At 58.1% G+C, this 57671-nt stretch carries 53 protein-coding genes (2 of these 53 cut by a window edge); 28 read left to right on the forward strand and 25 right to left on the reverse strand.

The genetic code is table 11. The annotated features are described in order from the left end of the window. Positions 1-625, reverse strand: partial view of an NAD-dependent DNA ligase LigA gene (gene ligA / locus IGS16_RS11525; RefSeq protein WP_297085563.1) — the 5' end (the start) only. Its footprint begins 1472 nt before the window's first position; 625 of the gene's 2097 nt are visible here — the first part of the coding sequence; it begins with the start codon at positions 623-625; the stop codon falls past the left edge of the window. Between the two features lie 218 nt (positions 626-843). After that, positions 844-1203: a helix-turn-helix domain-containing protein gene (locus IGS16_RS11530; protein ID WP_367185779.1), complete on the reverse strand. Its 360-nt coding sequence runs from the start codon at positions 1201-1203 to the stop codon at positions 844-846. 19 nt (positions 1204-1222) lie between these two features. On the opposite strand from IGS16_RS11530, the gene IGS16_RS11535 reads away from it, so the two are divergent. The 5 genes from IGS16_RS11535 to IGS16_RS11555 all read left to right on the forward strand — a co-directional run bounded on the left by IGS16_RS11535 (position 1223) and on the right by IGS16_RS11555 (position 5738). Beyond that, on the forward strand, positions 1223-1474 hold the full coding sequence (locus IGS16_RS11535; RefSeq protein ID WP_297085569.1) for a hypothetical protein: 252 nt from the start codon (positions 1223-1225) through the stop codon (positions 1472-1474). Between the two features lie 143 nt (positions 1475-1617). Further along, on the forward strand, positions 1618-2859 hold the full coding sequence (gene argJ, locus IGS16_RS11540) for a bifunctional ornithine acetyltransferase/N-acetylglutamate synthase (protein ID WP_297085571.1): 1242 nt from the start codon (positions 1618-1620) through the stop codon (positions 2857-2859). Between the two features lie 13 nt (positions 2860-2872). Further along, the gene (locus IGS16_RS11545; protein ID WP_297085573.1) at positions 2873-3865 is read left to right on the forward strand and encodes a glycosyl hydrolase 108 family protein; all 993 of its coding nucleotides are present in this window, start codon (positions 2873-2875) and stop codon (positions 3863-3865) included. 59 nt (positions 3866-3924) lie between these two features. Beyond that, positions 3925-4593, forward strand: a complete 669-nt coding sequence (locus tag IGS16_RS11550; protein WP_297085575.1) for a trans-aconitate 2-methyltransferase — start codon at positions 3925-3927, stop codon at positions 4591-4593. Beyond that, on the forward strand, positions 4590-5738 hold the full coding sequence (locus IGS16_RS11555; RefSeq protein WP_297085577.1) for a glycosyltransferase: 1149 nt from the start codon (positions 4590-4592) through the stop codon (positions 5736-5738). Before IGS16_RS11550 ends, IGS16_RS11555 begins: the two co-directional genes overlap by 4 nt. A 30-nt stretch (positions 5739-5768) precedes the next feature. On the opposite strand, the gene IGS16_RS11560 is transcribed toward IGS16_RS11555, so the two are convergent. Next, on the reverse strand, positions 5769-7460 hold the full coding sequence (locus IGS16_RS11560; protein WP_297085579.1) for a GspE/PulE family protein: 1692 nt from the start codon (positions 7458-7460) through the stop codon (positions 5769-5771). Positions 7461-7911: 451 nt separating this feature from the next. Between IGS16_RS11560 and IGS16_RS11565 the strand changes: the two genes are divergently transcribed. Both IGS16_RS11565 and IGS16_RS11570 read left to right on the forward strand, forming a co-directional pair. Then, positions 7912-8670: a hypothetical protein gene (locus IGS16_RS11565; RefSeq protein WP_297085581.1), complete on the forward strand. Its 759-nt coding sequence runs from the start codon at positions 7912-7914 to the stop codon at positions 8668-8670. A 215-nt stretch (positions 8671-8885) separates the two neighbouring features. After that, positions 8886-10226 (forward strand): lysophospholipid acyltransferase family protein, encoded by a 1341-nt coding sequence (locus IGS16_RS11570; protein ID WP_367185785.1) that lies wholly within the window; start codon positions 8886-8888, stop codon positions 10224-10226. Between the two features lie 163 nt (positions 10227-10389). Here the strand turns inward: IGS16_RS11570 and IGS16_RS11575 are convergent, their stop codons facing one another. From IGS16_RS11575 to IGS16_RS11600, 6 genes are all read right to left on the reverse strand, one after another. After that, positions 10390-11256, reverse strand: coding sequence for a branched-chain amino acid ABC transporter permease (locus IGS16_RS11575; protein WP_297085585.1), 867 nt, complete (start codon positions 11254-11256; stop codon positions 10390-10392). 73 nt (positions 11257-11329) lie between these two features. Next, positions 11330-11686 (reverse strand): DUF6464 family protein, encoded by a 357-nt coding sequence (locus IGS16_RS11580; RefSeq protein WP_297085587.1) that lies wholly within the window; start codon positions 11684-11686, stop codon positions 11330-11332. Between the two features lie 167 nt (positions 11687-11853). After that, positions 11854-13161 carry an AI-2E family transporter gene (locus IGS16_RS11585; protein ID WP_297085589.1) on the reverse strand — a complete coding sequence of 436 codons (1308 nt, stop codon included), beginning with the start codon at positions 13159-13161 and terminating at the stop codon, positions 11854-11856. A 145-nt stretch (positions 13162-13306) separates the two neighbouring features. Beyond that, positions 13307-13684: a type II toxin-antitoxin system VapC family toxin gene (locus IGS16_RS11590; RefSeq protein WP_297085591.1), complete on the reverse strand. Its 378-nt coding sequence runs from the start codon at positions 13682-13684 to the stop codon at positions 13307-13309. Beyond that, complete coding sequence (locus IGS16_RS11595) at positions 13684-13899, reverse strand: DUF2281 domain-containing protein (protein WP_297085593.1); 216 nt, start codon at positions 13897-13899, stop codon at positions 13684-13686. Before IGS16_RS11595 ends, IGS16_RS11590 begins: the two co-directional genes overlap by 1 nt. 342 nt (positions 13900-14241) lie before the next feature. After that, a complete protein-coding gene (locus IGS16_RS11600) occupies positions 14242-16512 on the reverse strand; it encodes a hypothetical protein (protein WP_297085595.1) in 2271 nt (756 codons plus the stop codon). On the opposite strand from IGS16_RS11600, the gene IGS16_RS11605 reads away from it, so the two are divergent. Beyond that, positions 16511-16645 carry a hypothetical protein gene (locus IGS16_RS11605; protein WP_297085597.1) on the forward strand — a complete coding sequence of 45 codons (135 nt, stop codon included), beginning with the start codon at positions 16511-16513 and terminating at the stop codon, positions 16643-16645. The two genes, IGS16_RS11600 and IGS16_RS11605, sit on opposite strands and share 2 nt — an antisense overlap. Before the next feature lie 630 nt (positions 16646-17275). Then, positions 17276-18382, forward strand: coding sequence for a glutamate 5-kinase (gene proB, locus IGS16_RS11610; RefSeq protein WP_297085722.1), 1107 nt, complete (start codon positions 17276-17278; stop codon positions 18380-18382). Between the two features lie 69 nt (positions 18383-18451). On the opposite strand, the gene IGS16_RS11615 is transcribed toward proB, so the two are convergent. Continuing rightward, a complete protein-coding gene (locus tag IGS16_RS11615) occupies positions 18452-19147 on the reverse strand; it encodes a riboflavin synthase (RefSeq protein WP_297085599.1) in 696 nt (231 codons plus the stop codon). A 757-nt stretch (positions 19148-19904) separates the two neighbouring features. Here IGS16_RS11615 and IGS16_RS11620 point away from each other — a divergent pair. Continuing rightward, positions 19905-20408 (forward strand): bifunctional nuclease family protein, encoded by a 504-nt coding sequence (locus tag IGS16_RS11620; protein WP_068511177.1) that lies wholly within the window; start codon positions 19905-19907, stop codon positions 20406-20408. 138 nt (positions 20409-20546) lie between these two features. Here the strand turns inward: IGS16_RS11620 and IGS16_RS11625 are convergent, their stop codons facing one another. Next, positions 20547-20852 carry a DUF2499 domain-containing protein gene (locus IGS16_RS11625; RefSeq protein WP_297074996.1) on the reverse strand — a complete coding sequence of 102 codons (306 nt, stop codon included), beginning with the start codon at positions 20850-20852 and terminating at the stop codon, positions 20547-20549. Between the two features lie 126 nt (positions 20853-20978). On the opposite strand from IGS16_RS11625, the gene csaB reads away from it, so the two are divergent. Then, the gene (gene csaB, locus IGS16_RS11630; RefSeq protein WP_297085602.1) at positions 20979-22013 is read left to right on the forward strand and encodes a polysaccharide pyruvyl transferase CsaB; all 1035 of its coding nucleotides are present in this window, start codon (positions 20979-20981) and stop codon (positions 22011-22013) included. A 154-nt stretch (positions 22014-22167) separates the two neighbouring features. Here csaB and IGS16_RS11635 read toward each other — a convergent pair whose 3' ends face one another. Next, entirely contained in the window at positions 22168-23829 is a 1662-nt protein-coding gene (locus tag IGS16_RS11635; RefSeq protein ID WP_297085604.1) for an L-lactate permease, read from the reverse strand. A 141-nt stretch (positions 23830-23970) separates the two neighbouring features. Next, positions 23971-24711, reverse strand: a complete 741-nt coding sequence (locus IGS16_RS11640; protein ID WP_297085606.1) for a Uma2 family endonuclease — start codon at positions 24709-24711, stop codon at positions 23971-23973. Between the two features lie 201 nt (positions 24712-24912). Between IGS16_RS11640 and larB the strand changes: the two genes are divergently transcribed. Both larB and IGS16_RS11650 read left to right on the forward strand, forming a co-directional pair. Then, a complete protein-coding gene (gene larB, locus IGS16_RS11645; protein ID WP_297085608.1) occupies positions 24913-25716 on the forward strand; it encodes a nickel pincer cofactor biosynthesis protein LarB in 804 nt (267 codons plus the stop codon). 19 nt (positions 25717-25735) lie between these two features. Then, complete coding sequence (locus IGS16_RS11650; RefSeq protein ID WP_297085610.1) at positions 25736-26125, forward strand: histidine kinase; 390 nt, start codon at positions 25736-25738, stop codon at positions 26123-26125. A gap of 28 nt (positions 26126-26153) precedes the next feature. On the opposite strand, the gene IGS16_RS11655 is transcribed toward IGS16_RS11650, so the two are convergent. Then, positions 26154-27599 (reverse strand): hypothetical protein, encoded by a 1446-nt coding sequence (locus tag IGS16_RS11655; protein ID WP_297085611.1) that lies wholly within the window; start codon positions 27597-27599, stop codon positions 26154-26156. An 896-nt stretch (positions 27600-28495) separates the two neighbouring features. On the opposite strand from IGS16_RS11655, the gene IGS16_RS11660 reads away from it, so the two are divergent. Then, entirely contained in the window at positions 28496-31816 is a 3321-nt protein-coding gene (locus IGS16_RS11660) for an alpha-mannosidase (protein ID WP_297085612.1), read from the forward strand. Here IGS16_RS11660 and psbN read toward each other — a convergent pair. Beyond that, on the reverse strand, positions 31813-31944 hold the full coding sequence (psbN, locus tag IGS16_RS11665; protein WP_068511165.1) for a photosystem II reaction center protein PsbN: 132 nt from the start codon (positions 31942-31944) through the stop codon (positions 31813-31815). The two genes, IGS16_RS11660 and psbN, sit on opposite strands and share 4 nt — an antisense overlap. Before the next feature lie 78 nt (positions 31945-32022). Here psbN and psbH point away from each other — a divergent pair, with 78 nt between their 5' ends. After that, positions 32023-32226 carry a photosystem II reaction center protein PsbH gene (psbH, locus tag IGS16_RS11670; RefSeq protein WP_068511163.1) on the forward strand — a complete coding sequence of 68 codons (204 nt, stop codon included), beginning with the start codon at positions 32023-32025 and terminating at the stop codon, positions 32224-32226. A 128-nt stretch (positions 32227-32354) separates the two neighbouring features. On the opposite strand, the gene map is transcribed toward psbH, so the two are convergent. The 3 genes from map to IGS16_RS11685 form a co-directional block, all read right to left on the reverse strand. Then, positions 32355-33182, reverse strand: a complete 828-nt coding sequence (gene map / locus IGS16_RS11675) for a type I methionyl aminopeptidase (RefSeq protein WP_297085616.1) — start codon at positions 33180-33182, stop codon at positions 32355-32357. A 173-nt stretch (positions 33183-33355) separates the two neighbouring features. Then, positions 33356-33673 carry a thioredoxin family protein gene (locus IGS16_RS11680; RefSeq protein ID WP_297085617.1) on the reverse strand — a complete coding sequence of 106 codons (318 nt, stop codon included), beginning with the start codon at positions 33671-33673 and terminating at the stop codon, positions 33356-33358. 167 nt (positions 33674-33840) lie between these two features. Further along, positions 33841-34950, reverse strand: coding sequence for a WG repeat-containing protein (locus tag IGS16_RS11685; RefSeq protein ID WP_297085619.1), 1110 nt, complete (start codon positions 34948-34950; stop codon positions 33841-33843). A 685-nt stretch (positions 34951-35635) separates the two neighbouring features. On the opposite strand from IGS16_RS11685, the gene IGS16_RS11690 reads away from it, so the two are divergent. From IGS16_RS11690 to IGS16_RS11725, 8 genes are all read left to right on the forward strand, one after another. Then, the gene (locus IGS16_RS11690; RefSeq protein ID WP_297085620.1) at positions 35636-36310 is read left to right on the forward strand and encodes a hypothetical protein; all 675 of its coding nucleotides are present in this window, start codon (positions 35636-35638) and stop codon (positions 36308-36310) included. A gap of 127 nt (positions 36311-36437) precedes the next feature. Then, positions 36438-37205, forward strand: coding sequence for a peroxiredoxin-like family protein (locus IGS16_RS11695; RefSeq protein ID WP_297085622.1), 768 nt, complete (start codon positions 36438-36440; stop codon positions 37203-37205). 83 nt (positions 37206-37288) lie between these two features. Continuing rightward, positions 37289-37699, forward strand: coding sequence for an OsmC family protein (locus IGS16_RS11700; RefSeq protein ID WP_297085624.1), 411 nt, complete (start codon positions 37289-37291; stop codon positions 37697-37699). A gap of 214 nt (positions 37700-37913) precedes the next feature. Then, complete coding sequence (locus IGS16_RS11705; protein WP_297085626.1) at positions 37914-38852, forward strand: NAD-dependent epimerase/dehydratase family protein; 939 nt, start codon at positions 37914-37916, stop codon at positions 38850-38852. A gap of 109 nt (positions 38853-38961) precedes the next feature. After that, complete coding sequence (dprA, locus tag IGS16_RS11710; protein ID WP_297085628.1) at positions 38962-40101, forward strand: DNA-processing protein DprA; 1140 nt, start codon at positions 38962-38964, stop codon at positions 40099-40101. Between the two features lie 135 nt (positions 40102-40236). Further along, positions 40237-41631, forward strand: a complete 1395-nt coding sequence (locus IGS16_RS11715) for an alkaline phosphatase family protein (RefSeq protein WP_297085630.1) — start codon at positions 40237-40239, stop codon at positions 41629-41631. Between the two features lie 29 nt (positions 41632-41660). Continuing rightward, entirely contained in the window at positions 41661-43217 is a 1557-nt protein-coding gene (locus IGS16_RS11720) for a PT domain-containing protein (RefSeq protein WP_297085631.1), read from the forward strand. A 273-nt stretch (positions 43218-43490) separates the two neighbouring features. Further along, positions 43491-44660 carry a transaldolase gene (locus IGS16_RS11725; protein ID WP_297085633.1) on the forward strand — a complete coding sequence of 390 codons (1170 nt, stop codon included), beginning with the start codon at positions 43491-43493 and terminating at the stop codon, positions 44658-44660. A 156-nt stretch (positions 44661-44816) separates the two neighbouring features. Here IGS16_RS11725 and pgk read toward each other — a convergent pair whose 3' ends face one another. Beyond that, complete coding sequence (pgk, locus tag IGS16_RS11730) at positions 44817-46037, reverse strand: phosphoglycerate kinase (protein WP_297085634.1); 1221 nt, start codon at positions 46035-46037, stop codon at positions 44817-44819. A 252-nt stretch (positions 46038-46289) separates the two neighbouring features. On the opposite strand from pgk, the gene IGS16_RS11735 reads away from it, so the two are divergent. After that, positions 46290-46706, forward strand: coding sequence for a universal stress protein (locus IGS16_RS11735; RefSeq protein WP_068511141.1), 417 nt, complete (start codon positions 46290-46292; stop codon positions 46704-46706). Positions 46707-46731: 25 nt separating this feature from the next. On the opposite strand, the gene IGS16_RS11740 is transcribed toward IGS16_RS11735, so the two are convergent. Then, the gene (locus IGS16_RS11740) at positions 46732-46983 is read right to left on the reverse strand and encodes a hypothetical protein (RefSeq protein ID WP_068511139.1); all 252 of its coding nucleotides are present in this window, start codon (positions 46981-46983) and stop codon (positions 46732-46734) included. A gap of 180 nt (positions 46984-47163) precedes the next feature. Between IGS16_RS11740 and IGS16_RS11745 the strand changes: the two genes are divergently transcribed. After that, entirely contained in the window at positions 47164-47394 is a 231-nt protein-coding gene (locus tag IGS16_RS11745) for a helix-turn-helix transcriptional regulator (RefSeq protein ID WP_068511136.1), read from the forward strand. A gap of 3 nt (positions 47395-47397) precedes the next feature. Here the strand turns inward: IGS16_RS11745 and IGS16_RS11750 are convergent, their stop codons facing one another. From IGS16_RS11750 to IGS16_RS11765, 4 genes are all read right to left on the reverse strand, one after another. Next, complete coding sequence (locus tag IGS16_RS11750; RefSeq protein ID WP_297085636.1) at positions 47398-49881, reverse strand: protein kinase; 2484 nt, start codon at positions 49879-49881, stop codon at positions 47398-47400. A 567-nt stretch (positions 49882-50448) separates the two neighbouring features. Beyond that, positions 50449-51996, reverse strand: coding sequence for a glutamine-hydrolyzing GMP synthase (gene guaA / locus IGS16_RS11755; RefSeq protein ID WP_297085724.1), 1548 nt, complete (start codon positions 51994-51996; stop codon positions 50449-50451). Positions 51997-52646: 650 nt separating this feature from the next. Then, positions 52647-53816, reverse strand: a complete 1170-nt coding sequence (gene cbiD / locus IGS16_RS11760) for a cobalt-precorrin-5B (C(1))-methyltransferase CbiD (protein ID WP_297085638.1) — start codon at positions 53814-53816, stop codon at positions 52647-52649. Positions 53817-53825: 9 nt separating this feature from the next. Beyond that, complete coding sequence (locus IGS16_RS11765) at positions 53826-54407, reverse strand: flavodoxin family protein (RefSeq protein ID WP_297085640.1); 582 nt, start codon at positions 54405-54407, stop codon at positions 53826-53828. Positions 54408-54649: 242 nt separating this feature from the next. Here IGS16_RS11765 and IGS16_RS11770 point away from each other — a divergent pair, with 242 nt between their 5' ends. Then, positions 54650-55042 carry a helix-turn-helix domain-containing protein gene (locus IGS16_RS11770; protein ID WP_297085641.1) on the forward strand — a complete coding sequence of 131 codons (393 nt, stop codon included), beginning with the start codon at positions 54650-54652 and terminating at the stop codon, positions 55040-55042. 26 nt (positions 55043-55068) lie between these two features. On the opposite strand, the gene IGS16_RS11775 is transcribed toward IGS16_RS11770, so the two are convergent. Then, positions 55069-55686: a hypothetical protein gene (locus IGS16_RS11775; RefSeq protein WP_297085642.1), complete on the reverse strand. Its 618-nt coding sequence runs from the start codon at positions 55684-55686 to the stop codon at positions 55069-55071. Positions 55687-55890: 204 nt separating this feature from the next. Here IGS16_RS11775 and IGS16_RS11780 point away from each other — a divergent pair, with 204 nt between their 5' ends. Next, entirely contained in the window at positions 55891-57018 is a 1128-nt protein-coding gene (locus tag IGS16_RS11780; RefSeq protein ID WP_297085644.1) for a calcium/sodium antiporter, read from the forward strand. Positions 57019-57153: 135 nt separating this feature from the next. Beyond that, positions 57154-57671 carry the 5' end (the start) of a magnesium chelatase ATPase subunit I gene (gene bchI / locus IGS16_RS11785; protein WP_297085646.1) on the forward strand. Its footprint extends 577 nt past the window's final position, so the window shows 518 of its 1095 coding nt (coding positions 1-518); its start codon is at positions 57154-57156; the stop codon falls past the right edge of the window.

Here is a 57671-nt window from a genome sequence, read left to right on the forward strand (position 1 = left end):
GCTCCTGGTTAATCTGCTGAAACACGTCCAGCGGCAAAAACGCCTCGCCCCGCACCTCCACCACAGGCGGCAGGTTCTCGCCCTTCAGCCGCAGCGGAATCGAGCGAATCGTCCGCACGTTGGGCGTAATGTCTTCCCCCGTCACGCCGTCGCCCCGCGTCGCCCCGCGCACCAGCAGCCCGTTTTCGTAGGTCAGCGCCAGGGCAGAGCCGTCGATTTTTAGCTCGCAAACATAGGCCGAGTCGGGCAGTGTGGGCGGCTCATCGGCAACGGTGGCGTAATAGCGTCGCCAGCGGGTGTCCCAGGTAGCAACTTCTTCTAGGTTAAAAGCATTCTCCAGGCTGTAGAGCGGAATGTTGTGGCGGACGGAGGTGAACTGGGACGAGGGGCGATCGCCCACGCGCTGGGTGGGACTGTCGGGCGAAATGAGATCTGGGTGGGCCGCTTCGAGTTCCTGAAGCTCTCGATAAAGCTGGTCATACACGGCATCCGGCAACTGCGGCGCATCCAGCACGTAATATTCGTAGCTGGCCTGGTTCAGCAGGTTCCGCAGTTCGGCGGCCCGCTGCGCTGGCGTAGGGGCTTGGGGAGAAGCAGTTGCAGAATTGGGAGGTTTGGCTGCCACGGTCGGTCTGGGGTAAAAGCGCAGGTTGATGATTCGCTTCTCGATTTTAGAATCAGCCTTGCGCCTTTGGGACAGCCGGGATACCCGTTGCACAGACATACATGTTCAGAGCGCTTTTAAGCTGGGAGCCATAGACAAGTTGACTTGTAGGGTGCTGTTAGGTGTAGCCGTAACGCACCGCCCCGCAAGGCTTTGATGCATGGAGATAAAGCGATCAATTAACTTGGCGCGAAGTTGTCAGGGATTTCATCCACAGACTGGACATTTAAGACTTGCATAAGCGTCTTCCACTGTTGCGGAGTGAGCTTTGCCTCTGTCTCTCCAGATATCCAACGCTGATAGGTTCGTAGCGGAATACCGCAGTGAACAGCAAATTCAGCCTGCGACAAATTCGTGCGCTGAATCCTGAGTTTTTCAATTGGGGAGTCACTGTCTTGCGGTCGCTTATCTTTACTCATCCATTCAAATTTCACACGCCATATTGACGTACGCCTAATTGACACGTCATAATGGCGTTTATGTTTAACGGCAGAGAACAGCCCAAAGTTGCAGCGGGCTGTCCTGCCCCAGTGTCTCATTTCTCCTAACAAAAATACTATGAGCTATTACGACCAGCTTCATCCGTGGGTGGTCTATCGTCTGCTGCCCAATTGTCAAACGATTGCCGTGGCTCGGTTTCGGCGGCGCAACGATGCAGAGATGTATCTGATTGCGGTGCGGCAGTTGGTGCGGAATGCGCGGTGGGCGATTGCCTTTGATCCACCCCCCATGCCAATGTCAGAGGCAGAGCGGCGATCGCCCAATTTTTTGGACGCTTCTGCCAAAGGGAAAGAGCGCCAGCGCAGTTGAATCCTCCATCTCCATATACGTTTATGAACGATCGCGCCTACACAGTCTGTTTCTGATTTATCCTTTAGCCTTTGATCCGTAGATTGCAATCCTCCGTGGATTTTGATCTGTTGAGTTGTTTCCGCATCAAGCAGGGGTTAAACATGGCTGAGTGGCACGAAATTCCGGGTGGAGTGACCGCACCGAAGGGCTATCGGGCGGCGGGCATTGCCGCAGGGCTGAAGCCGTCGGGTGCGCCGGATCTGGCGCTGATTTATTCGGAAGTGGAGGCGATCGCCGCTGGGGTGTTTACCACCAGCCAGGTGAAGGCAGCCTGCGTGGACTATTGCCGTCAGCGGCTAGAGGCGAAAGCGACGGCGCGGGCTATTCTGTGCAATGCGGGGCAGGCAAATGCGGCGACGGGTTCCCAGGGCTGGGAAGATGCGGTGGAAAGCGCCCAACTTTTGGCAGCGGCGCTGAACATTCCGGCAGAGCAAGTGCTGGTGGCTTCGACGGGCGTGATTGGGCAGCGCATCCGCATGGAGCAGCTACGGTCGGGCATTCCCAATCTGGTGGCCGCCGCCACGCCCGACGGCTCCGATGCCGCCGCCAAAGCCATCATTACCACCGACCTCGTGACCAAGAGCGTGGCGCTGGAAACGACGCTGGACGGTCGCCCAGTGCGAATTGGCGGCATCTGCAAAGGCTCCGGCATGATCCACCCCAACATGGCGACAATGCTGGCGTTTGTCACCTGCGACGCGACCGTTTCGCCCCACCTCTGGCAGCAAATGCTGAGCCGCGCCGCCGACAAGAGCTTTAACCAAATCACCGTAGACGGCGACACCAGCACCAACGACACGCTGCTGGCGCTGGCCAACGGCGAATCTCGCACGCCCGCGATTACCGAGCCGGGCCCCGATGCCGAGCGACTGGAGGGAATGCTGACGGAGGTGTGTATGCGAATGGCCAAGGCGATCGCCCGCGATGGCGAAGGCGCAACCTGCCTGCTGGAAATTCGAGTCAGCGGCGCACCCGACGACGCAGCCGCCCGCCAGGTGGCCCGCACAATCGCCGGGTCGTCCCTGTTTAAATCGGCGGTGTTTGGGCGCGACCCAAACTGGGGCCGGATCGCCGCTGCCGCTGGACGGGCCGGGGTGCCGTTTGACCAGGGCGAACTTCAGGTGAAGCTGGGCGACTTTTTGCTGATGGATCGCGGGCAGCCGCTGCCGTTTGACCGCCCCGCCGCCAGTAACTATATGAAGCAAGCCGCCGCTGGGGAATACCTGAAAACCGATACAGTGCTGGTGTCTGTCAGCATTGGCAGCGGCCCTGGGGTGGGGATGGCCTGGGGCTGCGACCTCAGCTATGACTATGTGAAGATCAACGCTGAGTACACGACCTAGAAGGGCGGTTACGATGGACGGACTGACGCTGCGGGCGATCGCCGCCAACACGATGAGCTACACCATTGGCTCGATTCGCAGCAATCGGGCGCTGGTGCAGTCGGTGCAGGCTTCGCTAAACCGGATTGGGCACACAGTCGGCGCGGCCACAGGCGACTGGAATCACCCCACCGACGTTGCGTACCGCGCCTTTACCGAAAAGCACAGGCTGGTCCCCGACGAGCTATCGCCCCAGTCAGCCAGCCTGCTGCTTGGTCTGCCCACGGTTCACACCCCGCCAACGCCTGCGCCCAGTCCCGCGACCAGTTCCACGGCGATCGCCCAACCTGCACCCAATCCAACGCCTACGCTAAACCCTACGCCCAGTCCCACGGCGATCGCCCAACCTGCGCCCATTTCGCAACCGCCGCCCCAGCCTGTCCCTCATTCAACCCCGTCGCTTGCGCCCAGTCCAGCGCTAACAGAAGCGCAAATTTTCCAGGAGGCGCTGCGCTTTACGCTGCGGTGGGAGGGCGGCTATGTCAACCATCCAGCCGATCGCGGCGGCGAGACGAATTGCGGCATTACCACCGCCACCTATCGCGCCTATCGCCAGGGCAAAAGGCTACCGATGCAAAGCGTGCAGTTGATTTCTGAAGCCGAGGTGCGCGAAATTTATGAACGCCTCTACTGGCAGCCAGCGCGATGCGGCATGATGCAGCGGCCGCTGGCGATCGCCCATTTCGACACAGCCGTCAGCTTTGGCGTGGGCGGCGCGACGATGTTTTTACAAGAAATCCTGGGCTTGCGGGTGGATCGCGTGTTTGGCCCCGTCACCCAGCGGGCGATTCGCGAAGCGAACTCTGCGGGAACCGCCCAGGCAGCCCATCTCGATCTCGCCCAGCGGCTCTGCCAGGCCCGCATCGACTATCGCTATCGCCGCGTCACTCGCGATCCGTCCCAGCGCGTGTTTCTGCAACGCTGGCTCAATCGGGACAACGACCTGCTCAGACTCATTCAGGGCTAGCGCTGCAACGCGAACAGCAATGCTATAACCAGGATGTTCACGCCGCTTGCTGAAAATCTATGGCTAACTTGCCCGATGCCGCGCCTCTGCCCGTGGGTCATGCCGACAGTCCCCATACCTGGAGCGACTATTACGACCTGATGGCAGGTCGTCCGCCACGAGAAACCCTGCTGCGATCGCTCAGTTTGTTTGATGCCGAAGCTGAGACGGCTGGTCTTGAACGCTTTACAGGGTTTGCGGTGGACATCGGCTGTGGCGAAGGGCGCGACACGGCAGAACTGGTGCGGCGGGGCTGGCGCGTGTTGGCGATGGATGGCGAGCCGGAGGCGATCGCCCGCTTGCAGTCGCGCCCAGACCTCCAGGAGGCGATTGCTCAAAATCTCCTGGAAACCCGCGTACAGCGCTTTGAGGAACTTATCTTACCTGCAAACCTGGACTTGATCAACGCCAGCTTTTGTCTGCCCTTTTGCCCACCCGACGAGTTTCCTGCCCTCTGGCAAACGCTGACCTACGCGCTGCGTCCTGGCGGGCGGATGTGTGGGCAGATCTTTGGCGATCGCGACTCCTGGGCAGCCTATGACCACATGACCCACCACACGCGGGCGCAGGTCGAGGCGCTGCTGCAACCCTTCACCATCGAGATGCTGGAAGAAGAAGCGCATCCAGGTAAAACCGCAATGGGCGAAGATAAGTTTTGGCATATTTTTCACTGGGTGATCCGCAAGTGAAGCCTGAAGCAGAAAGAGAATTGCGGCTCCACTGCTGGGTTCCCAACTTATTCGAGTTTCAGGGCGGCATCCAGCGCTATTTGCAAGATCTGCTGCGGGCGATCGCCAGCCAGCCCTGTCGTCAGACGATCGTCCTCAACAAGCGCGATAGAGCAGGAAATGGCGATCTAGATAAGATGCCGAATCTTACTTTTCGCTATTTTGGGGAATTGCCCGATGCATTGAAAACGCCAGGGTTTGCCGCAAGCCTGATAACTGCGGCACTGGGCGATCGCCCAGATTTGATCCTCTGTGGACACCTGCACTTCGCGCCCGTAGCCCTGATGCTGCGGCGACTGGCGGGCATTCCCTACTGGATTTTTGTCTACGGCATTGATGCGTGGAACGTGCAAAATCCGCTGCAAAAAGCCGCCCTGCACGCCGCCAACCGAGTCGTGTCCATCAGCGGCTACACCCGCGATCGCCTGATTGCCGAACAGCGGCTCGATCCCGCCAAAGTTGCCCTCTTGCCCTGCACAATCGACGCACAGCGATTTCGCCCCGCGCCCAAGCCCGATTATCTGCTCCAGCGCTACGGGTTGCAGGCGGATCAGCCCATCGTGCTGACGGTGGCACGGCTGGTGGGCGGCACGCGCCACAAGGGTTACGACGCAGTGCTAGAGGCGCTGCCCCGCATTCGTCGGGCGCTGCCGCGAGTGCATTACGTCCTGGTGGGCAAAGGCGGCGATCGCCCCCGCATTGAGGCAAAAATCGCCGCGCTGGGGCTGCAAGATTGCGTCACGCTGGCGGGCTTTGTGCCCGATGCCGAACTTTGCGACCACTACAACCTGTGTGATGTGTTTGCCATGCCCAGCCAGGGCGAAGGCTTTGGCATTGTGTATCTGGAAGCGATCGCCTGCGGCAAGCCCGCCCTGGGCGGCAACCAGGACGGCGCAATCGACGCACTGGCTCACGGGGAACTGGGCGCACTGGTCAACCCGACGGATACGGAGGCGATCGCCCACACCCTAATCCAGCTTTTGCAGGGCACACATCCCAACCCGCTGCTGTATCAGCCCGCCGAGCTAAGACGCGGGGCGATCGCCCGCTTCGGCCGCGACACCTTCACCCAAACGCTCAACCAACTCCTGACACCGGACTTGTGATACCGGACTTCTGACCTTTTCCACACCGCTTTACCCCGTTTTCAGCAGCGACGCACCGGCTGGACGCGGCGGCAGGGGTTGGGTAACCCGCCGGAAAAAGGCGCTGTGGGGCAGCACGCGCCGCACCTCTTCGACGGTGGTGATGCCCTGCGTGATTTTCTGGATGGCGGCAACGCGGAACGACTCGAACTGGCTTTCTGCCAGATAGCGGCGCAGTTGCGTCAGGTTGCCTTCGTAGATGATCTGCCGCACCGTGTCGTCTACGTTCAGCAGCTCGATCACTGCTTCGCGCCCCAGATAGCCCGACTGGAAACACTGTACACAGCCGCGCCCTTTTTTCCAGCCCTGGAGATTTGCCTCGTCGGGGCGCAACCCCAGCAGCTTCAGGTCGGCGGGCGTAGGCGTGTAGGGTTCGGCGCAGTGGGGACAGACCTTGCGGACGAGGCGCTGAGCCACGATGCCCAACAGCGCGTCGCTGATCAACCCTGGGTCGGGGCCGATGTCTTGCAGGCGGGGAATCGCGCCGATGGCATCGTTGGTGTGCAGCGTGGTGAGAACCAAATGCCCGGTGAGCGCAGAGCGGACGGCGGTTTCGGCGGTTTCGTTGTCGCGGATTTCGCCCACCATGATGATGTCGGGGTCTTGCCGCAAAATCGCCCGCAGCCCAGCCGCGAAGGTCATACCCGCTGCCTCATGCACCTGGGTTTGCGTGATGCCGGGGAGGACGTATTCCACTGGGTCTTCGACGGTGACGATGTTGACGGATTCGGTGGCGATCGCCAGCAGGCTCGTATACAGTGTGCTGGTTTTGCCCGATCCGGTGGGGCCCGTGAAGATAACCAACCCCTGTGGCTCCCGCAGCCAGCTTTCGTAAATCTCCCGCGCGGTGTCCGAAAAGCCCAAATCGGCGATGGTCTGGAAGGTGTTTTGCTGGCGCAAGAGTCGCAGCACTGCCTTCTCGCTGGGTTCTGTTTTTACCCCGCTGATGCAGGGCAGCGTGCTAACGCGCAGATCCAGCCCTTCTTCCTGCTGACCAGTCATGTACTTCTCGCTGATGCGCCCGTCTTGGGGACGGCGGCTCTCGGCGATGTCCATTTCGCACATTACCTTGAGCGCCACGATCACCTTGCGGCTGAGGTCGGGTGGCAGCGTGGTAACGTGTCGCAAAATGCCGTCGATGCGAAAGCGCACCGCCAGCCCATCGACCGACGGCTCCAGGTGAATGTCGCTGGCGCGGTTGCGGAGGGCGCTGGCAATCAGCGTGCGGATGCGCTCGATCTGGTTATCGACCTGCGACAGGTGCAGTTCAGCGACTTCGCTTAGGTCTTCGGTATCCGATTGTCCGGCCACCAAGTGCTTTGCACCTGACTGGCTTATGCGCTTGGCGTTGAGGGCTTGCAGGCGATACCACTGGCGATAGCTCTTTTCGGCGATGGGGACAATTTCGATGCTGGCATTGAGGCGATCGCTCATCTGCTGCACTACTTCGGGCATCGGCGCGATGGGGCTGCCCAGGTAGTAGCAGTTGCGCCAGAGTAGCAGCGGTACTACAGGCGGGGCCTGCGTGCAATCGCCAAACCCTCGCCAAAACCGGGTACTCACTTCCGGGTCGAGTAGCCGCAAATTCACGATTCCCTGTCGATTGACCAGCAGACCAAGTGCCTGCTCACAGGTGATCTGCTGCTGCTTAAGCTGTTGCCAAACCGATTGGCTGTTTTGCATGGGCGCTTTCACCTTGTTGAGAGTGCAAACTGTACCTGTCTCCGCGCTTTACGGCTGATTCGCTGTAGGCGCTATCCCTACGCCAAGTACGCAGCAGCGGACGGCACAGATTTCTTTTTGGTTCGGACGTGAAAAAATGTAACGGGAACTGCAAGCTTCATACAGCTTTCACAATTGAAAACAGAATTTTTTGTAAAGAAATACTTTAGCGGCTTAGAGAACAAGCGCCCAATCCCTTTTCCCTCCAACGCTCCCGCCAAAAGCCTTCAAAATCCAAAACCCAAAATCCCCAGCCCCCTCCCATCGGCTTTCCCCATCCCATCAGTAGGGCTATCCCTAACGCAAAATCAGCCCGCTCAGCCGCCGGACGCGGCAGGATGGATCTGTTGGGTAGAGAACTGTGGGAGTTGCGTCTGCCCGATGATGACGTTGCGTTTGGTTGGGAAAAGCCATGACAAATTCAGTAAAAGAGCGCATTCAGGAAGATTTGCAAAAGGCAAAGTCGGAAGGCAGTCTGCGGGCAGAGCGAATTCGGGATATTGTGAAGGCTGCGGTTTCAGAAGCGGTGACAGAAGTCTCTCAAGGAACGGGTGAACTGAAGGCGATCGCCAAAGATGCTTTGACGGCGGTGTTTGCCGTGGTGCGCGATCGCACGACGACCCGCACCGAAGAGCTGGCGGCCTCGGTAGAAGGCGTGGTGGAAGGCATTGGCGAGTCTCATCGGGAGGCGATCGCCCAGGCCCAAACCCAGATCGACGACCTCCAGCAAACGCTGGATCACACCGATCGCCAGTTTGAGGAGGAAGTCACCGTGGCCCTGGCAACCGTTGATCTGCCGGAAGCCGAAGCCACCACCAAAACTCCCTTCAAGGTGCTAATTGACTTGGTTGTAAACGCAGTGAAGGAGCGGGAAATGTTTGATATGTTTCAGCAGCGCTATAACCATCTAAAGCAGCAGCTTGCTGAGTTGGACACCCGCCTGCAAGAGCGCTATGGCGATCGCTACGAAGAAGTGAAGCGTCAGATTGAAACGGCGCAAACCTGGTATGCCAATGCCAAAACCAAAGGCGAAACCCTGGGCAACGAGGCAAAACACTTCAAGCAAGTGGAGCTAGAAGAAAAAGCCGCTGACTTGGGTACAACCATCGCGCAGAAAGAAGCCGAAATTAAAGCCCAACTGCGGCAAATCGTGAACAGCGCCCTGCGCTAATCTCTGAGCCGACTGATTCTCTGACACTCTCGAGGCCCCCGTTTCTGACAGAAGCGTGGGGCCTTGTATTGACAACGGTTTTGATCCAGTATTGTTAACCTAGCTCACGTCGCGCTTCACATAAGCCAAAGGTCAGAAAGAACGTGTCTTGTTCAAAACATCGTGCATTTCCGGCGCTTTTGTTTATTCCCCAGCGCTTTAATCCAGCGGTGTTAATGGCGATGCGAGCGGCATTACCGCTCTTGTTTCGGCTCCGTGTTCGTCCGTGGCTGCCGACAGGAATTTCCCATGTCGAGGTTGTGAACGCCAAAGAACTGGCGTTGCTCTATAGGCGGTTTCAGGCGGGTGAAGTTCGATTCATCTTGGCATTCCGCCATCCAGAAGTAGACGATCCGTTTTCCATGCTGTATCTGCTGTCCAGTGGTGTTCCCAAAGCGGCGCGAGAGCATGACATTCCGCTGCGATCGCCCGTGCATTCTCACTTTGTCTACGACCGGGGCATGACCATCTGGGCCGGTGACTGGCTGGGCTGGCTGTTTTCGCGGCTGGGCGGCATCCCCATTCACCGGGGCAAGCGGCTGGATCGCACGGGTCTGCGGGCGGCGCGGGAGCTATTGATCAACGGACAGTTTCCCTTGGCGATCGCCCCCGAAGGCGCAACCAACGGACATAGCGAAGTCGTCAGCCCGCTGGAACCCGGCGTGGCGCAGTTGGGCTTTTGGTGCGCGGAGGATCTGCGAAAAAAGGGGCGGGCCGAACAGGTCTACATTGTGCCGATTGGCATTCGCTACACCTACCCCAAGCCCATCTGGTCAAAGCTCGATCGGCTGCTGAGTCGGCTAGAGCGAGACACGGGCTTGCCGCCACTGACGCAGGACGCAACGCCGACCGAAGACATTCGCTATCAGCGGGTACTGCGGCTAGCGAATCACCTGCTGTCGGAAATGGAGGGATTTTACCGTCGTTTCTACCCGCAATATCTAACCCCTGAAGCAGATCTCAAGCCAGAGCCAGACGAGAGCGTCAATGAACGCTTGATGCGGCGGCTGAATGCGCTGCTGGATGCCGCCCTTCGCGCTGCCGAAGCGCATTTTCGCCTGGAAGCGCAGGGCACCATTATCGACCGCTGCCGTCGGCTAGAAGAAGCAGGCTGGAACGCGATTTATCGAGAAGACCTGCCTTCAGATTTCGCGGCTCTGTCCCCATTCCAGCGCGGACTGGCCGATTGGGGCGCAGAGGAGGCAGAAATTCGCCTGCGACACATGCGTCTGGTGGAAAGCTTTGTGGCGGTGACAGCGGATTATCTCCAGAACCAGCCAACGGCGGAGCGCTTTGCCGAAATGGCGCTGCTGATGTTTGACCTGGTGGCGCGGATCAAGGGCGACGACATGCCTGCCCGTCCGCGTTTGGGCTGGCGACGGAGCCGTGTGACGGTGGGAACGCCGATTTGTGTGAGCGATCGCCAGTTGGACTACCAGCGGGATCACACCTCGGCGAAGCAGGCAGTTGCAGACCTAACGCAGGATCTGCAAGCAGCACTGGAGCAGTTAATCTAGTGCTGTGTCACAGCTAGAACCTGGGTTGGTAGTAAGCGCTTTAGCGCTGAATCGCTTACTACGAGACAAGGCATCACTCTAAAACTAAACCATGACACTGCTCTAGGCTGTAATCTAGGCTGGATTTTGATTGTTTGGATTTAGCAATGCCTTTGCAGTGCTGCTAAATCATGCCGCGAAATAGCCCCTGCGGCCGTACCAGCAGCACCAGAATCATCACCATCAGCGCCACGCCCAGCTTATATTCCGAGGGCAAAACGTAGGTGCTCAGTTCCTGCGCGATGCCGATGATGTAAGCCCCGGCGATCGCCCCGTAGGGATTGCCAATGCCACCCAAAATCACCGACGCAAACATCGGCATGATCAAAAACCAGCCCATATTGGGGCGCACGGCCGTAATCAGCCCAAACATGCCGCCGGCGATCGCCGTCAGCCCCGCCGCCAGCACCCATGTCCAGATCACCACCCAATCGACGTTGATGCCCGATACCCGCGCCAGGTCGGTGTTGTCCGCGACGGCCCGCATGGCTTTGCCAATTTTGGTATGTTGCAGCAGATAGTGCAGAGCGGCGATCGCCAAAATGGCCAGCCCCACCACAATCAGCCGCGTCGGCGCAATTCGCACGCCAAACACATCCAGCGCCGTCGCCACGGGCAGGTCATAGCGCCGATTTTCGGGGCCCCAGAGCAGCGTGATGCCGTTTCGCAAAAACAGCGCCAGCCCAATAGAAATGATAATCAGCGTGGTAGACGAGGCGCGGCGATCGCGCATGGGCGACCACAGCAGCTTTTCGCACAGCAGCGCCACCCCAATCGTCAGCACTGCCCCAATCAAGATCGATAGCCAGATATTCACGCCGTTCAGGTTTGCCGTCAGCGTCAGATAGGCACCCAGCGTCATCAGGTCGCCGTGGGCAAAGTTTGCCAGCCGCAAAATGCCGTAGGTCAGCGTCAGCCCCACCGCCGCCAGCGCAATCACGCTGCCGATCGCCACGCCATTTACCAAAAGCTGCGCCAATTGCTGATCCATGAGTCGGGTTGGGGAGTTTTATCCGGAAGTTTTGTCGAGCTTTGTTGAGCTTTGTTGAGCTTTGTCAAGTCTACTAGGTCGCGGGTTCAAAAAAGCGACAGTCCTGACACGGCCCATCGGGATTTACTGCACAGCGCACCAGTTCAGAATGGGCGCTATAGGCACAGTTGGCATTGCCCAACACCCAGCGCCCCTGAAACCAGCTTCGTTCTTCGGGTCGGGGAGCCGCCTGCACGTATAGCGCGATCTTGTGCAGCCGATATTTGCCCCGCTTGTATTGATAGCAGTGGTGGCGCTCCAGAACGGCGTAGGTTTCTCCCGCAACATCGAGATAGGTTCCCGGCTGTGGGTTCCAGTCCAGCTTTAGACTGCCGATGGTCTGGCGCGGGTGGCTGAGAATAACCTCAGTGGGTAGAGACTCTTGCTCCATTGACCGTATTGTACTTTACACAGTTTGCAAGTTATGTGAGATGGTATCGCATTTATACCCATCTCCCCCGGCAACTTATTTCATCTTTAACGTTTTATGGCGTTTTGGGGCAAATTTGGGCACTCAGTCTGGGAGAAATGGTTTGGGGAAGGCCGGGGAAAAGATGGCTAATTGCTTTGCTCGGAGCTTCCGTCTGGGGAGCCAGACTCCGCCGAAGGGTCTGAACGGCCTGGATTGTCAGCGATATAGCTGGTTTCAGCGATCGCATCGTCCGGGTTCTTCGGCGGATTCTTCGGCGGGTTCTTGGGCGGGTGGGTTGCGTCTGGAGACTCGGCGGCGGTGGCGCTATGGGGAGGCGTATGGGTAGAACAGCCGGATGAGCAGGCCGTAGGAGCGATCGCCCCCTCTTGGTTGTCTAACAAGTGGCTTTCTTGTTCCCGATGCTCAAATTCAGGATTCGTCCACTGATCCAGCACATCGTGAATCACCACTTCGCGCAGCAAGATGCGGACAATGATCACCAGTGGAATCGCCAGAAACAGCCCCAAAAATCCAAAAAAGGACGCAAAGGCAAACTGAGCCAACAGCGTCACCGCGGGCAGCAGCGACACCTGATGCCCCATCACCAGGGGTACTAAGAGAAACTGCTCAAGCTGCTGAATCAAAATGTAGGCAATCAGCACGCCCAGCGCCTTGACGGGGGAATCGATCAGGGCGATCGCCACAGGTGCAATGGTACTCAGCACGGGCCCCAGGTTGGGAATCGCCTCCATCAGCCCTGCCACCAGCGCATTGGCCAGCACCAGCTTCACGCCCAAAATGTGCAGCACGATGCCGCTGACGATGGCAATCACCACCATGTTGATCAGCGTGCCAATGATCCAGCCCACCAAATCTTCTTCGCACAGCGTCAGAATCTCGTCGGCGCGGCGGCGATAAAACGACGGCACGAGCCGCAAAAATCCCTGGCGATAGGGGTGGGGGTTGATCAGCAGCATAATGGTCAGCATCAGCACAAACAGGAAGCTAATGCCGACGTTAAAGAATCCAGAAAATGCCCGGAAAAAATTGTTTGCCAGCCCCGACACAAACGGCTGAAGCTGATTAAACAGCTCGTTGAAGTTGGGCACTAGTTCGGATGCGCCACCCGGTAGCCGCTCAGTGAGCCAGTCCAGCCCCAGCCGAAGCTGGCTCAACCCCTGGGGCACAAGCTCCGTCAGCAGTTGAAACTGATCCAGAAACGGCGGCACGATGATCGCCACAAACAGCGTCATGATTAGCAGCAGACCCACAATGGAGAAAATCGACGCGGCCCCGCGTGGAACGCCATGCTTGCCCATCCAGCGCACCAGCCGATTCAGCGCTGTGGCAAAGACAACGCCAACAAACATCAGCAGCAGCAATTGCTGAATCGACCAGAGAATATAGATGGCCGCAATCAAGGCCAGCAGCCCGATCCATTGTCCAAGTTTCATGGGCTTTAGTTCATTCGCCAGATGAGGGGGATGAGGGGCGATCGCAAGTCTCCGCGATTATCTTAAGGGAAACCGCTGAATGGAATCCGCCAACCACTAGCTTAATTTTTAGCCACAGATCCTCTACAAAAAGGCTCAGATTGGCTTATGCCCATACCCGCCGAATCGGATATGCATCAAACGCCGGATCAGCGCTGACAATACTCATAGCGTGGTTAATGGATTGGGCAATCAGAATCCGATCAAATGGATCTCGATGGTAAAGCGGCAAATCAACATATCGCTTGATGTCTTCAAAAGAAATCGTCAGAATTTTAATATCAAGATCGGTTAGAAAATCTGTCAGTTTTTGAAACTCAAATCGTAATTCCAGTTTGCGAATAGAAAGTTTTATCGCGACTTCCCATAGGGCAATAATGCTCACAAAAACATCATTACTGACCTCAATCATCTGCTTAATTTGTGGAGGCAGCTTGGGATCATCTTCCAGGAACCAAAGAAGGACATGAGTATCCAATAGCATTACATATAATCCTTTAAGTCCTCAAGAGGAGCATCGAAATCATCTGCCATCCAAATCTTCCCTTTCAATAAACCTGCTTTGCGTTTCTTAGGTTCAACCTGCACAGACATGTCCGGGACGTATTTATCTAGCAAGAACTCGATATAGTGCAGGACTTCTGTTTGCAAAGGTTCAGGTAACTTTTCTAGTTTCTCTACAATCACTGACTGGAGCATAGTTCTCCCTTCCCTAAAGGTTTGACCAGAATCACAGTTGCGATTTCTATCTTGAATTATGAATCAAGAACCTATGCATCATCCAGTATTTATCCAATACACTTTTGGAATGCCCCTGGATGGCGCTCTGAAGGAATGACTGCTTGGGAATAGATTTATGTATCGATTAGAAGACAATGCATCCTTGGCTGGCTTGAAATTAATCGCCCTCAAACGCTTTTAGCCGGCCGTAGGGTTCGCTGTCAGGAAATGGGTATCAGGAAATGGGCATCAGGAAATGGGTAAATAGGTGGCTGCAAGATCGTCTAATTTCAACACTTTTGCAAACTGAGGCTTGGCTGGCTAGTAGGGCGGTGGTGCTTCGTAGACGTAGGCAGGTTCAGAAGGATAGGGTTCGGGAGCGATCGCCCCTTCGGCTGGTGCATACTCGGTTCTGGCGGCTTCGTCCCTAGTCGCTTCGCTGCTGGCGGCTTCGGCTTCCTGGGCGCGACGGCTGGCCAGGATTTCGTCGCGCTGGGCACGCCACTGGGCGATCGCCTGCTGGGCTTCGGCATAGAGGGGGCGATCGCGGGCGATCTGGGCGGCGGTGTCGATGGCTTGCGACAGGCGCACGCGGGCCGCCAGGGCGCGGGCTTCGTCCAGATACTTACGGTCTTCGGCAATGCGGACTTCTTCCAGCTTGGCGTTCCAGGCTTGGATGGCGGCCTGCGCTTCGGCATGGAGGGCGCGATCGCGCCCAATTTTCTCCGCCATGCGGATAGCGCGAGAAAGATTGCCGCTCTGGGCGATGCGGGTGGCTTCTTCCAAAATGGGGCGATCTTCCAGGGTTTGGATTTGGCGGCTCCAGGTGGCGATCGCCTGCTCTGCCTCGGCCCATAGAGCGCGGTTGCGAGGAATTTGGCGGGCGGCAGCGATGGCCGCTTGCAGGTCGGCGACTTGCCCTGGTTCGGCTAGGGCTTGTGCCTGCAAAAACTGCGGCATGTCCTGAATCCGCTGGGTCTCCTGCTGCCAGTGGGCGGCTAGAGTTTGCGCCTGGAGGCGACGCGGGCGATCGGGCGCGATCTGCTGAGCGAGGCGGCTGGCCCAGTCCAACGTCGTGCGTTGCCCCAGGCTGGCCACCAGTCCCGCGGTCTGCAACTGGCGCAAATCTTCAAGTACCGCGTGCTGGGTGTTTAGCTCGGTCTGGGCGATCGCATAAAAGGTGCTGCTGGCGGGGATCTCGCTGAGGGCGGCGATCGCCTCGCGCACGCTCCAAACCTGGCGCAACGACGGCAGCCATTGGGTCGCTGGTTCCGCAATCAGCCGCTGGGCGTGGGCCAGCCGCAGCAGGTTTTGCCCCTCTCCCGTGAGGTGATTGACCAGATCGGGCGGCACTTGCTGCGCCAGCGCCAGGGCCCCGCTACGATCGCCCGCTTGCCATTGCCGCAGCGCCAGATCCAGCAGCGCCCCACTCCAAGCTTGCAAATCAGCCTGAGCCGTTTCCCACGCCAGGGTTTGCGGATCGATCTGCTGCACCAGGGCGATCGCCGCCTGGAGGCTGGTAAGAGTTTGGTCGCCCACCGCCTGCCGCGCCTGGATCAGCAGCTTGTGCGCCGTCTGCTCTTGCAAAATCTGCCGGGTCAGCGCCTCCATGCGGTGCGTCCGCCAGTATTCGCTTTCGACCTGCCCCAACACGGTGACTTGCTCCGCCGCCAGATTCCAGTCCTGGTTCCGCAGCGCCTCCTGTGCTTTGTTCCAAATTGCCTCGCCCTGCTGCCATTGCGCCTGCCACTGGGCGATCGCCGCCTGCGCTTCGGCATAGAGCGGACTATTGGGGGGAATGTGTCGCACGACCGACAGCGCCTCCTGCACACCGCTGCTCTCTAGTCGCGCCTCGGCCGCGTCCAAGATCTGCGCCGACCACTCCGCCAATAGCGACTGCCCTTCCCGATAGAGCGGATGATCGGCCGGCCAGGCAGCCACCAGATTCACGGCTGCCGTCAGGTCGGCGAGATGCCCCGACTTTGCCGCCTCCCGCACACAAAAGAGCCGCTCGGCATCGGCCGCCGCAAAGGTGATTTTGGCGCAGTTGGGCGGCTCTGGCAGGCGCGTCAGCCACTCCAGCGACTTAATCCCCAGCCCCACTAGCCCGCAAAACGTTAGCACCCACAGCAGCGACCACGCGAGCGATCGCCCCAATTGCCGATAGCGTTGCCACGCCACAGGACGATTCAGCCATTGCCAAACGCGGTGAAGAGAGGAAGGCGATCGCCCCCGTCGGGGACGACGCTGGCGGGGCAGACCGGGCGACACCAGAACCCTAGGGCGAGTTTTGGTCGTAGGCGACATTGCAGAACGAGAAGTGGGGCGAGAAGCAGGGCGAGAAGCAGCCGTTGCCAACGCAGCTTTGCGGGCGCGGCGGGCACGCTGTCGGGGCGTAAACCGACCCGCTGGAATGTTGGGCGCACCGGGCAGCAGGCGATCGCCCCCTATCCGCTCCTCCACGCGCCCAGTGGGCAGCATCCGCGACTCAGCCCTGTCCTGAAGCGGCTGGCGAACAGTCGAGCGAAAGCCATTGATGTAAAAAGCGTCTCGATGGGCAGAATCACGCGGTGGTAAGGAGTCTCGCGTCATGAGCAATATCTACAGCGGTATTCAAGAGACGGGACAGCCAGCGACTCAAAATCGGGCGATCGCCCAGGCGGTCGGACGCAGTTGCCAGGGAGCATTCCGTAGAGAGCATTGCGTAGATAGTAGCGAACTCTAGCGGCTCCACTGCAAAAAGTTTGCCAGATCAATGTAACGAAGCTGTTACATCTTGAAACCTGGCTCCATCATCTGAAATATAAAGAAAACATTAGAAATCGTGGAAACTCTGAGAAAGCCTGTGAATCTAATAAGTAAGCAGACGGGGACAGCGTAATAAAGTCCCTGGACGATAAATCTAGTTGTTAAAGCCAGAGCGTCAGTTTCCGGGTTATTCGGGAGTTGGCGCTCTCTTTTATTGACTTTATTGACCTTTATCTATTGACCTTTATTGAATGCGGTGTGCGGCTTTCAATCTGCCCTCATTCCCCAGCCCCTTCTTTTAGGTCGGGAGAAGGGGAGCCAGATCTGCGAATCACGGATAGGACTTACGCGGTTGGACGATTTCTCGTGGTCGCAGCCCACGAGAAATCGTCCAACACCCAGAAAATTTAATCGCAAGTGCGTAGGTCATAACGGAATTGAGATTACGGAATAATGTTGTGGGAGAGTTCAGGCATGGAATTTCCGCGATCGCGCTTCCAGCCTTTCTCCATAGAGCTTTTCTTATTCCCGCAGTTCTCAAACCATGACCCAAACGGTTTCCCAGCCCGGTTCCCAGCCCGGTTCCCAGCCAGCTTCCCAGCCTGCAATGCAGACAATCGTGGTGAAAATTGGCACCTCCAGTCTGACGCAGCCCGAAACCGGATACCTGGCGATCGCCACCATTGCCAAGCTGGTTGAGGCGCTGTGTCAACTGCGGCGACAGGGGCATCAGGTGATCCTCGTCTCCTCTGGAGCGGTGGGCGTGGGCTGTGCGCGACTGGGAATGACAGAACGCCCTCGCACCATTGCCATGAAGCAGGCCGTGGCAGCCGTGGGGCAGGGGCGGCTAATGCGGGTGTATGATGACTTTTTTTCTTCCCTCGATCAGCCTATTGCCCAGGTGTTGCTGACCCGCAGCGACTTGGTGCAGCGCAGCCGCTATGTCAATGCCTATCGCACCTTTCGGCAATTGCTGAAGCTAGGCGTAATCCCGATTGTGAACGAAAACGACACGCTGGCTGTCGAGGAACTCAAGTTCGGCGACAACGATACGCTGTCGGCGCTGGTGGCTAGCCTGGTCGAGGCAGACTGGCTGTTTTTGCTGACGGATGTGGATCGGCTCTATTCCGCTGATCCACGCTATCACCCAGAGGCGCAGCCCATCAGCCTGGTGGACGATATCGCCGCGCTGACAGAACAGGTAGAGGTGGGCGATCGCGGCACCAGTTGGGGCACAGGCGGCATGGTGACGAAGATCTCGGCGGCGAAGATTGCGACGGCGGCGGGCGTGCGGACGGTGATTACCGAAGGGCGATCGCCCGACAATATTGCCCAAATCCTCGCTGGAGCCGCCCTCGGCACTCAGTTTGAGCCAGAAAACCAGCCCTTTAATGCCCGCAAGCGCTGGATTGCCCACGGGCTGGTTCCTGCGGGCAAGCTCTATCTAGACAAAGGCGCAGTCAACGCCATTCGGCAGGCAGGCAAATCGCTGTTGGCGGCGGGCATTGCCGAAGTGGAGGGCGAATTTCAGCCCCAGGACGCAGTGCAGCTCTGCGACCAGAGCGGTCAGGAAATCGCCCGTGGCATCGTCAACTACAGCAGCGCGGAACTCCAGCAAATTCGCGGTCGCCACTCCGACGACATTCCCAAAATCCTGGGTTATGCAGGCGCAGAAACCGTGGTGCATCGCGACAACCTGGTGCTGAGTAATTAGCTCAATCCCCTCCATCTCAAACTGGGAACAAGCTGGCGATCCACAAACACCCTATCCACAAACACCCAGCTATAAGTAGCCGTGTTCTGCCAAAAAAGCAGGCGTGAGCGAATCAGGTAACGCATCTTCTGTTCCCTGAGCCTCGAATCCTTGAGCCTCGAATGGGGTGGCATCTCCCAACCGGAGAAACTTTTCGACGTACTTGCCCAGGATGTCGCCTTCTAGGTTGACGCGATCGCCCGGCTTAAGGTGCTGCAAGTTCGTTTCAGCATAGGTCAGCGGGATCACTGCCACGGTGAACCAACTGCCCGCCGCGTCGCAATCGGCCACCGTCAGGCTGATGCCGTTGACCGCAATGCTGCCCTTGGGCACAATGTAGCGAGCCACGCGGCGATCGCGCACCGAAAACCGCATCTCCCAGGAGGTTTCCGTAGGGACAGCGGATTCTAAGTAGCCCGCCCCGTCTACGTGCCCCGTCACAAAATGCCCGCCCAGCTTGCTGCCCACCCGCAGAGAGGCTTCCAGGTTGACCGGAATTTCGACATTCCGCCGTCCCAGCGCTGTGCGATCCAGCGTTTCGGGCGACACGGCCGCCACAAAGCCATCCGCCAAACAGCGCATCACCGTCAAGCAAACGCCATCCACCGCCACGCTGTCCCCCAGTTCCAAATCGCGGAGCAGGCGAGCATCCTTGCAGGTCACTTGCACCTCCGTTTCGCTGAGAGTAGACAGGGTTCCGAGCGTTTGAATCAGTCCAGTGAACACAGCAACATCTCCTTAGAAAAGGGACTGGAGGATCGGGACAGGTCTAACCAACGGGTCACCCTTGTCAAGCGTTGTGCCGTCTGATCTGCCTTCCTTTATCTACACGGTCTTAACCTTACATTTTTTGGAAAACCTTCAGCATTGGGGCTGTCGATTCGTCGGTGCTTCAGGGCATACTGGAGTTCAATCGAACCGTTGAGGAGATGATTTTTTCAGGAAAAACTGATACATTTGAACTAAAACAACCCTGCAATCCACCGTTCAGCGACCTGTGACTCCCTCAAACTTGCGCTGAGCGCTGAAAACTTTGGTTCTAACGTTATAAACCCCGCTGTAAGCCCAACTTCAACCCGACTTAAACCCAACTCTAAGACCGACCGGATAGCCCCAAAAGCGAATTGAACTATTGAATTCACGAATTGAACTCATTAGCTGATCTTGTCATACTGGACTGAGGCTAGGATCTAGGGAGTTGCTTCGATGCTGGCGATCGCAAACTGAGCGCTTAAGTCTCAAGAGCTTAATTCTCAAGATGCGTCACACCATTCTCCTGCAACGCCCGAAGGCATCTCAGTAGGCATTTCAAATATTAGAGGTTTTGATCTGGTTTTGACTGGGTTTTGGCTTCTAGTTTCGTGTCTCAACGACCCGCCTGATCCACTGGGCTTGGTGCTAGGCTATATCAAGCTCAAGGGTTTCACAGATCCAGTCCCCGCCTTTCCATCCCTTTGCTGAACGGATTCTAGAGGCTAGATGAATGATTGAGATGAAAGTCGCTGGAATTGCCCTAGAGGCAGCCTCCCGCAGCCCCTTGGTGCTGCTGCGAGACGCATCCGAACGACGGCAGCTTCCGATCTATATCGCCCACGATCAGGCTCGCGCCATCATGAGCGCGATCGAGAACCAGACTCCGCCCCGTCCCCTCACCCACGATTTACTGGTCAATATTCTGGATGAATGCGACTTGACGGTTGAGCGGGTTGTCATTCATTCGCTTCAAGACAATACGTTTTACGCGATTTTGACCATTCGCCAGGGCGAAGTCCGCAAAGAAATCGACGCTCGTCCCAGTGATGCGATCGTGATTGCCATCCGCACGCGCAGCCCCATCTGGGTGATGGAGGAGGTCGTTGCCGATGCGTCTTACCCAGTGGACACGGATGCCGACGAAGCAGAGCGCCAGGCCTTCCGCGACTTTCTCTCGAACCTGCGCCCAGAGGATTTCACGCAGCGGGGGCAGTCCAAGAGTAGCGAGGGGTAGTTGTGAGGGATAGCCCAGGCTCTCAGGATTTTGGATCTTGGATTTTGGGAGTTTGGTGAAAGAACTGGAGGGTTAAGTTGGGCGATCGCCCCTTGCCCTTATTTTTTGCCCCAATCTCTTTGCCCTAATTTTTCTGCCCTATTCCCTGGCAGGTCGAGTAGATCGCCAAATCCACCAGCCGGCAATGCAAAGCGTAACATTGCCCAGAACGGTCGTCGCCGCCTGCACCGTCACCAGCCACTCCAACTGGGGCGCATTGTCGAAAAAGTGCCAGGTGCAGGCACACATGGCGCTAATCAGCACGGGCAGCATTCCCCAGGAGAGCGATCGCCAGGCGGGCTGCTGCGACACGTCAGCATAGACCCACACCAGCCAGATAGCGGCGATCCATTCCACCACGCTTGAAATATGAATGATCCAGGTGGGAATTGAGAGGGCGTGCATAGGCAGAACCGGGGACAACTCGTGGCATGATTTTTGGGGGAACGGAAGGGAAGAGGGAAAAAGGAAAAAAGAAGAACGAAGAAGGAAGAGGGAAGAGGGAAGTTCAAGGTTTAGTATAAACAATCCATGCGAGCGGTTTTGTGTGGCTACTATGGCAAGGGGAATGGCGGCGACGAGGCGCTGTTGGCGGCGCTGCTGCAAATGCTGCCGCCCCAGGTAACGCCGCTGGTGCTGTCGGGCGATCCGGCGGAGACGGCAACTCGGTTTGGGGTGGAGGCGTGCGATCGCATGAATGTTGCACAAGTTCTGCAAGCACTCCGTCGGTCGGATGCCTTTATCTGGGGTGGCGGCAGCCTCATGCAAGACGCGACCAGCGCCGTGAATCCCTGGTATTATGGCGGGCTGATGCTGACGGCCCAGCGCCTGGGGCTGAAGACGATCGCCTGGGCCCAGGGCGTGGGGCCGCTGCATCGTGCGCCCAGTCGGTGGCTGGCCCGGCGAGCGTTTACTGGATGTCAGGGCGTGAGTGTGCGCGATCGCCCCTCTGCGGAACTGCTCACCGCCTGGGGTATACCTGTAACATTGGCTCCCGACCCGGTGTGGGTGTTGCAGGGTCGGCCGGTGCCGGGGCTGTGGGATTTGCCCGCGCCGCGTGTGGCCGTTGCCCTGCGTCCCCACGCCGCATTGACCGAGGCCCGATTGCACAGGCTGGGACGGGCCCTGGCCATGTTTCAGCAGGCAACCCAGACCCATGTGCTGCTGGTTCCCTTCCAGCCCGCACAAGATGGGGCGATCGCCCAAACGCTGCATAGTTATCTGCCCGACCACAGCACCGTTCTAACGCTCACCGACCCGCTCCAGCTTGCCGGGCTGTTTCAAGGCGTGGAAATGGCGATCGCTATGCGCCTGCACGGTCTGATCATGGCCGCCGCCCATCAGTGCCGCTGCTTTGCCATCAGCTATGACCCTAAGGTGAGCCGCCTGATGGACGAATATCAGCTTCCCGGCTGGGAACTGGATCAAATTCCCGACGATGCTGCGGCCATCAGCCGCACCTGGATCGATCTCTACGCCAACGGAGACGGACTCTCTGCCGACCAACTCGCTGCCCTTGGCGATCGCGCCGCCATCCACCGCGACCTGCTCGCCCAGCTCCTCTGATATCCAAGTCTCGACTTTAGATTTGCGATTTTGGATTTTGGATTTGCGATTTTGGATTTTGCACCAACCTCCCAATCCAAATTTTCCCTCTTCCCTCTTCCCTCTTCCTTCTTCCTTCTTCCCTCTTCGTTCTTCCTTCTTCCTTCTTCCCTCTTCACCCGCCCCCCCAAACCTGCCACGCCAGCCCCAGCAGCCCGCCCAGCCCGATGTAATAGAGCGAAGGCAGCAGCAGCTTTCGGATAATCGAGCCTTCGCGCCCCAGCAGCCCAACGGTGGCAGCAGCGGCGACAATATTGGACACGCAAATCATGTTGCCGGCCGACGCGCCGACACACTGAAGCGCTAGAACCAGCGTGGTGGAAAGGCTGAGCTGATCCGCTACGCCAAACTGAAACAGCGAAAACATCATATTGCTGACGGTGACGCTGCCTGCGACAAACGCGCCGATCAGCCCCACCAGCGGAGCAAACAGGGGCCAGCTTTGTCCGGCGATCGCCGACATGGTATCTGCCAGCGTGAGCGGCATACTAGCCAGTCCGCTGTCGTTGGTGCCGGAGTTGATAAAGACTCGCGCCATCAGCACGGCTGCGCCCAGCGCCAGCGTCACCTTGCGAATGACGGGCAGCGCCTCGGCGATCGCCCCCCGCAAGTCCACGGGCTTCATCTGGTGCAGGAAGTAAGTGATACCCACCACCAACAACAAAATCGTCGGCGGCAGATAGAGCGGCAAAATCGTCGCCGTCAGCGGAGTACCCAAAATCTCTGGCCAGCGAATCTGCGCGGCGCGGAGGGCCGATTGCACAGGCGGCACTACCCGCGAAATTACCAGCAGCAGCCCCACCAGCACGTAGGGCAGCCAGGCCTTGACGCGATTCATCAGGGGGCGATCGCCCGTTAGCTGCGGCGTGGTGCTGCCCTGCCACGAATCGTCCCATTGCTCCCTCGGCGGAAAGTCCCAGGACTCTGGCGGCAATAGCCAGCCCGCCCGCGCCACGGGAACGACAATCGCCAGCCCCAGCAGCCCACCGATGATTGTGGGAAACTCTGGCCCCAGCACCCGCGCCGTCAGCGCGTAGGGCACGGTGAAGGCCAGCCCCGCAAACAGCGCAAATTTCCACGCCGCCAACCCCTGACGAATCGAGGGGCGATCGCCAAAAAAGACCGTCAGCATGATGCAAAGAATCAGCGGAATCAATGTGCCGACGATGCCATGCAGTGTGCCCGCAACGGTTCCGATCGCCTTGAGATATTGCGGATAGCTCAGCCCCAGCGCGGCGGCCTGCGCCTGCACTGCTTCCACGCCCGCCAGCCCCGCGTCGATGCCGATCATCACAGGCGTACCCACCGCGCCAAAGGTAGACGGCGTACTCTGGATAATCAGCGCTGCCAGCACCGCCGCCATCGCCGGAAAGCCAATGGCCACCAGCAGCGGTACGCAGATCACCGCTGGCGTGCCAAAGCCCGATGCCCCTTCGATAAAGCTGCCAAAGAGCCATGCAATGATAATCACCTGCACCCGGCGATCGCCCGAAATCGACAGCAGGCTCCGCCGAATCGCCTGAATCGCGCCCGATGCCTGCAATGTGTTCAGCAGCAGCACTGCCCCAAACACGATGTAGAGAATTTCCAGCGCAATAAACAAGCCCTGGATACTAGAAGCCGCCACCCAAACCGGTGGAACGCGCCAGATCCAGAGGGCGATCGCCACCGTGACTAGATAGGCAATCGGCATGGCCCGTCCCGCAGGCAGCCGTGCCCCCAGCAGCAGCACAAATACCGTCAGAATCGGCAGCGCGGCGAATAAAAAATGCAGCACAAGATTTAGGAAAGCAAACAGTTTGGATGCTTTTTTCTAGAGCATATTCCGCTGCCTGTCTAGGAACTGCGATACACTCTCGCGCTGTCGCCCGTGCTGATTGGGCTGAACGGCTGCGCCCGACTTCGGGAATTTGGAAATTTATTCAGGAGGCAAATCGCCAAAGCGATCGCGGTACTGCGCCAGCAGCGCCTCAGCCGCCTCTCGCCGCTGCTGCTCTGCCAGGGCTGATTCCTCTGGCGTAGGCACGAGTTCGCCGTCTGGTGTAAAAAAGCGGAGTTGCCCCGCCACCACGCCTAGCCAAAGCTGCAACTGCTGGCTCCACAGGTGTCCCTGTGCATTGGGCGGCAAGTCTTGATACGCCCCATCCACCAAATGGAAGCCCTGAAATTCCTGCGTGTTTGGGTCAAACCAGAAATAGTCCGGCGTGCGGAAGGTGTCTTGATAAATTTGCTTCTTTAAGCTGCGGTCGGTGCTGGCGGTGGACGGCGATAAGAGTTCAATAATTACGTTGGGATACTTGCCGTCCTCTTCCCACACCACCCAACTTTTGCGGGGACGTTTTTCTGCACCCAACACCACAAAGAAATCTGGGCCGCGAAAATCCTTCGATTTGGTCTGATTTGGGCTGTAATAGATCGTGAGATTGCCAGAAGCGTAAAAATCCTGGCGATCGCGCCAAAACCACTCCAGGCACTTGATCAGCAGCAGCATTTGCTGCAAGTGAAAATCGGTTTCCAAGGGAGGCTCGTCGCTGTAGCGGTCGCCCGGTGGAAAGGTCACACCATCCGCCTGCGCCTGCTCATAGAAAGAAGCCTCAGCATCCAAAGCCGAAGCCGCTTCGGGTGCAGATTGGGTGGCAGGAGTCGCTGGGACAGACATGGGAATTCATCTTTCCAATGCGCTTTGTCTTAGTTTAGCGAAGAAGGTTCGCAGAGCAGATCGAGGGCAGGGCGATCGCCCCAAATCCGCCATCAAGCCGCTAGTCTAGGTTAGAGGGGGTGTTGGGATTGACTCCGTTGCGCCAGCCCTCGGTCATTCTGTCATTTCTCTGCTCCAGCACTTTGTTACTCGGTCTTCTCTGTGTCTACTCCCGAAGCGCTCCGCCAGTTGCTCAATGCCGTTGCCCAGGGCCAGGTCAGCCCCGATACGGCGCTCGAAAAGCTGAAATATTTCGACTTTGAACCCGTCGAAGACTTTGCCAAAATCGACCACCATCGGGCGCTGCGGACGGGTTTTCCCGAAGCCATCTGGGGCCCTGGCAAAACGCCGGAGCAAATCGCCCAGATTATGCAGACCATGCGCCAGCGCAGCCGCGTGGTAATGGCGACGCGCATCGAGCCAGCCGTGTATGACCAGGTGCGATCGCTCGTGCCGGACGCAGTGTATTACCCAATGGCGCGGATTTGTGCGATCGCCCCCCTCACGCTCACACCTGTCCATCCCGGCACGATCACGCTCCTGTCGGCGGGTACAGCAGATCTCCCCGTGGCCGAGGAAGCAGCCATTACGGCAGAGCTTTCTGGGTTTCGGGTACAGCGGCTTTGGGACGTGGGCGTAGCGGGCATCCACCGCCTGCTCAACAATCGCCATTTTGTGCAAACGGCGGACGTGCTGATTGTGGTGGCGGGCATGGAAGGGGCGCTGCCCAGCGTCGTAGCGGGGCTGGCGGATTGTCCTGTGATCGCCGTGCCTACTAGCGTTGGCTATGGAGCTAGCTTCGACGGACTGGCGGCCCTGCTGACCATGCTCAACTCCTGTGCGGCGGGCATCGGCGTGGTGAACATCGACAATGGCTTTGGGGCCGCAGTGTTGGCGGGGCAAATCCTCCGGACTGCATCACGGATTACCGTTGAATCTAACCCCTCAAAGGAGTACCCTAACTAAGTCATCTCCAAGTGCTGCTATGTCTGCTACACCCTGTCATATCCTGATCGAGGGCAGCCCGATTGTCATCTACGCCAGCCGGAATGGCACGCCTGAGCGACTCCTGCCAATTTTGAATCCGTTTCTAGACACCTTTTGGCAGGAGCGGGGGCTGGTGGGCGAACAGAGTGACACGCCTGCTTGCCTGGTCGCACAGGTGATTGTGCGGCTGGGGTTTGAGTTTTGTGAGGACGATTTCTCGAATCTGAAGGCGAGTACCGAGTTTGATCCGACAGTCGAGTATTTGTACGAAATTCGGGGCGATCGCACCCTTCACATTTGGGTGGCCGATGAAGCCTATCGACAGCAGCCCCAACTCGGATTAGCGGGATGTCGGGAACTTGTCGAGCAGGCCGCGCCACAAGCTTGAAACGGGTTGCGAAGCCGAAGGTTCGCGCCTATAGCTCGTCCAACTCAGCCAGCGCTGCTTCCGACAGTTCCGTAATTTCCTCTGGGGTCAGCGAATCATCGTCTGCCATTAGGTCTGAAAGCACCTGTTCCATCTGCTCCAGGTCTTCTGTTGCATCCATGCTGTGCTTGATCTGAGAAAACACGCGATAAGCGTCAAGGGTTGCAGGGTTAATCTCTTTCTGTCGCCCGCCGCCCTGACTGCTCATGTCTACCAGGTTAAATTCGATATTTTCAGCGTAGATCGCCATCGTAATATCGAAAATCTCGAAAAAGTTAATGACCCAGCGGCACTCATCTTCTGGATACGCCTTGTAAAACTGCACTAGGTCTGCGATGCGGGCTTCTAGATGGGTGCGGGCATAGGGGCAAATCAGCACCAGCTTCAGCAGCACAATCACCAGCGTCAGCGGGTTGCCGTCCATCAGCAGTTGAACGAACAGCGGGGATGGGTCTTGCTGATTTTCGGTGGTCAGGTAGCTGACAATGCGGTTGACGGTTCGCAGCAGCAGCGCGTCGTCGAGTGGCTTGTCATGGTGGATGACGTAGAGGGCATCCAGCTTTTCGGCAACCTGTGCGTTGAGCGATCGCGCCTGTTCCTGGGAGGCTGACGAAAACACCAGATATTTTTTCAGGCTCTCTTTGAACTCCTGATAGCGGAGTCCCCGCGTCTGGTTTAGGAAAATATGCGCCAGGTTGGCGTAGCTAAAGTTGCCCCGCTTCGCCACGATCATTTTCACCAAGCGCAGCACGTCGTCGCCCATCATGGTGGGGTTTTTGGGCTTCAGCGCGGGAACGGTGTTGCTCTGCGATCGCGCTGTATACATGGCCAGCTCAAACTTAAACCGTTCCTTAAGCTGTTTGGACAGGGTGCGGGCGGCGTTGCGCTGTTCGATGGGGTTATTCAGGTCGATGTACTGCGGCACCAGCAGATAGGAGGTGTAGCGGTCTGACCAGTGCTTTCGCTGGTCGTCGTAGCGCGAGGCGAATAGCTTTAGCTCCTGAAAATCCTCGCTTTCTACAAAATTCTTCAGCCAGCCGCGCAGCCGCCGCAGCGTAGGCGACATGGTGGGCTTGTCGAGAATGGGGTCATAGAAAAGCTGCACCAGCCCCCGAATCGAGTCGTGGCTGCGGCTGAGATCCCAGTTGTTGATGAGAATGTAGCAGGAACGCTTGAGCGTGTTGCGAAACTCGGTTTCCTGGTTGGCAAAGACAATCTCGTAGAGCGAGGGCAGCGTATGGGAGCTAATCGTGTTGACGTGGTGAATGAAGAGATGCCGAAACTCTGCTAGCACCTCCTCCGGCGACCACTCCTTCACAATTTCCAGCAGGTAGTTGTAGATAACCTCCTGCGCTTTTGGAATGTTCCGCTGAAAACGATTGGCTCGTCCTCGTGGCTGCGGTTGATAGCCCTCGTTCAGTTTTTCCACAACCATCTAAAATGCTCAGTTGAAACTAGAAACTGCGGTCGGCGGGTCTGAATTTTCAAAATTGAGCAGCGATCGCCCTGATGGGCTAGGCGCGGCTTGGCGAACGGGCGGGCAAGTTGTCTACTTCATGGGGGGAATACAAGAGAAAGTGTGCAGTTTACGAACAGTGGCACAAGAGTCACCCGCCGTGGTCAGCCATTCAGGTGAGTAGAGCAATCGCTAATGAGCCTATGCTGCGCTGTCTGAACTGAGGGATAGCTCCTCTCAAGCGGGCGATCGCTGGCAGTCTTGGTTGCGGTCATCGCCTGCGAATTGCCAGCCATCGGTTGCCAGAATTATCAGAATTGCCAGAATCTATCGGCAGCTAGCACCCCCCTTATGCAGCGCCCCTCTCTTTCCCCCTTGGCGCTCCGCAGTTAAAACACTTGACCCCAGCGACCTGCCAGATGGCTCATGGATGCAGCACCAATAAGTTGGGGGTAAGTTGGGGGATTGTGTAGAGAGCCTTGGCGATGGCTAGGGGTTACGCGAGGCTCCAATTATAGCGAGCGATCCCAGCGGCCCGAAACTGAGCGACTCAGGGAATCAAGCAGAAATGATAGAGTTTTACACACTCTTTACAGAGTTTAACCTGGATCACCCACTGAGGGGTTCCGCCCAGTGTTCCATTTGTGTGCGATATTTTACTATTCCTCACTTTCTGGTGTGCGGATGTTACATCTGCTCCAGTTTGGTGCCCGCCAGATCTGACGGATTTTATACCGCCTATGTCTCTGTTTATCAGTGAATCGCTCATCGGGAAATCACCCACAAGTTAGGTTTATAAACCTCTTAGGCTATTTTCCTGATTTTTCCCAGTTTTTTGGGGCTTTTCCTTGATTTTTCATGGTGTTCAAACAAGCATGAACGTTCCTGATGACACCCTGTCTCTCGTGGGCGATTCCTGTAGGGATCGCCTCGCGAATCGCCTGCGTCGGCAAACCCAGCGCGACTGCCTGGTGGATTGGTATGCCACAGCAGGCGACCCAAGCCATGCCCTCGACCCTGCAACCTGGAAGACCTGGGGCAAGATTCCGCTGAATGCCAAGGGACATATTCCCTGGACGAAAGGACGGCAGGTGTTGTGGCTGGCGCAGGAAATCGTCGTGCCCGATGCGCTAGAGGCATATCCGCTGGCAGGGCTGACACTGCGACTGGCGCTGACCTGGTGGGCAGAGGACGCGCAGATTTTTGTAGATGGGCAGTGGGTGCAGGCGGGCGATCTGTTTGACTGCTCGGCGCGGGTCGTGCTGCGGGAGCAGGTGCAGCCAGGAGAGCGGATTCCGGTGGCGCTGCGGCTGGTCAGTCCGGGGCATGACGACGGGGCCCTGGTGCGATCGCACTGTATTTACGAGCGCCCCCAGTATGGACTGGAGCCTTGCCCAGAGCCGGGATTTGTGGCAGACGAGCTGGACGTGGTGCAGCACTACGTTGAAACCTTTGCACCAGCGCAGCTAGGAGACCTGGCGACCGCCGTGGCCCCACTCGACTGGAGCCAGCTTGCCAACCGAGCCGCCTTTGACCAGGCGCTCTGTGACCTGCGGCAGCGCCTGTTGCCCTTTGGCGAGTGGATTGGGCAGCGGCAGATTTCCCTGTTGGGACACGCGCATCTAGATCTGGCCTGGCTGTGGCCCGTGGCGGAAACCTGGGACGCGGCCGAGCGCACGTTCAAGTCGGTGTTGAGTCTCCAGGCGGAGTTTCCAGACCTAATCTTTACTCACTCTTCGCCCGCGCTCTATGCCTGGATGGAAACGAACCGTCCGGCACTGTTTGAGGCAATTCGGGCGCAGGTGGCGGCAGGGCGCTGGGAGGTGGCCGCTGGGCTGTGGGTGGAGCCGGAATTGAACCTGATCAGTGCCGAGTCGATCGCCCGCCAGATTCTCTACGGCCAGCGCTATGTGCAGGAAACATTTGGGCGCATCAGCGCGATCGCCTGGCTGCCCGACACCTTTGGCTTTTGCTGGCAATTGCCCCAGTTCTTGCGCCAGGGCGGTGTGGAATTTTTCGTTACGCAAAAGCTGCGCTGGAACGACACCAACGAATTTCCCCACGAAGCCTTTTGGTGGGAAGGGCCCGGCGGCAGCCGCATTTTTAGCTTGCACTCTGCGCCCATTGGCGAAGGCCTCGACCCCCTCAAGATGGTTCGCTACGCCGCCCAGTTTGAGCAAAAAACGGGCTATCCCCACGCCCTCTGGCTGATCGGCGTGGGCGATCACGGCGGCGGCCCCACCCGCGACATGCTGCACCTGGCCCAGCGCTGGGGGCGATCGCCCTTCTTCCCGCGCCTCCAGTTCTCCACAGCGAAGTCCTACCTGGAAGGGCTGCGGGAATTGGGTCATCCCAGTGTCAACGTCAACCCCCCAACACCTCAACATCCCCTCTGGCAGACCGATCTCTACCTCGAATTCCATCGGGGCTGCTACACCACTCATGCCGACCAGAAATGGTGGAACCGCCGCTGTGAGGCGCTGCTCTCCGAAGCGGAACTGTGGTCAGCCATGACGACGCTGGCCCTGGGACTGCCCTACCCTGCACCAGCCCTGGAAACTGCGTGGAAAAAGGTGCTGTTTAACCAGTTTCACGATATTTTGCCCGGATCGGCGATTCCTGATGTGTACGCAGAGGCCAATCGGGAATGGGCAGCGGCGGCGAGGTGCGCCCAAGAAGTGATTGAGGCAGCGCTGGGGGCGATCGCCTGTCACATTGCCCTACCGCCCGCGCCCCATCCCCAGGCCAGGGCGGTGCTGGTGTTTAACCCGCTAAACTGGTCGCGCTCGGCGGTGGTGCGAGTGGGGGGGGGAGAACGAAGAACGAAAAACGAAAAACGAAAAATGGAGGGGCGGGAACATCCAAAATCCAAATTCCAAAATCCAAATTCCAACTGGCAGGTTCATGGGTTAGATGGCCGGGCGATCGCTGCTCAGTGGGTGCTGGAGGCGGATGACGGCGAGCATTGGGACATTGCGTTTCGGGCCGAAGCCGTTCCTGCGCTGGGCTATGCCTGCTTCTGGTTGTGTCCAGTTGAGGGGGACTTTTCGGCTGCGGAGCCGCTCTATCCGACGGATTCCTTTGTTCTGGAAAATGAGTTTCTGCGGGTGGCAGTTGACCCGGCTACGGGCAATCTGGCTAGCGTGTTCGATAAGGCGCAGCAGCGGGAGGTGCTGGCGGGGCCGGGCAATCAGCTTCAGGCGTTTCAAGATGGTGGGCAATATTGGGATGCCTGGAATATTGACCCGGCTTACGAAAGCTATCCCTTGCCGCCGCCGCAGCTTGAGGCGATTCGCTGGGTGAACGATGGGGCGATCGCCCAGACGGTGGAGATCGTGCGATCGCTCGGTCGGTCTATATTTCGCCAGCGCTACGAGTTGCAAGCCGGGTCGCCGCTGCTGCAAATCCATACCTGGGTCGATTGGCAAGAGCGCCACGTCCTGGTGAAAGCGGCGTTTCCGCTCAATCTGACAGCCGATTTCCTGACCTGCGAAATTCCGGGCGGTGTGATTCAGCGGCCCACCCAGCCGCAGGATTCTGTTGAGGCGGCTCAGTGGGAAGTGCCTGCCCTGCGCTGGGCGGATCTGACCAGTTCCGATGCGGCAGAGGACATTCCCTACGGCGTGAGCCTGCTCAACGACAGCAAACATGGCTACGACAGCAGCCCTAGCCAAATTCGCCTGACGCTGCTGCGCGGCGCAGAGTGGCCGAATCCCGATGCGGATTTGGGGCATCATGAATTCACCTACGCGCTGTATCCCCACGCCGGCCGTTGGCAGGTGGCTGAAACGGTGCAACGCGGCTATGAGCAAAATCAGCCCTTGCGGGTTTGCGTCGTTGATCCGGCAAACGCCACGCCCTCCCAGGCTGCATTGCCGCCTATGGGTTCGCTGTTCCACCTCGACGCTGACTCAGCCGTGGTGAGCGCCCTCAAGCCCACCGAAGACGGCTCCGGAGACTGGATTTTGCGGTGCTACGAGTCGCAGGGAGCGTCAGGAGAAATTCGCTTTTTAGGAGGTGGTTCTACAGGAGGTGGCTCTACAGAACAATGGGCGATCGCCCAGGTGGTTCGCGCCGTCCCCACAAATCTGCTAGAAGATGCCAATGCCGTAGAGAATGAAGGAGGGGCGATCGCCCTCCAGCCGTGGCAGATTCTTACCCTCCGTCTGACGCTCCAGCCTGCGCCCAAGCCCTAATCTTCATGGTCTTCAAAGGGGTCGTCTAACTGCTTAGACGGCGGGCCAAAGGAGGTATAGATCGCGGCTCCAGTGATGCCGATCAGGATCGCGGTAACGGAAATACTAAGAACTGTTGCAGAGTCCATGAGTCGATCTAATTTATGAGTCACATTCCCCTAGAATATTACATAAAGTTAAATTTAACGATTGCTTGCAGGTAACCCATGGCACAACGCACTCGCTTGGGAGATATCCTTCGCCCCTTGAATTCTGAATACGGTAAGGTGGCTCCCGGTTGGGGCACAACCCCGCTGATGGGAGTTTTCATGGTGCTGTTTCTCGTATTTCTGCTGATTATTTTGCAGATTTACAACTCCTCGCTGATTTTAGAAGATGTGAACGTAGACTGGCGCAGCCTCGGCGGCTAGTTTTAAGATCACGCTCGATTATGAGAAAGCCCCGGTCATGCCAGGGCTTTTTTTCATGCTTAGCTGATTGTGTGTCTTGATTGTTTGTCTTAGGCGCGGCAAGCGCTGCCGTCCAGTCAACTGCGGCGCTATACCAAATTGCGGTCGGTCAGGATTTCGTAGCCTGTTTCCGTCACCAGCACCGTATGCTCGAACTGGGCTGATAGAGCGCGATCGCACGTTACCACCGTCCAGCGATCGCCCAGCACTCGTGTCAGCTTCGACCCCGCGTTCACAATCGGCTCGATCGCCAGCGTCATGCCGGCCCGCAGCTTCACATTCGGCATCTGGTGCGTGCGGAAATTGAACACTGACGGCTCTTCGTGCAGGTTTCGCCCCACGCCGTGCCCCGTGTAATCTTCCACCACGCTAAAGCCATTGGCCTTGACATGATCTTCAATCGCGCCCGCCATGTCGAGCAAAAAGGCCCCAGCTTTGACCTGTTCAATTCCCTTGTAGAGCGCTTCTTCGGCAACGCGAATCAGCTTTTCGGCAGCAGGCGACACCTTGCCCACCCCAATCGTGATGCAAGAATCACCGTGAAAGCCTTCAAAATAGGCACCCGTGTCTACCTTCAGTACGTCGCCCTGGCGGATTGTCTTGCGGCGGCTGGGAATGCCATGCACCACTTCGTTATTAATACAGGCACAAATCGACCCTGGGAACCCGTGATAGCCCTTGAAGCTGGGTGTTGCGCCCATTTCCCGAATTCGCTTTTCGGCGTAGGCATCTAGGTCGGCCGTTGTCATCCCTGGCTGCACCATTTCCGAAATTTCCTTCAGCACCGTTGCCACAATCCGAGAAGCCTGACGCATGATTTCGATTTCGCGGGCGGACTTGATCTCGACGCTGCGGCTTTGCTTGCGGACGCGGGGCGAGTTGATGGCTTGCGGGAGGATGTCGGTGAGAATGTTCATTAAATCCGGAGGTGCAGGGGTAGAAGTCGCTGGAAGCGCTTGCTGAAAACGCTCGATATGGAGGGCGCGAAAGCCCTTATCTAAGTTACCTCAAGTATTCCCATCTAGGGGATGATTCGGTTGGGTTCGACCATCCTGCTGCGGATTGTCCAGCCGGTCGCGGTTTGGCCGGTTCAGGTTGCCGCCGCCGCCACAATCTCCTGGAGCCGTTCGCGAAACTCGCCTTTGGGATGTGCGCCTTTGACTTCGCCTAAGATTTTGAACTCGCCTTCAGGCTCCTGGCAAATGATATAAGTCGGCCAGCCCATGCCTTCTTTATCGGGATATTGTGCCAGAAGGATCTTGCGGTATTTGCGGTAGGTGGCAGTGTCCTGCATTTTTACATCGACAAACTCCAGTCCTAGCTCTGCTGCCACTTTCTGGTCATAGAACGACATTTTGTGGCAGAGGCCGCAGTCTTCGGAGGAGAACTTAATCACAGTGGGATTCATAGCAGGGATTTACCAAATGTTGAGACAAAAGTGTGACTAAAAGTATGACTAAAAGTGTGACTAATAGACTGGCAGGCTGGCCCAAGTCTTGAAAAGAGTTTGCAATGGATTGTCACGTCTGGAACGAGTGCGCCTAGAACGAGTGCGGCAAAATCTCTGCAAAATCTCTAAGGTATCAGCCTTAAGGCTTTGAGGAACTGTCCCTGGCGATTGACGTAGCGCCACTGGTTGCCGAGCTTTACGCGGGCCCAGCCCTCCGAAAAGGCGGCAGCATCGTCGAATTGAGGGTCGATGATCCAGGCTCCGGAGGGGTCGATGTAGCCGTAGCGATCGCCCTGTTTGACGGCAGCCAGCCCTTCGGAAAAGTCGGCGGCATAGTCAAATTGAGGGGCGATCGCCATCTGTCCCTGGCGGTCGATGTAGCCCCACTTCGCGCCCACCAGCACCGCCGCCCGCCCTTCGGCAAAATCTGATGCAAAGCTAAACTGGGGGGCGATCGCCAGATTGCCCTGCAAGTCGATAAAGCCCCAATCGCTGCCCTGCCGCACCCGTGCCCGCCCGTCTGCAAATCGAAAGGCCCCATCAAACTGCGGTTGGATAATTAGCGCTCCTGTCGGGTCAATGTAGCCCCAGCGGCCGCCCTGCCGCACTGCCGCCCGCCCCTGAGACAGTCGCCATGCATCTTCAAACTGGGGATCGATGACCAGTTTGCCCGTCGGTGCGATGAACCCGTAGCGATCGCCTAGTTTCACCGCCGCCCGCCCTTCGGCAAAGCTCCCCGCCAGGTCAAACTGCGGCTCGATGGCGACCTCTCCAGCGGGATTGATATAGCCGTAGCGGGTGCCAGCGCGAATCGCCGCCAGCCCGCCCGAAAAAGCAGCCGCACTCAGATATTGCGGCGGAACGATGACTTCACCCGCCCGATTCATATAGCCATAGACCCCGTTTGCCTTGACCAGCGCCAGGTCTTCGGAAAAGTCGGCGGCTCCGTCCATGTTGGGATCGACGGCGATCGCCACGTTGCCCGTCAGGTTGATAAACAGGAGGCGATCGCCCTGGCGCACCATCGCCAGCCCCTCGGAAAAATCGGAAGCCTGGTCAAAGAACAGTTCGGCATCAGATTGAGCCAGGGTTTGGGGATCGGTCATGGCAGTTTCGTAAGACAGAACAGGGCTAAGAGCAGCGTTGTGAGCCGTGTGACGAGTGGTGTCCCAACGGCAGCCCTCCAGCAGGAGCAGGGTGGAGGCGATCGCAGCAACGTAAAAAAAGCTTGGCATGAGCTTGGGAAATTTGACTAGAAAGAGGATGCAGAAGACTGGAGAGCAGAACGAGGGCAGCAGCGAATAGGCCAAGGGATACCTACGATACGTAATCTCGATAAAGAATGTTTGAGAATTGAGAGGGGTGCGGAGACTAGAGAAATCACGGAAGGGCGCGTGAACCAAAGCGACTGCAAAGATGGCTGCGGCCCCTATTGACGAAATCCCACCAAGTACTCGATGGTATCTGTAAAGAAACCATGAAGTAGCTTTACTAAATTTAAAGCCTTCATGAAGTTGCTGACTTACTTGCGGATACTTAACGATTTTTCAGGATGGCTAGGTATGGGTGAGGTAGATTTTGCTTGTCCAGAGTTGTCTGAACCAAAAGTTTGGATACTACCCATGACCGAAGTTTATTCTGGCTTCACACTAGGCGGGATCTAAACCTGAGTTTATGAAGTTGCTGGGGAAAGAGAGTCTATTTTGATCCGTATAGCGTGATAGCTACAACCTAGCAGCGTTTTTAGGGGTGTTGGTTAATCGTTCGTGACTTCTGTCTAAGCCTCATAACTGGGTGTGATGGATGGCTTCCTGTTCGTTGAGTGTTCGTGAGTCTGCTTGAGCAACCTTTTCAATTGCCCCTTTGCTTCGGCAGCATCTTCGACCGAGTAAACGAGAAAATTCTTCAGGGAAGAAGTCTATGGCAGAGTATCCTGATGTTCCGGTCGCCCCCTCATCTTCCTTCTATGGCGCGCCTGCACCATCCGAAGCTGAAGCTGAGCTGGACTTTGGGCTGGAGGCTGAGCTAACTGAACCGAGTTTTTCTGAACCTGCGGCTCGCGCAGGTGTGTTTGAAGCACACTCGCTTGGCGTTGCCGCTGGGTCGGAACTGACCGCCGCGCGATCGCCCCTTTCCCAGGACGCGCTAAACGACATTGAGCTAGATTTTGACGAGCTGCAAACCTTTGAAACGGTTAGCACGCAGTTTTGTCATCTGGGCGTGACGTTCGCCAATGCGATCGCCCTTGTGCCTTCCAATCCAGCCTTTCCATCCCACAGCGGGCAGCTCGTGCTGATGGGTTGTCCCAAGGGGGGCTGGCTAGAGGCGACCTTTGACCAGCCCGTGCAGCGCGTCAGCGGACACATTACTAGCTCTCGCCCGACCGTGATGGCAGCGTTCGACGAACACAACCGTCCCGTTGCCCAAACCCAGACCCCAGCCGCCAACCTGGCAGGCTCCGACTCCAGCCAAACGCCGAATTTGGAGATGACGCTGACGGCCCGCCGGATTTCCCGCGTCACCTTCTACACCTTTGACGGACAATTGACCTTAGGCGCATTCAGCTTCGCGCAGTCCAACCGCCGAGCGTCTTGAAGCAGGCTCTCAGTTTTCAGGTCAGCCTTTAGGTCAGAGAGCGGGTTTAGCGATCGGCAGCGACTTGACTCTGCTGGAGGCGACCTGGATGTGCCGCCAGGAGTTGATGGCTAAATTTTGACGATTGATGAATCCTTACTCTTTACTGGCTCAAACGACCCGCGAGCGAGTCAGCGACGGGGCGATCGCCCCAGTTTTGGCAGACTGTGATGCCGCCTCAAAAACGCTGGTGCTAATCTGGTCCCAACTGGGCGACTTCGACAGTTTGGAATATGCCTGGTGGATTCGGCGGCAGGCGGCGCAGATTGAGTCAGCGGGCATTGCGGTACGGGCCGTCGGCATTGGCGATCGCGCATCAGGGCAAAAGTTCTGCGACTACACAGGCTTTCCGTCCAAGCATCTCTTTGTCGATCCCAACGCATCGCTACACCAAGCGCTGGGATTGTATCGTGGACTGTCGCTCAAGCTGCCCGGACTCTCGCCGGGGCAAAACGGCTGGCTCAACCTGATGCTGATGTGCGCGGGGATCGGCAGTCCGGGCACGCTGGCGGAGGTGTTTCGCGGCTATCGGGGCGATCGCGCTGCCCCTCAGCTTGTCGCCGACGACGAAGACATTCAGGCCCCGCCCCTGCCGCCCCTCAAGGGTTCCTTCTTTCGCTGGGCAGGCGGCAGCGGCTTCCAGCGCCCGTTCGAGCTAGCCACTCTGCGCCTGCGAAACATGGGCGAAGTGCTGCGCCACTGGAAAACCTACGTGCCCGATGCCGCCTATCTCACCCAGCGCGGCGCAACGTTTTTGTTCGACGCTCAGGGCGAATTACTCTACGAACATCGCGATCGCGCCATTTTGGGCTTCGCCGAAACCATGAGCAACCCGCTCCAGTTTCTCCAACAGTGAGCCTTGCAAGCCCCCGAATGAGTCCTCCAAAATCCCCAAAATCCCCAATCTAAAATTCAAACTCGCCCCCCAGGAGCCTCCCCATGCTGCCCATTCGGGTGTCTTCCACCAGATCTCACTATCAGCAGCAGATCGGCATTCGCCAGTTCCAGTTTGCCGCCGATGAACCCATCGAAGTCGGTGGCGCAGACACTGGCCCCACCCCGACCGAATACGTCCTGGCAGGGCTAGGCGCGTGCAAAACCATGACCATCCAGATGTACGCCGAGCGCAAAGGCTGGCCCGTCGAAAAAATCTCTGTCGATGTCACACTGGAAAAAACGCCCGACGGCACCCAGGTTCACGCGCTGCTCACCCTTGAAGGAGATCTCACCGACGAACAGCGCCAGCGAATGAAAGAAATTGGCGATCGCTGCCCAGTTCACAAGCTTCTAAGCAGCAGCCTGACGATCCAGACAACCCTGAAACAAAAAGAAGACAGACCCACAAACTGAGCCACGTCAAGCAAACCAGCCAGTCGCACGCACCAAAACCTTTCAGACCCACCAGTAACCCCTTAGGAGGGGGTGTGGGGGACGCTTCGTCCCCTGCAAAAGGGGGTTTGGGGGATATCCCCCAAGGCTGTTGGCTCGGATCAAGGTTTACTGTCCTCATTCCGTCATAGGATCGAAAAGCACAGTTTGCAATCGCAGGTTAAGAGGGCGACACATGCGCGTGTTGGTGATGGGCGGAACCCGGTTTATCGGCGTGTACCTGACGAAACTTCTGGTAGCGCAGGGCCACGAAGTCGTGCTGTTTAACCGGGGCAACAAACCTGCACCCGTAGCGGGCATCCAGCAGATTGTGGGCGATCGCACCGACCCGCTCCAGCTCAAAACCAGTCTCTCCGGCGAATCCTTTGATGCCGTGTTCGACAACAACGGCCGCGAACTCAGCGACACCCAGCCCCTTGTCGAGGTCTTCAACGGGCGAATCCAGCATTTTGTCTACGTTAGCTCGGCCGGAGTTTATCTCAAATCTGACCAGATGCCGCACGTCGAAGGCGATGCGGTCGATCCCAACAGCCGCCACAAGGGCAAGTTTGAAACCGAGGCTTACCTAGCCGAGTCTGGCATTCCCTTCACCTCCATTCGCCCGGTCTACATCTATGGCCCGCAAAACTACAACGACTTAGAAGCCTGGTTCTTTGACCGCATCGTGCGCGATCGCCCCGTCCCCATTCCCGGCAACGGCATGGCCCTGACCCAGTTTGGACATTGCCAGGATTTGGCAGCGGCGATGGCGGCTGTGTTAGGGAATGACCGGGCGATTGGGCAGATTTATAACGTGTCGGGCGATCGCGCCGTCACCTTCGACGGGCTAGCCCGCGCCTGCGCTGCCGCCGCTGGCAAAGACCCCAGCAGCCTCAGCATCATCCACTACGACCCCAAAAAATTCGACTTTGGCAAGCGAAAAGCCTTTCCCATGCGCGTGCAGCACTTTTTCACCGACATCCACAAAGCCAAAACCGAGCTAGGCTGGCAGCCCCAGTTTGACCTAGTTTCCGGACTGGCCGACTCCTTCCAACACGACTACCTCGTCAGCGGCCGCGATAAAGCCGAGATTGACTTCTCCCTGGACGAAGAAATCCTGGCAGCCCACGCTTGAGCCGGAGTCTACTGGGGAATACTGGAAGCTAGGGATGCAGGTGTCAGACATTGGCGCTATGGCCTGCACCTGCCCAAACTCCCAAACTCCCAACTCTCTACCCCTCACCTTGACTGACGAACGAGCCTACTGGCTGGCCTGGAGCCAAATCGCGGGCGTAGGCCCGACACTGCTGATGCGAATCTATCGACACTTTGGGTCGCTGGCAGCGGCCTGGAATGCCGACTTGGCTGCCCTGGATGCGGTGGAGGGCATTGGCGGCGTGACGGCGGGGGCGATCGCCGAAACCCGCGCCTCGCTCAACCCTGCAACCCTATTTGCAGCACATCAGCGCGACAATCCCGATGTTTGGACACCCGCCGATGCCGACTATCCGCGCCTGCTCACCGAGATTCCCGACCCGCCGCCGCTGCTGTATTATCGCGGGCAGGTGTCGCTGGCGGAAAATCGAGGTGACGTGGGTCTAGTGGCGATCGTGGGAACCCGCAACCCTTCTAGCTACGGCAAACAGTGGACATATCGCCTGGTAGAAGCGCTGGTGCAGGCAGGATTTACCATCGTCTCTGGGCTAGCGGAAGGCATTGATGCGATCGCCCACCAAGCCTGCCTCGACGCAGGCGGCCGCACAATCGCCGTCCTGGGCACCGGGGTCAACCGCGTCTATCCCACCAGCAACCGCACCCTCGCCCAGCAGATCGACCGCAAAGGGCTGATCCTCAGCGAACATCCCCGGGGCACCGGCCCCGACCGCGCCCACTTCCCCAGCCGCAATCGCATCATTGCCGGACTCTGCCGCGCCACCCTGGTCATCGAAGCAGGCTCCAAATCGGGAGCGCTGATCACTGCCCGCGTCGCCAACGACTATGGCCGCGAAGTCTACGCCCTCCCCGGCTCCCTCGACCAGCCCCAGTCTCGCGGCTGCCTGGAGATCATTGCAGGCGGCGCTCAAGTGATTCTCGGCGAAACTCCGCTGCTAGAGGCTCTCGGCGCAATTCCCCAGCTAGACGCGATGCCGAACCATGCTGCTGCTCCAGCGTCCTCGCCGTCTGCACCTCCCACACCCGATCTGCCGCCCCGCCTAGTGCCGATTTTTCAAGCGATTCCACCCATGCCACCAGAGGCGATCGCCCTCGACACCCTGGTACAAACCACCCAACTCGACACCAGCAGCCTCCTCGCCGCCCTGCTGGAGCTAGAAATGCTGGGTGTCGTCTCGCAACTGCCCGGAATGCGCTATTGCCGAACGTGATGGCAGCGTTGCAGAGGATCTTTTTCGAGAGGGTAATCCATGCGCTGAGGCGATAGAGTGAAAAGGTATTTCGGGGCGACGACGATTGGCGCACATCCTGTCCCCCCAACCCGTTCTCTCGTTTCCCTGCTGCCCATGTCTTCCCCAAAACCCCGCCTCCTGATCATCGGCCTCGACTGCATGGAGCCATCGCTGGTGTTTGACCGCTGGCGGCAGGATCTGCCCAACCTGTCGCGGCTGATGGCAGCAGGCAGCTATGGGCGGATGGAGAGCAGCATTCCCGCCATCACCGTTCCCGCTTGGAGCTGCATGATGAGCGGGCGCGATCCGGGGGAACTGGGGATTTATGGATTTCGCAACCGGGCCGATCGGAGCTATGGCAAGATGGCGATCGCCGATGGTCGAGCGGTCAAGGTTCCGCGCCTGTGGGACTTGCTGGGCGACGCAGGCTGGACGGTCGCCGCCCTCAGCGTGCCGGGCACTTCGCCGCCCTACCCGGTGAACGGCTCCCTTGTGTCCTGCTTCCTCACGCCCAGCCGCGACGTGCCCTACACGCACCCGCCGGGCCTGGCCGCGCAAATTGCCGAATGGATGCCCGACTTTTTGCTGGACGTGCCGGAGTTTCGCTCCGAAGAAAAAACGCGAATCTTGCAAAACATCTACGACCTCTGCAACCAGCGGTTTGACCTGGCAGAAAAGCTGATCGAGCGCGACCAGCCCGATTTTCTGATGTTGGTAGACATGGGCGTCGATCGCATTCACCATTCCTTCTGGAAGCCGATGGACCCCACCCATCCGCAGCACGAGCCGGGGTCGCCCTTTGCCAACGCGATTCACGACTACTATTGCCATGTGGATCGGCGCGTCGGCGATCTGCTGGCAAGGTGCGACGAAGAAACCGCCGTGCTGGTGGTGTCCGACCACGGGGCGCGGCCGCTGATGGGCGGCATCTGCGTCAACGAGTGGCTAATCAAGTGGGGGTATCTGACGCTAAAGCAACCCCCTTCGGAACCGCTGCCCCTGGATCAGGTCGAGGTGGACTGGGGCCAGACCAAGGCCTGGGGCGCAGGCGGCTACTATGGGCGCATTTTTATGAATGTGCAGGGACGAGAACCGCAGGGCGTGATTCCCCTGGCGGAATATGAGCAAGCGCGATCGCACCTCGCAGATCTCCTCGCCAGCATCCCCACGCCGGACGGGCAGCCCATGCCCAACCGCATCATGAAACCCCAGCAGATTTACCAGAAGGTGCGCGGCGTGGCTCCCGACCTGATTGCCTATTTCGACGAACTCGCCTGGCGCTCGGTGGGTACAGTCGGTGACGGCTCGCTTTACACTACAAATAATGACACCGGGCCCGACGATGCCAATCATGCCCCCTTTGGGCTGATGATTTTCCATGACCCGCGCCAGCCCAAGGGCGGCCAGGTTCTAGAGGGCGCGACGCTTTACGACATCCTGCCCACTTTGCTACACCGCTACGGCCTCCAGCCCCCCGCCAATCTGCGCGGCAAAATCCTTCCCATCTAGCTTCAGATCCTCAACCCCTTAACCCTCAAATGCCCGCTTCTGGTCGTTTCCAAAGTCGCTTGCTGAGCTATCTGTCTCGGCAGCGGCTGCGTTTGGGCGATCGCACGTCGCGCTGGCTGCGGCAGGCGGCAAATGCGGCGGCGCTGGGGGCGCAGGTGGTGCTGTATCCGGTTTATGTAGCGTTTCAGTCGATGCGGCTGGCGGGGCGACAGATGGGGCCCGCAGCGCAGCGTGTGGGGCTGTTTTTGGAAAATGTTAAGCGCAGCGTCCAGGGAAAGCCCGCACTGCCCGCCTCGCCGCCGCCCGTCGATGCGCCCATTCATAAAACGCTGAGGGCCATTCGCTCGGCGGGTTTTGCCACAAAGCAGATCGCTGCGCCAGAGTCGCCAGATTCGCGGGCGATCGCCCTTCGTTCTCCGGCTGACCTGATTCCATTTGATCCGACCGAAGACGACCGCGTTTCGCTGGCCCTCTGCGAAGCGTCGGCGCTGGCTGCTTTGGACGCTGCTCAGTTGCGATCGCCCTCTGCACAGGCACTCGCTGGCAATTTTTCGACAGAAATTGGCGGCATCGCCTCGCGGCTAGACAGTCGCCTTTTGGTGCTGGTGACGACGACGAACGCCCTCATCGACCTGTCGCCCCAGCAGCAGCGCTGGCTTCAGCAGCAAATCATTTGGGAACTGGCGGACTACGGGCGGGCCCGGCGGCGCTGGCTGCGGCGGGCAGGACTGGCGGGTCGCCGCTCGGCTGGGGAACTGGGCAGCGGGGCAACGGATGGGGCGATCGCCGACCTCGCAGCCCCGCTACCCCACTCCCTGGCATCCTCGCAAAGGGGACGGCTGGCGCGGATGCTGCCCGTGCCGATGCCGCGAGAAAGCGCCGCGCTGCCGGTGCAAGCGTTTTATCAGCTCATGGCGTGGGTGCAGACGGGGCCCGTGGCGATCGCCGCCAATTTGTTTCAGGAAGCGGCTTTGGCAGTGTACTTTCCGCCGCCCGAACCCGACCCCCAGCCAGCCGCGTCGTTCCCCAGCACAGCCTATCTGCCGCATTCCGCACCCGCCCATTCGAGAGCCGCAGCCTCTCTCTCGCCAGCGAGTCTGCCCAATCTGCGCCCCCGCTCCCCTGGCGAAATTTTGCTGCAACTCCTGGCAGAACAGCCCGCTGAGCAACTGGCTGGGCAGCCGACTGGACAACCGACTGGGCAACCCGCTGAGCAATTGACTGACTTCCCCACGGAGTTCATCTCCGCTGAGCGGTTGGCCAGCACAAGGGCGATCGCCCCTTCGATCTGCACCACAGACCTGATACCCGACGCGCACAGCGTCATCCTCACCATCAGTCGCCAAGATCCCAGCCTCCTCACGCCCCAGCCCTCCAACCCTTCAACCCTCCCGTCTCCTAACTCTTCACATCCCCCCTCCGCTGCCCAGCCGCCCTACATCGATACCCCCGCCACCCTCGTCCGCTACGAAAAGCACCCCCTAGAGGCGGTGTTGGACTGGATCGATCGGAGCATTGTCTGGCTGGAAACCCGGTTGGCAGACCTGTGGCGGTGGCTGCGGGGTGAATCGGACGGTAATGGCTGACGTGGGGGCAGTTCCCAATCCAAAATCGTGAACCGAGATAAGGGAAAATCGGGACGGGCGATCGCCCTGTTCTCGACCGAATTCACGCGGTGGCTCAGGCATGAATTCTCCGACACGCAGATTAAGGCTTTCCGTACTCTACAATCCCCATCGGAAATCTCAGAGTAGGATCGGCCTAGACGCAACACCAGACGCTATTCATAGACCGACGGATCAACCGACGGATTCCTTGAAAATCCAACCTGACCCTTTTGAACTTGCCGGGAGAAACGGATGGCAACTTTACTCGATCAACTGCGCGAGATGACGGTCGTCGTCGCGGACACGGGCGACATTCAGGCCATTGAAAAGTTCACGCCCCGCGACGCAACCACCAACCCCTCGCTGATTACGGCAGCCGCGCAAATGCCGCAATATCAAGAAATTGTGGATGAAACGCTGAAGCAGGCCAAGGCAGATGCGGGATCTGGCGCGACGGACTCGCAGGTGGCGACGCTGGCGTTTGACCGCCTGGCGGTGGAATTTGGCAAGCGGATTTTGGCAATTGTGCCGCAGCGCGTCTCGACCGAGGTGGATGCCCGCCTGTCCTACGACACCGAAGCCACCATCGCCAAGGGGCGCGAACTGATTGCCCAATATGAAGCAGCGGGCATTTCGCGCGATCGCATTCTGATCAAAATCGCCTCCACCTGGGAAGGCATCAAGGCCGCCGAGGTGCTGGAAAAAGAAGGCATCCACTGCAACCTGACGCTGCTGTTTGGGCTGCATCAGGCGATCGCCTGCGCCGAGTCCGGGGTGACGCTGATTTCGCCCTTCGTCGGTCGGATTCTCGACTGGTACAAGAAAGAAACCGGACGGGATTACGCACCCGCCGAAGATCCGGGCGTTCTCTCCGTCACCAAAATCTACAACTACTACAAGAAGTTTGGCTATCCGACTGAAGTGATGGGCGCGAGCTTCCGCAACATTGGTGAAATCATCGAGCTGGCAGGCTGTGACCTGCTGACAATCTCCCCCTCCCTCCTTGCTGAGTTGCAAGCCACAGAAGGGCAATTAGTTCGCAAGCTTGACCCCGCCAAGGCGGCCACGATGGATATCGAACAGATCACCATCGACAAAGCCACCTTTGACAAAATGCACGCCGAAGACCGGATGGCCTCCGAAAAGCTAGACGAGGGCATCAAGGGCTTTACCAAAGCACTGGAAACCCTGGAAGCCCTGCTGGCTAAGCGGCTGGCACAAATCGAAGGCGGAGCGCTGGTAAACCACGCCGCTGAGGATCTGTTCAAAGCCTACGATCTAGACGGCGACGGCTTCATCACCCGCGAAGAGTGGCTGGGCACCGACGCGGTGTTCGACGCGCTGGACGAAAACAAAGACGGCAAAATTACGCCGGAAGAAGTCCACGCAGGGCTGGGCGGGGCGCTGCTGGCTGGCGTTTAGCGGCCCGAGCGTTCCCAGTTACTCGCATCCTAAGCAACATCCCGGCGATCGCCCTCCATCGGATGCAACTCGCCGGGATGTTTAGGATTCAGGGTTGGGAGATGGGGGTTAGGATGCAGCGATACCCCTGCGACCCACGCCCCCCAACCCCCGTTCCTAGGCTTCGTCGAGTGCCGCAATTCCTGGCAGCACCTTGCCTTCCAGCAGTTCCAGGCTGGCCCCACCGCCTGTGGAGATGTGGCTCATTTGGTCGGCCACGCCCACTTTTTCCACCGCCGCCACGGAGTCGCCGCCGCCGATGATGGTGGTTGCGCCAGTTTTGGTGATGTCGGCCAGGGTGCGGGCGATCGCCTCCGTCCCCACAGCAAACTTGTCGAACTCGAACACGCCCATCGGCCCGTTCCACACCACCGTCTTGCAGTCTGCCAGCGCCTCCTGAAACACTTTCACCGAGTCGGGGCCAATGTCCAGCCCCATCCAGCCGTCGGGAATGGCTTCTACACTGACGGTCTGGGCGTTGGCATCGGGGGCGAAGTTGTCAGCCACCACCACGTCGGTCGGCAGCAGCAGCGCCACGCCCTTCTCTTTGGCCTTGGCTTCCAGCGACTTCGCCAGTTCGATAAAGTCATCTTCCACCAGCGACTTGCCGACGCTCAGCCCCCGCGCCTTATAGAAGGTGAAGATCATGCCGCCACCGATCAGCAGCTTGTCCACTTTCTCTAGCAGCGCCTCGATCACGGTGATTTTGCTCGACACCTTGGAGCCGCCGATGATCGCTGCTAGGGGACGCTTCGGCTCTTCGATGGCGCTTTGCAGATATTGCAGTTCTTTTTCGATCAGGTAGCCCGCGACGGAGGGCTTTAGATAGTGGGTTACGCCTTCGGTGGAGGCGTGGGCCCGGTGCGCCGTGCCAAAGGCATCGTTGACATACAGATCCGCCACCGACGCAAGCTGCTTGGCAAATTCGGGGTCGTTTTTCTCTTCTTCGGGGTGAAAGCGGACATTCTCTAGCAAAATCACCTGGCCGGGCTGCATGGCGGCGACGGCAGCTTCTACTTCTGGGCCAATGCAGTCGTTTGGCTTGGCGACGGTTTGCCCCAGCAGTTCCGACAGGCGCGCGGCAACGGGCGTAAGGCGGTTCTTGTCCGTAGCGCGGGCCGCGAAGTCGTCGCCCTTGGGACGGCCAAAGTGGCTGGTGAGGATGACCTTTGCGCCCTTGCCAATCAGGTCGTTGATGGTAGGCAGGGCGGCGCGGATGCGCGTATCGTCAGAGATGTTGCCCTGGTCGTCGAGCGGTACGTTAAAATCAGCCCGCACCAGGACGCGCTTGCCCTGTAGGTCGTCGGCAGTCAAATTTGCTAGAGTTTTTTTGGACACCGCTGTATACCCCCTCAAGTAAGTCTTTTTACCTATTGCCTATTGTAAAACGTCAGGGCTTGCTAACAGAACGGGGCTGAGCGCGACTCTTTCTCTACAAAAACTTTTCACTGCTGCGAGAGTCTATAGGTTTTACTTATAGCCTCATCTAGGCAACATTCACGGCGCGATCGCCCTTGCTCTGTCAGCCCGCTGACGTTTCTCCACACCACCCATCACTCTACCGAACTCTGCGTCCCTGTGAGGCGTGTTATGTTTAAAACCGTTTTGTTTCCGGTCGATCAAAGCCGCGAGTCTCGTGAAGCCGCCGACGTGGTAGCCAATGTCGTCAAAACCTACGGCAGTCGCCTGGTGATTTTGTCGGTCGTGGAATCGCTAGATGAAGAAAAAGCTCCTACGGCCGCTGATTTGGAGATGACTTCTCCAGAGGCGATCGCCGAATTGCTCCAAAATGCCAAAGCCCTTTTCACTGAGCAAGGCCTCGATGCGGAGGTTATGGAACGGGCGGGCAAACCTGCCTTTACCATTTGCGATGTAGCCGACGAGATCGGCGCAAATCTGATCATCATGGGCTGTCGGGGGCTAGGACTGACGGACGAGGGAGCCGCCGACAGCGTGACCAACCGCGTGATTAACCTGTCGCCCTGTCCGGTGCTAATTGTGCCGTAGGGTTTGTGGAACCTGGTCTGTAGAACTAGGGTTTTAGCAAGTCAGGATTGAGGCGACGGAGCGCTGGCGGGCTGGAGAGTGGGTCTGTTTGTCCAATTTTTTGTCTACTTGTGGAGTCAAAGACGACCCAGAACAAGGCTCCTGGACTCCTTTGCCGCAACAACTGAGCATAGCCGTCGGCATCTGAGCGGCGATGAAACCGAGCGGCGATCGCCCAGCGATAATCTGGACGCAAATGCACCACTAGCCAGGAATTTAGCCGTTCTTGATAGGTCATAATAAGACTACTCCATTGCAAATTGGAGCCAAGAGCCAGTGCGGAGAAGTTAGTCGCTGCAACGCATTGGCTCTTCGCTTTTGTGTGAGACAGCAATCGATCCATATGTGGATCGATTACATCATATCAGAAGCGTTCCACAAGAGGATCTATCAGTTATGTTTTTCTGACACGATTCGCATGAGTAAGGCGGGATTAGCGCTCAAGCAGGTTCTCAAAAGCTATGGCATCACGCAGTACAGAATTTCTCTAGAAATGGGCATTTCCCGCTCTAATATTCATCGCTGGATCAACGAGCAGGCCGACCCAGCAGGCGACGCTATTCTGGACATTCGCGACGCGCTGCAAAAGATTGACCCAGCAGCGGCCAAGATGTTTATCCAGCTTTACTTGCAAAACGATAGCCACTAGTTTTTACATCAAAGGCTTCAGGCGTTGCCGAAATGCTGCTGCCGCTTGGGGATTGGGGATTTTCGTGGCGATCGCCTCCACTAGTTCTGCCGGGTTCGCGTTTGGATGCCGAGCCACCACATCCCGCAAAACGAGTCCAGCCATTGGGCCAATCGCCTCCGAGAGCGCCTGACGGCACTGCGTCAAAAATGTCTCACCCAATGCTGCGCCCGGTGCAGGCTCCTGGGGCGGAAGCTGGGTTTTGGAAACGGCTTCGTCCGTTGAAACGGGCGGCGGCGGCGGGTCGGGAGCGTCCAACAGAGCGGCGATCGCCCGATTTTGCATTCGGCTGCGAAACTGGCTGGCCTGGGCAGGGTTGGGAATTCTCGTGGCGATCGCCTCCACCAGCGCCTCTGCCGATAGCCCCGTTTGCTTGGCCAGCACCGAGTCCAGCAGCAGCTTTGCCATCGGGCCAATACACTCCGCCAGTTCCCGACGGCACGCCTCCAACCAGAGCGCAGGCACGCGGGGCTGATGCAGGGGAAGGCTGGTGTCTGCCAATGGCATTTCAATCGTGTGGTGGAGTGTGGCAGGCGGCGGTTCGGTAAAGGGCGATTCCGTTGCGGCGGGTAGCTCGATCAACCGATTGTCCAATAGATCGCCGTCTGGCGCGGCTGGAGATAAGTGAATGGACTCATCCCCTGCATATTCAGGAAAGTCCTCCGCGTTGGCATCCAGCGAAGGAAACGACGTTCTCCAAACCGCATCATCCGCAACGCCAGGCTGAATCGCAGAGATGCCGAATAGCACCTGCGGGACAGGCGGTGAATCAGGAGATGAACCTGCGGGTGGATTGTTAAACCCCTCGAAGGACACCGCTTCTGGGGACGGGTTCGGCTCATCCGGTTCTGCAACTAGTGAGTCAAAGCTGCCACGAAACCGATCGAGGTTTTGCATCAGGTCTTGAAAAAAGGCTGACTGCACGATTTCATCCACCTGCCGCTGCCGCTTGCTCTGGTCTAAGTCGATTTGCACCTCGATCAGGCGGTCTTCGTTGACCTCCGGCAGCGACAGCGCACGCAGATCGGCTAGCACCTCCCGCGCCGTTTGGTAGCGATCTTTCGGCTTTTCCGACAGCAGCCGCTCGAGAATCCGCACGAGGCGATCGCTCACATCGGCATACTCCCGCCAGCGCCACTCCAGCGACGTATGCTCCATCAGCACGCTCAAATCTTGCCCCGTCAGCAGCACCACCGCACTCACCCCCAGCGCATATAGGTCGCTGCACGGATAGCATTGCCCCATGCGAATCTGCTCCGGCGGCGAATAGCCAAACTTGCCCACCACCGATGCCTGGGCGCTGCCAGGACTGCTGCCCGCCGCCGCGAGAATCTGGCTGACGGTCTGCTTGACCAGCCCAAAGTCGATCAGTACCGGATGGGTCTGACCATTGGGCAGCATGATGTTTTCGGGAGAAATGTCGCGGTGCAGGATGTTCAAGCCGTGCAGATACTCCAGCACGGGCAGCAGGTCGCAGAGCCACTGCACAATTTCCGCTTCCGAAAAGGGTGGCTCTCCCCGCCGCTGGCGCTCCTGCAAAAGCTGACCGTAGGTCTTGCCGTCGATATATTCCTGCACCAAAAACAGCCGTCCCCGGTCGGTCAGCCAGGCCAGAAAGCGGGGAATCTGCGGGTGGTTGATTTGATACAGCACCCGCGCCTCGCGTTCAAACAGTTCCCGCGACTTTTGCACCACGTATTCTGTGCGGCTGGCGGGCACAAACTCCTTCAGCACGCAGGCATCGCCAAAGCAGTGTTCGTCAGATGCCAGGTACGTCCGCCCAAAGCCGCCCTGCCCCAGCACCCGCTGAATTCGATAGCGGCTGTTGATCAGCGTGCCCAGGGTTAGCTCCGATTCCTCGATGGGGCTGCCGCCGGGGGTGACGTTGGCTGGAACAGCGGGCGTGATCTGATAGGCCTGAATCGCTTCTTGCAGGTTCTTGAGCTTCAGCGAGCCGACATAGGACGCGCTCAGGGAAATCCTCGACTTTACCGAGTCGTAGACTGCCTGCGACATGCAGATGCCGCGTGGAGCCGCTTCTTCCTGGAGCCGCGTGGCCACGGTCACTGCCTGCCCGGTCACGTCATTTGCCTGCACGACAACTTCGCCCAGGTGAATGCCGATGCGATGGCTCAGCACATCGTCTTCGGGCAGTTCTTGCAAAAGCTGCGCCGTAGACCGCTGGATTTCAATCGCGCAATTTACGGCCCGATCGGTGCTGACGAAATACATCACCAGCCCATCGTCCAGCGATTTCAGAACGATTCCTTCAAATTGCTGGCAAAGCTGGCGCATTTTTTGCAAATCGCGCCGGATCAGGCTGAGGGTATGCTCTTGGTCGTCGGCCATGCGCGAGTTGTAGCCCACCGCGTCTGTGACCAGCACGACCGCCATGGCCCGCTGGCCCGAATTAGAGGGACTCGGTTGTGGGGAGGCTCCAGCATCCATAGCCAGCTCAAAGAAAACGGGATAAACCGAGAGAATACAGAATAAACCGGACGACAAAACTAGAAGCTAATGGCAGATGCTCTGCTTCCACTCTACCGCTGTTCTCTGGTTGTGTCGGTCAGGATTAGTGGGTCAACCTGTTGAGATCAGGGGGAGATTCGGTTGCAGACGCGGGTGAAGAAGCGGGGAAAAAGACGGGGCGATCGCCCCCACCGGACAATTTTTTCATCTCAGAAATATAAGTAAACATACTAGAACTGCCCCCCTTTTTCCACACAAAAGAGGAGTTTTCCACAGATTAACCGACGTTTTCCACAGGCTTGTGTGGAAAACTAGTACCTCTGTTCAATATGATGATTTCCAGGCGGCTACGGTTGTATGACTCAGTAAACAGCCGCTCGCAGGCACGGCCGACCAAAGTCTCGGTCTGAGGGCGATCGCCCTTCCAGTTCATCGCTTTGACCGATTGAATGCTGAGGCACTCCCCCAACCCTGGCCGTCTCTGGCTAGCCCCCCAGCAAGTCGTGCGTTTGCACCCAACTCTTCATACGCCGCACCAAGACCTGCCTATTCCCACTCGATGGTTCCAGGCGGCTTAGAGGTAATGTCATACACGACCCGATTCACGCCCCGCACCTCGTTAACGATGCGATTGGAAATGGTTTCCAGCAGGTCATAAGGGGCGCGTGACCAGTCGGCCGTCATGCCATCTTCACTGGAAACAAACCGCAGCACAATGGGGTAGGCATAGGTTCGCTGGTCGCCCATGACACCCACACTACGGATCGGCAGCAGCACCGCAAACGCCTGCCAGAACATGCCATAGGTGCCGCTGCGGTTCACCTCTTGGCGCACGATCAGGTCAGCATCCCGCAAAATTTCCAGCTTTTCAGCCGTGACTTCGCCCAGGATGCGGATCGCCAGACCGGGGCCAGGAAAGGGGTGACGGTTGACGATTTCTTCGGGCAGCCCAATAGAGCGGCCCACCTTCCGCACTTCGTCTTTGAACAGCTTCCGCAGCGGCTCTACCAGCTTGAATCGCAGATCCTTGGGCAAGCCGCCCACATTGTGGTGGCTCTTGATTTTGACTGCAACGCGCTCGCCCGTTTGTGGATCAACATTTGTATCTGCCGACTCGATTACGTCGGGATAGAGCGTACCCTGGGCCAAATAGTCAAACGGCCCCAGCCGCTTGGATTCTTCTTCAAAGACGCGGATAAACTCGTGACCGATCCGCTTTCGTTTTTCTTCGGGATCGGTCACGCCCTTGATGCGTTCTAGAAATCGCTCCCGTGCGTTGATGTATTCCACCGGAATGTGGAACTGCTCCTGAAACAGCTTCACTAGGCGCTCTGGCTCATACTTCCGCATGAAGCCTTGGTCGATGAACATGCAGGTGAGCTGGTCGCCGATCGCCCGATGAAGCAAAAACGCCAGCGTCGAGGAATCGACCCCGCCCGACAGTGCCAGCAGCACCCGCTTGTCGCCCACCTTAGCGCGGATCTCCCGAATAGTTTCTTCCACAAATGCCGCCGTTGTCCAAGTGGGCTGGCACTCGCAAATGTGGTAGACGAAATTGCGGATGAGGGCCTGTCCGCCGAGGGAATGTACGACTTCGGGGTGAAACTGTACGCCGTAGAGTTTGCGCTCGTGGTGGGCGATCGCCGCGCAGGGCGTATTTTCGGTATGGGCCAACAGTTCAAACCCTTCCGGCATGGCCGTCACCGAGTCGCCGTGGCTCATCCACATGGTCGTGCCGTCTTCCACATTGGTCAGCAGGTCAGTGGGATCGTCGATAAACAGCGCTGCTTTGCCGTATTCGCCGCGTTCAGCCCGTTCCACGCCGCCGCCAAGCTGCTGCACCATCAACTGCATCCCGTAGCACACCCCCAGGATGGGGATGCCCAGGTTCCAAATTTCGGGATCACAATGGGGGGCCCGCTCGTCGTAGACCGAGTTGGGCCCGCCCGACAGGATGATGCCCCTGGGGCTGAGTTGCCGGATTTGCTCTGGGGTGGTGCGATAGCTCAGTACCTCGGAATAAACCTGGGTTTCGCGAATGCGGCGGGCGATTAGCTCAGAATATTGAGAACCAAAGTCCAGAATGACGATCATCTGGCGAGTAAGATGGGCGGACGGTTCGGCAGTGGGGGAGAGGGAATCAACTTGGGGAGTCACGGTAGATCCTGGAAAAATGAGGGGGATGGAAAGCAGAAACCGAAAAGGTAAAGCAGCGAGACAAAACAGCGAGACAAAACAGCAGGGCGAACGCAGGGAAACAGCGCACAACGGACAAATACTCTTCTTCGCCAGAATCAGAATGCTATAGAGACAAGACCAGCGGCGGCAAAGCTGGCAATAAAGCTGGCAGTAGGGTTACACCAGTCGTAGGGTTACACCAGTCAAAGTTATACAAGCCTCGATCTGTTTAGCCTAGTTAGCTAGCACATTCAGCTGGCACATTGACCTAGCACAGCGATTGCTAAGCTGCGATCGCGCTTGCTCTTTAGGCTAGATTAGCCGCTTGCCAGATGAGCCGTAAACGCTGCGAAATGCGTTGGGAATTCCCAGCATCGTCGCACAGACCAGTAAAAATTTAGATAAATAGATTCTGAAGGTCGAATTGGGGTTGCCCTAGCCTGCGACCAGCCGCTGTTTCTATCCTGCATCCATCCAGAACCCTGGCCGCTCAGCAGTGAATACAGCGCGACCCCGCCGACGAGAGAATGTATCGGGATAAACAAAAGTTGACTTTAATATTTCAGCTAGCTTAACAAAACCTGCGACAAAATTGCAGACCCTAGTTCGCTTTTCGCAATGATTTGGCGATCGCGCCCAAACAAAACCGACCCCACCTGCACCGAGCGATCGCTGTGGGCGCGAATGTACTCTGCCGAGCGCTGGTCGATGGTTTGGGCGATCGCCCCATACACCTGCCCCACCCAGTTGCTTCCGGTGTTTGCGTCGAGCGCCTGCAAATACTTCAGCGCTGCCTCCGCCGTGTCGCAGGCAAAGATCCGCTGCACGTCTGAGGTCGGCAGGCCGGCGATCGCACAGTGCGCCGCAAAAATTTCCTGTCGCCCATCGGCGACGTGGTGGTGCGTATGGAAAATGCCGCCTGCCAGCTTCATCAGCTTGCCGTGATAGCCAAACAGCAGAATGGATTCTACCCCCTGCATTCCCGCCTCCACCAGCAGCGGCCCCAGCCAGTTTGCCGTTTTTACCACGCAGCCAGGATCGATCCCCAGATTACTTGCCAAATCCAGCCCGTTTTCCCCCAGGCAAAATACCAGCGCCGAATGCGTCGCCGACTTTTGCCGCAGCGCCGCTCGAAAGTTTTCCAGTTGCCCCGGTGCGCTGAGGGGCTGGGAAATGCCCGACGTGCCCAGCAGCGATAGCCCCTCGACTACTCCAAAGGCGGCATTGGAGGTGCGCGTGGCGAGCGATCGCCCCTCCGGCAGCACAATGGTCACGCCAATTGCCTCCCCTGGATGCAGCAGCGGCTCCAGGTTGGATAGCAGCAGGGTGCGGGCATAGGCGTAGATGGCGGGCTGATTCTCGGCGTTGACCTGGCGGCCGAGTCCTTCGCCGCCCTCTAGGGTGATGGCGGGGAGGGGAAAGTCTTGCTTGCCGACTCCTGATCCCCGCTGCCTGATTTCAACGATGCTCCAGATGGGCGTGTTGCGGGTCAGGTCGAGATTGTCGCCGGGGTCGCTGCGGGTGATGGCGAGGGCGGTGGTGGGGCCGAGGCGGGCCACTTGCTCGATGGGAATTTCAACGACCTGGGCGGGGTTGATCAGGTCGAGGGTGACGCTGTGGGGCGAAGGCGGGTCGTCGTGCAGGTGGCGCAAGGCGGCGATCGCCCCCGCACAGGCAAACACGGGCAGGGTATAGCCTGCCCGCGAAGCAGCGTTCTCAGAAAACGGCGCGGTCATGCGCCCATGCTAACGCTTCCAGCGCTGGACCGCCTCGGCGATGCGGCGGCCGTAGCGCTCGGACGTGAGGCGATCGCCCTCATCGAGGGTCGCCGGGGTCTGCCCTGAAAAGTCGGGCACTGTAAAGCCCATCACGCCCAGGAACGACCCCAGCCGATTCACGCCCTCGTTGTTGTAGCCCATTTCCGAATTGCCAACCCAAACCATGCTGTGCTGGGAGGCATTGATGGCGAGGTAGAGCAGTGTGCCCTGCTTGTCGCCGCTGGGAGAGCCAGAGTGGGTAAAGCCGCCTGCGATTTTGTCCTTCCAGCCCTGCTGCGCCCACACGGCGCTGGCCGCATCCACGAATGCCTTGAACTGGGCCGCCACGCCGCCCATGTAGGTCGGCGACCCAAAGACAATACCGTCAGCGCGATTCAATTCCTCCAAAATGCCTGGATCTTGCCAGCGGCCGTTGACAATCTGCTCACCCGTAATTTGCAGCAGCTTGACCTCGGTGCCAGGAACTTGACTTGCCCCTGCCGCCACTGCTTCTGCCATGAGCTTCGTATGGCCCGTACCCGAAAAATAGACAACTGCAACTGTCGGCATAACTGCGTCCTTTGAAATGTCTGTTCAGTGGTTTTGAGAGGTTTTGAGATCAGTGGTTTTGAGAAATGGCGTAGCTGTTGAATCCGGTTGGATGAATCAGGTTGAATGAGACAAACTGCCAACCGACTGCCAACCAGATTTAATTACTAGGCGATACTTAATCTCATTTCGTAACCAAGTTCAGTTTTAGCGTATAACAGATATACCGACTAAAACAAGACAGCACTTTGAGGTAAGTCAGTATGCTGCGGGTAACTGCGACCACGCCCCAAGAGGCAGAGTCTTGCCCGGTGCGCGATGTGCTGGATCGCATCGGCGACAAGTGGAGCCTGCTGATTCTGTGTGCGCTGGCAGATGGCAAGCTGCGGTTTATGGACATCAAGCGGGCGATCGGCGATGTGTCTCAGCGGATGCTGACCCAAACCCTGCGACATTTGGAGCGCGACGGCTATATTACACGCAGGGTATACCCCTCTGTGCCGCCGCGGGTGGAATATGAACTGAGCGAACTGGGGCGATCGCTCTTAGTCCCTGTGCAGCAGCTCATCGCCTGGGCCGAAACGCATCACCCCGAAATCGCCGCCGCCCGCGAGCGCTACGATGCCCGCCCAGAGAACGTGCCCCGGGCGGACTGAGCGAGTCATGCTCGAAATGCAGTTAGCTATCGCAGTTCCAAAGTGGCGATCGCCTGCTGAAACACCGGATCATCCTGCGGCCCGCTCAGCGTGACAATGCGCCGCCGATCGGGTGTAAAAAACGCGACGTTCACGACTTCAATGTCGTCATGATGATCGGTATAGGTATAGACCGCAAATTCCTTGCCGCCCTCATTCACCAGGCGAATCCGCGACTCTAGCCAGGTGTAATTTGCTCGAATGGCTTGCTCTAGCCCCCGACTGCCCGTCGGAACTGGATCAACGCTCAGATCCAGACTGGAGAACCAGCCGCCTTCTCCATAGCCTGATCGCGTAATGCACTGGATATAGTCGTAGTTTGTGGGATTCATAATGCTGGCCTGACCGCCCTGCCGTCCCATCGCGCGATAATTGGCAGGAATCTGAAATGCCACCCCAAGCTGCGTGTTTTCGTAGCGCCGGGTTTCTCTAGAGGGTTCCACCCAAGCACCATACTCACAGGCGATCGCCGGACGGACCCCGACCGTTGCGCCGATTGTCCCAAATACGCCAATAGCTGCAACCAGGGCGATCGCCCTCGCTCGTGAAATCAGGGCTACTCCTGGGAGCCGAGTCGGATGAAACTGCTGAGGAGGAATCGTCATGATAGGTTTAGTAGGGTTGAGAAAGGTGAATGTCGAAGCTCGGTCAGGCGAAAGCTGCCCCGCAATGCAGGGTCAATGCCTGAGTTTTTCGGGGTTGTATTGCTTGCCTGAGTCCGTCTTCTTTCAGATTGCCCGTGTGACGGACAAAGTGATACCGAGATAAAATAAAGGTTTCTGAAAATTTTCCCGGCTTAACGAAAACGAATGGTCATTGCAATGCTGGTAGCAGGCCTCGTCCTGCTGGTGATTGGAGCGGAGATCCTGGTTCGCGGCGCATCCAAGCTGGCGGCGATCGCCGGAATTTCGCCACTCATTATCGGGCTAACCATTGTTGCCTACGGGACTAGCGCCCCAGAGATGGCGGTCAGTATCCTATCGAGCTACGCAGGACAGGCTGATATTGCAGTGGGCAACGTGGTCGGCAGCAATATTTTCAACGTGCTGCTGATCTTGGGTCTGTCGGCAGTAGTGGCTCCGCTGGTGGTCGCTCAGCAGTTGATTCGGCTGGATGTGCCGATCATGATTGGCGTGTCGTTTCTGATGCTGCTGTTTGGGCTAGATGGGCGAATTGGGCGCTCGGATGGCATGGTGCTGTTTGCTGGGGCGATCGCCTACACGCTGTTTCTGATCTACCAGAGCCGCAAAGAGCAGAGCCTGGATGTGCAGCAGGAATACGAGCAGTATGCCGTGAGAGACAGAGGCGATCGCCCCATCGCCCTAGTCTGGTTGATTAACCTGGTCTACATTGTGGGTGGGCTGGTGCTGCTAGTCTTGGGTTCTCGCTGGCTGGTGGATAGCTCGGTTATTATTGCCCGCTCGATTGGGGTCAGCGAGTTGGTCATTGGCCTGACGATTGTGGCTGCGGGAACGTCTTTGCCCGAACTGGCCACCTCCGTCGTCGCCAGCTTCAAGGGCGAACGCGACATTGCTGTGGGCAACGTAGTCGGCAGCAATATTTTCAATATTCTTGCCGTGCTGGGGCTTTCGGCCGCCGTTTCCCCAGCGGGTCTGGCCGTGTCTGATGCGGTACTGCGCTTTGATGGGCTGGTTATGCTGGCCGTGGCGATCGCCTGTCTACCCATCTTTTTCACGGGCAACCTGATCACCCGCTGGGAAGGATTTGTGTTCATCGGCTACTACATCGCCTACACGCTGTACCTGATTCTCGACTCAACCCAGCACGATATCTTGCCCCTATTTAGCCAGGTCATGTTCATGTTCGTGCTACCGCTCACGGTGCTAACGATTGCCATCGTAACCCTGCGCGAACTCCGCCGCTCTCGCCGCCGCAAGCGGCAGATCTCCTCCGCCGAAGAGCCACCGACCCGATAGTCAATCGGTTCGTTCCACCTTGCTCAGCCCTCCAGCAAAACGTGCAGCGCTTCTGGGGTCTACCTTCCCCGCCTGTGAGAGAATGGAGAATACTGCTGTTAATACCCGTTAGGGGGTTCTGTGAGTTTTTCTGAAATGACTTCTGCAACACAAGCCATGCCCCAACGGGCAGTGTTTCCCTTCACGGCGATCGTGGGGCAAGAAGAAATGAAGCTGGCCCTGCTGCTAAACGTGATCGACCCCAAAATTGGCGGCGTGATGATCATGGGCGATCGCGGCACGGGCAAAACCACCACCATTCGGGCCCTGGCCGACCTGCTGCCCGAAATTGAGGTCGTTGCCGATGACCCCTTTGGCAGTTCCCCCACCGACCCCGACCTGATGAGCGACGACGTGCGGCGGCGGCTCAGCGCGGGTGAAACCTTGCCCGTATCCTATCGCAAAGTGATTATGGTCGATTTGCCGCTGGGGGCAACGGAGGATCGCGTTTGCGGCACCATCGACATCGAAAAGGCACTGTCGGAAGGCGTGAAAGCCTTTGAGCCGGGGCTGTTGGCCAAGGCGAATCGCGGCATTTTATACGTAGACGAGGTAAACCTGCTGGACGACCACCTGGTGGACGTGCTGCTGGACTCGGCAGCTTCCGGTTGGAA

Source organism: Thermoleptolyngbya sp. C42_A2020_037 (assembly GCF_015272455.1).
Classification (GTDB): domain Bacteria; phylum Cyanobacteriota; class Cyanobacteriia; order Elainellales; family Elainellaceae; genus Thermoleptolyngbya.

Bases quoted from the DNA above. Each gene is read 5' to 3' on its own strand.
- IGS16_RS11595 (WP_297085593.1), bottom strand. From the start codon at position 13,899: ATGCTCCAGTCAGTGATTGTAGAGAAACTAGAAAAGTTACCTGAACCT.
- IGS16_RS11565 (WP_297085581.1), top strand. From the start codon at position 7,912: ATGACAAATTCAGTAAAAGAGCGCATTCAGGAAGATTTGCAAAAGGCA.
- IGS16_RS11745 (WP_068511136.1), top strand. From the start codon at position 47,164: ATGAGTAAGGCGGGATTAGCGCTCAAGCAGGTTCTCAAAAGCTATGGC.
- IGS16_RS11655 (WP_297085611.1), bottom strand. From the start codon at position 27,599: ATGGTTGTGGAAAAACTGAACGAGGGCTATCAACCGCAGCCACGAGGA.
- IGS16_RS11735 (WP_068511141.1), top strand. From the start codon at position 46,290: ATGTTTAAAACCGTTTTGTTTCCGGTCGATCAAAGCCGCGAGTCTCGT.
- IGS16_RS11680 (WP_297085617.1), bottom strand. From the start codon at position 33,673: ATGAATCCCACTGTGATTAAGTTCTCCTCCGAAGACTGCGGCCTCTGC.
- IGS16_RS11700 (WP_297085624.1), top strand. From the start codon at position 37,289: ATGCTGCCCATTCGGGTGTCTTCCACCAGATCTCACTATCAGCAGCAG.
- guaA (WP_297085724.1), bottom strand. From the start codon at position 51,996: ATGATCGTCATTCTGGACTTTGGTTCTCAATATTCTGAGCTAATCGCC.
- IGS16_RS11585 (WP_297085589.1), bottom strand. From the start codon at position 13,161: ATGAAACTTGGACAATGGATCGGGCTGCTGGCCTTGATTGCGGCCATC.
- IGS16_RS11620 (WP_068511177.1), top strand. From the start codon at position 19,905: ATGATTGAGATGAAAGTCGCTGGAATTGCCCTAGAGGCAGCCTCCCGC.
- IGS16_RS11770 (WP_297085641.1), top strand. From the start codon at position 54,650: ATGCTGCGGGTAACTGCGACCACGCCCCAAGAGGCAGAGTCTTGCCCG.
- IGS16_RS11535 (WP_297085569.1), top strand. From the start codon at position 1,223: ATGAGCTATTACGACCAGCTTCATCCGTGGGTGGTCTATCGTCTGCTG.
- psbN (WP_068511165.1), bottom strand. From the start codon at position 31,944: ATGGACTCTGCAACAGTTCTTAGTATTTCCGTTACCGCGATCCTGATC.
- IGS16_RS11580 (WP_297085587.1), bottom strand. From the start codon at position 11,686: ATGGAGCAAGAGTCTCTACCCACTGAGGTTATTCTCAGCCACCCGCGC.
- IGS16_RS11545 (WP_297085573.1), top strand. From the start codon at position 2,873: ATGGACGGACTGACGCTGCGGGCGATCGCCGCCAACACGATGAGCTAC.
- map (WP_297085616.1), bottom strand. From the start codon at position 33,182: ATGAACATTCTCACCGACATCCTCCCGCAAGCCATCAACTCGCCCCGC.
- cbiD (WP_297085638.1), bottom strand. From the start codon at position 53,816: ATGACCGCGCCGTTTTCTGAGAACGCTGCTTCGCGGGCAGGCTATACC.
- IGS16_RS11660 (WP_297085612.1), top strand. From the start codon at position 28,496: ATGAACGTTCCTGATGACACCCTGTCTCTCGTGGGCGATTCCTGTAGG.
- IGS16_RS11570 (WP_367185785.1), top strand. From the start codon at position 8,886: ATGGCGATGCGAGCGGCATTACCGCTCTTGTTTCGGCTCCGTGTTCGT.
- IGS16_RS11640 (WP_297085606.1), bottom strand. From the start codon at position 24,711: ATGTCTGTCCCAGCGACTCCTGCCACCCAATCTGCACCCGAAGCGGCT.
- psbH (WP_068511163.1), top strand. From the start codon at position 32,023: ATGGCACAACGCACTCGCTTGGGAGATATCCTTCGCCCCTTGAATTCT.
- IGS16_RS11740 (WP_068511139.1), bottom strand. From the start codon at position 46,983: ATGACCTATCAAGAACGGCTAAATTCCTGGCTAGTGGTGCATTTGCGT.
- argJ (WP_297085571.1), top strand. From the start codon at position 1,618: ATGGCTGAGTGGCACGAAATTCCGGGTGGAGTGACCGCACCGAAGGGC.
- IGS16_RS11725 (WP_297085633.1), top strand. From the start codon at position 43,491: ATGGCAACTTTACTCGATCAACTGCGCGAGATGACGGTCGTCGTCGCG.
- IGS16_RS11695 (WP_297085622.1), top strand. From the start codon at position 36,438: ATGAATCCTTACTCTTTACTGGCTCAAACGACCCGCGAGCGAGTCAGC.
- IGS16_RS11690 (WP_297085620.1), top strand. From the start codon at position 35,636: ATGGCAGAGTATCCTGATGTTCCGGTCGCCCCCTCATCTTCCTTCTAT.
- proB (WP_297085722.1), top strand. From the start codon at position 17,276: ATGCAGACAATCGTGGTGAAAATTGGCACCTCCAGTCTGACGCAGCCC.
- IGS16_RS11600 (WP_297085595.1), bottom strand. From the start codon at position 16,512: ATGACGCGAGACTCCTTACCACCGCGTGATTCTGCCCATCGAGACGCT.
- IGS16_RS11780 (WP_297085644.1), top strand. From the start codon at position 55,891: ATGGTCATTGCAATGCTGGTAGCAGGCCTCGTCCTGCTGGTGATTGGA.
- IGS16_RS11605 (WP_297085597.1), top strand. From the start codon at position 16,511: ATGAGCAATATCTACAGCGGTATTCAAGAGACGGGACAGCCAGCGACT.
- IGS16_RS11720 (WP_297085631.1), top strand. From the start codon at position 41,661: ATGCCCGCTTCTGGTCGTTTCCAAAGTCGCTTGCTGAGCTATCTGTCT.
- IGS16_RS11650 (WP_297085610.1), top strand. From the start codon at position 25,736: ATGTCTGCTACACCCTGTCATATCCTGATCGAGGGCAGCCCGATTGTC.
- IGS16_RS11765 (WP_297085640.1), bottom strand. From the start codon at position 54,407: ATGCCGACAGTTGCAGTTGTCTATTTTTCGGGTACGGGCCATACGAAG.
- IGS16_RS11625 (WP_297074996.1), bottom strand. From the start codon at position 20,852: ATGCACGCCCTCTCAATTCCCACCTGGATCATTCATATTTCAAGCGTG.
- IGS16_RS11575 (WP_297085585.1), bottom strand. From the start codon at position 11,256: ATGGATCAGCAATTGGCGCAGCTTTTGGTAAATGGCGTGGCGATCGGC.
- csaB (WP_297085602.1), top strand. From the start codon at position 20,979: ATGCGAGCGGTTTTGTGTGGCTACTATGGCAAGGGGAATGGCGGCGAC.
- IGS16_RS11715 (WP_297085630.1), top strand. From the start codon at position 40,237: ATGTCTTCCCCAAAACCCCGCCTCCTGATCATCGGCCTCGACTGCATG.
- IGS16_RS11750 (WP_297085636.1), bottom strand. From the start codon at position 49,881: ATGGATGCTGGAGCCTCCCCACAACCGAGTCCCTCTAATTCGGGCCAG.
- IGS16_RS11560 (WP_297085579.1), bottom strand. From the start codon at position 7,460: ATGCAAAACAGCCAATCGGTTTGGCAACAGCTTAAGCAGCAGCAGATC.
- IGS16_RS11530 (WP_367185779.1), bottom strand. From the start codon at position 1,203: ATGAGACACTGGGGCAGGACAGCCCGCTGCAACTTTGGGCTGTTCTCT.
- IGS16_RS11550 (WP_297085575.1), top strand. From the start codon at position 3,925: ATGGCTAACTTGCCCGATGCCGCGCCTCTGCCCGTGGGTCATGCCGAC.
- IGS16_RS11590 (WP_297085591.1), bottom strand. From the start codon at position 13,684: ATGCTATTGGATACTCATGTCCTTCTTTGGTTCCTGGAAGATGATCCC.
- IGS16_RS11705 (WP_297085626.1), top strand. From the start codon at position 37,914: ATGCGCGTGTTGGTGATGGGCGGAACCCGGTTTATCGGCGTGTACCTG.
- IGS16_RS11685 (WP_297085619.1), bottom strand. From the start codon at position 34,950: ATGCCAAGCTTTTTTTACGTTGCTGCGATCGCCTCCACCCTGCTCCTG.
- IGS16_RS11775 (WP_297085642.1), bottom strand. From the start codon at position 55,686: ATGACGATTCCTCCTCAGCAGTTTCATCCGACTCGGCTCCCAGGAGTA.